46 protein-coding genes and 8 pseudogenes (1 of these 54 cut by a window edge) are annotated in these 56,881 nt (G+C 70.6%); 23 read left to right on the top strand and 31 right to left on the bottom strand.

The features are described 5' to 3' along the window. Positions 1–936, top strand: a pseudogene (locus tag ACQ614_RS38545) (PHP domain-containing protein); its annotated part reaches 392 nt to the left of the window's first position; the annotation flags it as partial. A gap of 51 nt (positions 937–987) precedes the next feature. On the opposite strand, the gene ACQ614_RS38540 reads toward ACQ614_RS38545, so the two are convergent. Then, the gene (locus tag ACQ614_RS38540) at positions 988–1,230 is read right to left on the bottom strand and encodes a hypothetical protein (protein ID WP_431684141.1); all 243 of its coding nucleotides are present in this window, start codon (positions 1,228–1,230) and stop codon (positions 988–990) included. A 960-nt stretch (positions 1,231–2,190) separates the two neighbouring features. Between ACQ614_RS38540 and ACQ614_RS38535 the strand changes: the two genes are divergently transcribed. Both ACQ614_RS38535 and ACQ614_RS38530 read left to right on the top strand, forming a co-directional pair. Further along, positions 2,191–2,631 carry a hypothetical protein gene (locus ACQ614_RS38535; RefSeq protein WP_431683784.1) on the top strand — a complete coding sequence of 147 codons (441 nt, stop codon included), beginning with the start codon at positions 2,191–2,193 and terminating at the stop codon, positions 2,629–2,631. Then, complete coding sequence (locus tag ACQ614_RS38530) at positions 2,628–5,510, top strand: tetratricopeptide repeat protein (protein ID WP_431683783.1); 2,883 nt, start codon at positions 2,628–2,630, stop codon at positions 5,508–5,510. The genes ACQ614_RS38535 and ACQ614_RS38530 overlap by 4 nt, the downstream gene beginning before the upstream one ends. Here the strand turns inward: ACQ614_RS38530 and ACQ614_RS38525 are convergent. The 3 genes from ACQ614_RS38525 to ACQ614_RS38515 all read right to left on the bottom strand — a co-directional run bounded on the left by ACQ614_RS38525 (position 5,485) and on the right by ACQ614_RS38515 (position 6,402). Then, positions 5,485–5,715 carry a hypothetical protein gene (locus ACQ614_RS38525; protein WP_431683782.1) on the bottom strand — a complete coding sequence of 77 codons (231 nt, stop codon included), beginning with the start codon at positions 5,713–5,715 and terminating at the stop codon, positions 5,485–5,487. The two genes, ACQ614_RS38530 and ACQ614_RS38525, sit on opposite strands and share 26 nt — an antisense overlap. 80 nt (positions 5,716–5,795) lie before the next feature. Continuing rightward, positions 5,796–5,990, bottom strand: a complete 195-nt coding sequence (locus tag ACQ614_RS38520; RefSeq protein ID WP_431683781.1) for a hypothetical protein — start codon at positions 5,988–5,990, stop codon at positions 5,796–5,798. Between the two features lie 151 nt (positions 5,991–6,141). After that, positions 6,142–6,402, bottom strand: a complete 261-nt coding sequence (locus ACQ614_RS38515) for a hypothetical protein (RefSeq protein ID WP_431683780.1) — start codon at positions 6,400–6,402, stop codon at positions 6,142–6,144. A 297-nt stretch (positions 6,403–6,699) separates the two neighbouring features. On the opposite strand from ACQ614_RS38515, the gene ACQ614_RS38510 reads away from it, so the two are divergent. From ACQ614_RS38510 to ACQ614_RS38500, 3 genes are all read left to right on the top strand, one after another. Further along, positions 6,700–7,308 carry a restriction endonuclease gene (locus ACQ614_RS38510; RefSeq protein WP_431683779.1) on the top strand — a complete coding sequence of 203 codons (609 nt, stop codon included), beginning with the start codon at positions 6,700–6,702 and terminating at the stop codon, positions 7,306–7,308. 54 nt (positions 7,309–7,362) lie between these two features. Then, entirely contained in the window at positions 7,363–7,563 is a 201-nt protein-coding gene (locus tag ACQ614_RS38505) for a hypothetical protein (RefSeq protein ID WP_431683778.1), read from the top strand. Between the two features lie 249 nt (positions 7,564–7,812). After that, positions 7,813–8,280 (top strand): GNAT family N-acetyltransferase, encoded by a 468-nt coding sequence (locus tag ACQ614_RS38500; RefSeq protein WP_431683777.1) that lies wholly within the window; start codon positions 7,813–7,815, stop codon positions 8,278–8,280. A gap of 59 nt (positions 8,281–8,339) precedes the next feature. On the opposite strand, the gene ACQ614_RS38495 is transcribed toward ACQ614_RS38500, so the two are convergent. Then, on the bottom strand, positions 8,340–8,588 hold the full coding sequence (locus ACQ614_RS38495; protein WP_431683776.1) for a hypothetical protein: 249 nt from the start codon (positions 8,586–8,588) through the stop codon (positions 8,340–8,342). Positions 8,589–8,717: 129 nt separating this feature from the next. After that, positions 8,718–9,188: a hypothetical protein gene (locus ACQ614_RS38490; RefSeq protein WP_431683775.1), complete on the bottom strand. Its 471-nt coding sequence runs from the start codon at positions 9,186–9,188 to the stop codon at positions 8,718–8,720. 78 nt (positions 9,189–9,266) lie between these two features. On the opposite strand from ACQ614_RS38490, the pseudogene ACQ614_RS38485 reads away from it, so the two are divergent. After that, positions 9,267–10,463 (top strand): annotated as a pseudogene (locus tag ACQ614_RS38485) (IS256 family transposase); the annotation flags it as partial. On the opposite strand, the gene ACQ614_RS38480 reads toward ACQ614_RS38485, so the two are convergent. The 6 genes from ACQ614_RS38480 to ACQ614_RS38455 form a co-directional block, all read right to left on the bottom strand. Further along, a complete protein-coding gene (locus tag ACQ614_RS38480; RefSeq protein ID WP_431684123.1) occupies positions 10,409–11,296 on the bottom strand; it encodes a TIGR02679 domain-containing protein in 888 nt (295 codons plus the stop codon). The pseudogene ACQ614_RS38485 and the gene ACQ614_RS38480 sit on opposite strands and share 55 nt — an antisense overlap. A 50-nt stretch (positions 11,297–11,346) precedes the next feature. After that, positions 11,347–15,555 (bottom strand): TIGR02680 family protein, encoded by a 4,209-nt coding sequence (locus tag ACQ614_RS38475; protein WP_431683774.1) that lies wholly within the window; start codon positions 15,553–15,555, stop codon positions 11,347–11,349. Further along, a complete protein-coding gene (locus ACQ614_RS38470; protein WP_431683773.1) occupies positions 15,552–16,880 on the bottom strand; it encodes a TIGR02678 family protein in 1,329 nt (442 codons plus the stop codon). Before ACQ614_RS38470 ends, ACQ614_RS38475 begins: the two co-directional genes overlap by 4 nt. Next, the gene (locus tag ACQ614_RS38465; RefSeq protein WP_431683772.1) at positions 16,880–18,517 is read right to left on the bottom strand and encodes a TIGR02677 family protein; all 1,638 of its coding nucleotides are present in this window, start codon (positions 18,515–18,517) and stop codon (positions 16,880–16,882) included. The genes ACQ614_RS38470 and ACQ614_RS38465 overlap by 1 nt, the downstream gene beginning before the upstream one ends. A gap of 118 nt (positions 18,518–18,635) precedes the next feature. After that, entirely contained in the window at positions 18,636–19,874 is a 1,239-nt protein-coding gene (locus ACQ614_RS38460) for an IS256 family transposase (RefSeq protein ID WP_431676069.1), read from the bottom strand. A 386-nt stretch (positions 19,875–20,260) separates the two neighbouring features. Next, entirely contained in the window at positions 20,261–20,551 is a 291-nt protein-coding gene (locus ACQ614_RS38455) for a hypothetical protein (protein ID WP_431683771.1), read from the bottom strand. A gap of 194 nt (positions 20,552–20,745) precedes the next feature. Here ACQ614_RS38455 and ACQ614_RS38450 point away from each other — a divergent pair, with 194 nt between their 5' ends. Continuing rightward, on the top strand, positions 20,746–21,582 hold the full coding sequence (locus tag ACQ614_RS38450; protein ID WP_431683770.1) for a hypothetical protein: 837 nt from the start codon (positions 20,746–20,748) through the stop codon (positions 21,580–21,582). A 63-nt stretch (positions 21,583–21,645) separates the two neighbouring features. Here ACQ614_RS38450 and ACQ614_RS38445 read toward each other — a convergent pair whose 3' ends face one another. From ACQ614_RS38445 to ACQ614_RS38435, 3 genes are all read right to left on the bottom strand, one after another. Next, entirely contained in the window at positions 21,646–22,320 is a 675-nt protein-coding gene (locus tag ACQ614_RS38445) for a hypothetical protein (protein WP_431683769.1), read from the bottom strand. Positions 22,321–22,517: 197 nt separating this feature from the next. Next, positions 22,518–22,829, bottom strand: a complete 312-nt coding sequence (locus ACQ614_RS38440) for a WhiB family transcriptional regulator (protein ID WP_431683768.1) — start codon at positions 22,827–22,829, stop codon at positions 22,518–22,520. Beyond that, positions 22,826–23,254, bottom strand: coding sequence for a glycosyl hydrolase family 95 catalytic domain-containing protein (locus ACQ614_RS38435; protein ID WP_431683767.1), 429 nt, complete (start codon positions 23,252–23,254; stop codon positions 22,826–22,828). The genes ACQ614_RS38440 and ACQ614_RS38435 overlap by 4 nt, the downstream gene beginning before the upstream one ends. Positions 23,255–23,365: 111 nt before the next feature. On the opposite strand from ACQ614_RS38435, the gene ACQ614_RS38430 reads away from it, so the two are divergent. Then, positions 23,366–23,824 carry a hypothetical protein gene (locus ACQ614_RS38430; RefSeq protein WP_431683766.1) on the top strand — a complete coding sequence of 153 codons (459 nt, stop codon included), beginning with the start codon at positions 23,366–23,368 and terminating at the stop codon, positions 23,822–23,824. A gap of 798 nt (positions 23,825–24,622) precedes the next feature. Here the strand turns inward: ACQ614_RS38430 and ACQ614_RS38425 are convergent. Then, positions 24,623–25,132 (bottom strand): hypothetical protein, encoded by a 510-nt coding sequence (locus ACQ614_RS38425; RefSeq protein ID WP_431683765.1) that lies wholly within the window; start codon positions 25,130–25,132, stop codon positions 24,623–24,625. 407 nt (positions 25,133–25,539) lie between these two features. Between ACQ614_RS38425 and ACQ614_RS38420 the strand changes: the two are divergent. Next, positions 25,540–26,749: pseudogene (locus ACQ614_RS38420) on the top strand (IS3 family transposase). 74 nt (positions 26,750–26,823) lie between these two features. Here the strand turns inward: ACQ614_RS38420 and ACQ614_RS38415 are convergent. From ACQ614_RS38415 to ACQ614_RS38390, 6 genes are all read right to left on the bottom strand, one after another. After that, a complete protein-coding gene (locus ACQ614_RS38415; protein WP_431683764.1) occupies positions 26,824–27,708 on the bottom strand; it encodes a MurR/RpiR family transcriptional regulator in 885 nt (294 codons plus the stop codon). A gap of 104 nt (positions 27,709–27,812) precedes the next feature. Then, the gene (locus ACQ614_RS38410) at positions 27,813–29,108 is read right to left on the bottom strand and encodes a cyanophycinase (RefSeq protein ID WP_431683763.1); all 1,296 of its coding nucleotides are present in this window, start codon (positions 29,106–29,108) and stop codon (positions 27,813–27,815) included. 104 nt (positions 29,109–29,212) lie between these two features. After that, positions 29,213–30,439 carry a M20/M25/M40 family metallo-hydrolase gene (locus ACQ614_RS38405; protein ID WP_431683762.1) on the bottom strand — a complete coding sequence of 409 codons (1,227 nt, stop codon included), beginning with the start codon at positions 30,437–30,439 and terminating at the stop codon, positions 29,213–29,215. Further along, complete coding sequence (locus ACQ614_RS38400) at positions 30,436–31,200, bottom strand: amino acid ABC transporter ATP-binding protein (RefSeq protein ID WP_431683761.1); 765 nt, start codon at positions 31,198–31,200, stop codon at positions 30,436–30,438. Before ACQ614_RS38400 ends, ACQ614_RS38405 begins: the two co-directional genes overlap by 4 nt. Positions 31,201–31,204: 4 nt before the next feature. Beyond that, positions 31,205–32,170 carry an amino acid ABC transporter permease gene (locus ACQ614_RS38395; RefSeq protein WP_431683760.1) on the bottom strand — a complete coding sequence of 322 codons (966 nt, stop codon included), beginning with the start codon at positions 32,168–32,170 and terminating at the stop codon, positions 31,205–31,207. A gap of 1 nt (position 32,171) precedes the next feature. Then, on the bottom strand, positions 32,172–33,125 hold the full coding sequence (locus ACQ614_RS38390) for an ABC transporter substrate-binding protein (RefSeq protein WP_431683759.1): 954 nt from the start codon (positions 33,123–33,125) through the stop codon (positions 32,172–32,174). 354 nt (positions 33,126–33,479) lie between these two features. On the opposite strand from ACQ614_RS38390, the gene ACQ614_RS38385 reads away from it, so the two are divergent. Continuing rightward, positions 33,480–34,754 carry a cyanophycinase gene (locus ACQ614_RS38385; RefSeq protein ID WP_431683758.1) on the top strand — a complete coding sequence of 425 codons (1,275 nt, stop codon included), beginning with the start codon at positions 33,480–33,482 and terminating at the stop codon, positions 34,752–34,754. A 103-nt stretch (positions 34,755–34,857) separates the two neighbouring features. On the opposite strand, the gene ACQ614_RS38380 is transcribed toward ACQ614_RS38385, so the two are convergent. Further along, positions 34,858–36,297, bottom strand: a complete 1,440-nt coding sequence (locus ACQ614_RS38380; protein ID WP_431683757.1) for an aspartate ammonia-lyase — start codon at positions 36,295–36,297, stop codon at positions 34,858–34,860. 266 nt (positions 36,298–36,563) lie between these two features. Here ACQ614_RS38380 and ACQ614_RS38375 point away from each other — a divergent pair, with 266 nt between their 5' ends. Then, entirely contained in the window at positions 36,564–37,541 is a 978-nt protein-coding gene (locus ACQ614_RS38375; RefSeq protein WP_431683756.1) for an ABC transporter substrate-binding protein, read from the top strand. Positions 37,542–37,591: 50 nt separating this feature from the next. On the opposite strand, the gene ACQ614_RS38370 is transcribed toward ACQ614_RS38375, so the two are convergent. The 4 genes from ACQ614_RS38370 to ACQ614_RS38355 form a co-directional block, all read right to left on the bottom strand. After that, complete coding sequence (locus ACQ614_RS38370) at positions 37,592–38,296, bottom strand: SDR family NAD(P)-dependent oxidoreductase (protein ID WP_431683755.1); 705 nt, start codon at positions 38,294–38,296, stop codon at positions 37,592–37,594. Positions 38,297–38,411: 115 nt separating this feature from the next. Further along, positions 38,412–38,702, bottom strand: coding sequence for a DUF3040 domain-containing protein (locus ACQ614_RS38365; protein ID WP_431683754.1), 291 nt, complete (start codon positions 38,700–38,702; stop codon positions 38,412–38,414). Between the two features lie 461 nt (positions 38,703–39,163). Next, a complete protein-coding gene (locus tag ACQ614_RS38360) occupies positions 39,164–39,886 on the bottom strand; it encodes an alpha/beta hydrolase (RefSeq protein WP_431683753.1) in 723 nt (240 codons plus the stop codon). A gap of 326 nt (positions 39,887–40,212) precedes the next feature. After that, positions 40,213–41,541, bottom strand: a complete 1,329-nt coding sequence (locus ACQ614_RS38355) for a glycosyltransferase (protein WP_431683752.1) — start codon at positions 41,539–41,541, stop codon at positions 40,213–40,215. Positions 41,542–41,682: 141 nt separating this feature from the next. On the opposite strand from ACQ614_RS38355, the gene ACQ614_RS38350 reads away from it, so the two are divergent. The 4 genes and pseudogenes from ACQ614_RS38350 to ACQ614_RS38335 form a co-directional block, all read left to right on the top strand. Continuing rightward, positions 41,683–43,737, top strand: coding sequence for a glycosyltransferase family 4 protein (locus ACQ614_RS38350; protein ID WP_431683751.1), 2,055 nt, complete (start codon positions 41,683–41,685; stop codon positions 43,735–43,737). 181 nt (positions 43,738–43,918) lie between these two features. After that, complete coding sequence (locus tag ACQ614_RS38345; protein WP_363494739.1) at positions 43,919–44,158, top strand: hypothetical protein; 240 nt, start codon at positions 43,919–43,921, stop codon at positions 44,156–44,158. Positions 44,159–45,742: 1,584 nt separating this feature from the next. Further along, positions 45,743–46,615, top strand: a pseudogene (locus ACQ614_RS38340) (IS3 family transposase); the annotation flags it as partial. Then, positions 46,615–46,845, top strand: a pseudogene (locus ACQ614_RS38335) (DUF5713 family protein); the annotation flags it as partial. The pseudogenes ACQ614_RS38340 and ACQ614_RS38335, both read left to right, overlap by 1 nt. 24 nt (positions 46,846–46,869) lie before the next feature. Here ACQ614_RS38335 and ACQ614_RS38330 read toward each other — a convergent pair. After that, positions 46,870–47,745: pseudogene (locus ACQ614_RS38330) on the bottom strand (IS5 family transposase). A gap of 605 nt (positions 47,746–48,350) precedes the next feature. Here ACQ614_RS38330 and ACQ614_RS38325 point away from each other — a divergent pair. The 4 genes and pseudogenes from ACQ614_RS38325 (at position 48,351) to ACQ614_RS38310 (ending at position 51,347) form a co-directional block, all read left to right on the top strand. Further along, a pseudogene (locus ACQ614_RS38325) lies at positions 48,351–49,111 on the top strand (transposase family protein). 228 nt (positions 49,112–49,339) lie between these two features. Further along, positions 49,340–50,212: a C1 family peptidase gene (locus ACQ614_RS38320; RefSeq protein WP_431683750.1), complete on the top strand. Its 873-nt coding sequence runs from the start codon at positions 49,340–49,342 to the stop codon at positions 50,210–50,212. Positions 50,213–50,398: 186 nt separating this feature from the next. Then, the gene (locus tag ACQ614_RS38315) at positions 50,399–50,710 is read left to right on the top strand and encodes a winged helix-turn-helix domain-containing protein (RefSeq protein WP_431683749.1); all 312 of its coding nucleotides are present in this window, start codon (positions 50,399–50,401) and stop codon (positions 50,708–50,710) included. Between the two features lie 28 nt (positions 50,711–50,738). Next, positions 50,739–51,347, top strand: a complete 609-nt coding sequence (locus ACQ614_RS38310) for a transposase (protein WP_431683748.1) — start codon at positions 50,739–50,741, stop codon at positions 51,345–51,347. Positions 51,348–51,768: 421 nt separating this feature from the next. Here the strand turns inward: ACQ614_RS38310 and ACQ614_RS38305 are convergent, their stop codons facing one another. Both ACQ614_RS38305 and ACQ614_RS38300 read right to left on the bottom strand, forming a co-directional pair. Beyond that, the gene (locus tag ACQ614_RS38305) at positions 51,769–52,656 is read right to left on the bottom strand and encodes a hypothetical protein (protein ID WP_431683747.1); all 888 of its coding nucleotides are present in this window, start codon (positions 52,654–52,656) and stop codon (positions 51,769–51,771) included. Continuing rightward, positions 52,653–53,315 (bottom strand): hypothetical protein, encoded by a 663-nt coding sequence (locus tag ACQ614_RS38300; protein ID WP_431683746.1) that lies wholly within the window; start codon positions 53,313–53,315, stop codon positions 52,653–52,655. Before ACQ614_RS38300 ends, ACQ614_RS38305 begins: the two co-directional genes overlap by 4 nt. Before the next feature lie 743 nt (positions 53,316–54,058). Here ACQ614_RS38300 and ACQ614_RS38295 point away from each other — a divergent pair. Both ACQ614_RS38295 and ACQ614_RS38290 read left to right on the top strand, forming a co-directional pair. Further along, positions 54,059–54,178: pseudogene (locus ACQ614_RS38295) on the top strand (hypothetical protein); the annotation flags it as partial. 32 nt (positions 54,179–54,210) lie between these two features. After that, on the top strand, positions 54,211–54,765 hold the full coding sequence (locus ACQ614_RS38290; protein ID WP_431683745.1) for a transposase: 555 nt from the start codon (positions 54,211–54,213) through the stop codon (positions 54,763–54,765). Between the two features lie 129 nt (positions 54,766–54,894). On the opposite strand, the gene ACQ614_RS38285 is transcribed toward ACQ614_RS38290, so the two are convergent. Further along, positions 54,895–55,068: a hypothetical protein gene (locus ACQ614_RS38285; protein ID WP_431683744.1), complete on the bottom strand. Its 174-nt coding sequence runs from the start codon at positions 55,066–55,068 to the stop codon at positions 54,895–54,897. A gap of 564 nt (positions 55,069–55,632) precedes the next feature. On the opposite strand from ACQ614_RS38285, the gene ACQ614_RS38280 reads away from it, so the two are divergent. After that, complete coding sequence (locus ACQ614_RS38280; protein ID WP_431683743.1) at positions 55,633–55,911, top strand: hypothetical protein; 279 nt, start codon at positions 55,633–55,635, stop codon at positions 55,909–55,911. The last annotated feature ends 970 nt before the right edge of the window (positions 55,912–56,881 follow it).

Here is a 56,881-nt window from a genome sequence, read left to right as displayed (position 1 = left end):
GGAGATCGTCACCGAGCACGCGGCCGGCCTGATGGCCACCACCGGCTGCCCCTCCGGCGAGGTCCAGACCCGGCTGCGCCCCAGCCGGCGAGCCGCCAAGGTGATACCGCCGGACATCGTGGGCGAGAGCGTTGCGCTGGCCTATGACCGACCACTTCACCTTTCTCGGCTACCTCAAGCAGGCTTCGGCAAGGAGAACTACTTCCTGGAGCTGATGGACCACGGGCTCGACATCGAGCAGCGGGTCCGCGACGGCCTCCTGGAGATCTCCAAGAAGCTGAACATCCCGCCGGTGGTCACCAACGACTCGCACTACACCACCGAGGGCGACGCGGGCGCGCGCGACCTGCTGCTGTGCGTGCAGACCGGCAAGAACCTCTCCGACCCGGACCGCTTCCGCTTCGACGGCACCGGCTACTACATCAAGTCGGCCGCCGAGACGTACCAGGTGGTGAACTGGGTAGACCCCGGACCGCCAAGACGGTGCCGCCGGACGTCATGGGCAAGGTCAGCTCCAGCGCCGACATCGTCGGCATGTTCGAGTTCAAGAACCTCATGCCGCGCTTCCCCATCCCGGAGGGCTTCGAGTCCGAGGCGGACTTCTTCAAGTCCAAGGTCTGGGAGGGCATGGACTGGCGCTTCCCGGGCGGCTACGACGAGGAGCACAAGAAGCTCGCCGAGTACGAGATGGACACCATCATCCAGATGGGGTTCCCGGCGTACTTCCTCGTGGTCGCCGACTTCATCATGTGGGCCAAGAGCCAGGGCATCGCAGTCGGCCCCGGCCGCGGCTCCGCCGCCGGCTCGCTGGTCGCCTACGCCATGGGCATCACCGACCTCGACCCCATCCCGCACGGCCTGATCTTCGAGCGCCTCCTCAACCCCGAGCGCATCTCCATGCCCGACGTCGACATCGACTTCGACGAGCGCCAACGCGGTCACCTACGACGCCGTCAAGACGGAGGCCGCCCTCAAGGGCTCGAGCGCTTACGCCTGGCCGGCCGGGCGGCGGGTCGGTCGGCCGAGCTCCCGGGTGACGGCGGCGGTGGCTTCGTCGAGCGAGTGGAAGCGGGCGCCGGTGCCGGTGGCGGGGTCGACGAGGTAGTGGCCGTAGAGGACGGCGGCCCACCCGTCGGGGTGGAGCTCGGCCCGGCCCCACCTCGTCGTCGCCCAGGAGCAGCGGGTGGACGGTCGGCTCCACCGGCTCGGCCGGACTGGCGGGTGATTCATCACGTGGGGCATCAAGGTAGGCAGGGGCGGCTGCCACGAAGGCCGGTGATTCGACACGTGAGCTATCAAGGCCGGAGGGCGCGGCGGCGGCCGCGATCATCGATTCGTCACGTGGGGCATCAAGGTCGGGGGCCGGAGCGGCGAGCGCGCGGCGGGCCTGGGCGAAGAGCGCCTCCGTGGCGCGCTCCAGGGCGCCGGTGTTGAGCTTGCGGATCATCCGGTCCGCGGCGGAGTCGCCGCCGGCGGCGAGCGTCTCGGCAAGCGCGCGGGCGGCGCGGTCGACGGCGGCGCCGAGGCGGGCGAGATCGGCGGCCTCCGGGTGGGCGAGGACGGCGCTCGATGGCTCGCGTGTCGATTCGGCGGCGGCTGCCAGGGCGGCGTCCTGGGCCTCACGGCGGCGCTGCCGGTACGCCCGCGCCGAGCAGGCGCGGGAGCAGTAGTCGGGCTGGCGCCCGGAGCCTCCGCGGCGCAGCGGGGTGCCGCAGCCGGGCCAGGCGCAGACGGCCGGCGCTTCCTTGATTCCTCGCGTGTCGATTGCCATGGGGTGATCGTACGGGGTTGTCTGCGGGCCTCCGGGGGTGGCTGCGCATTTGAGCCTCGGTCGGGGTGAGGTGCCCAACTTGATGGCAGTAATCCAGCAAGAAGGTGATTTCTTAATATCGGCCCAGATGTCTGTATGGCGGTGAGGCCTCTGCTTAATGATCGGGGCAGATTGCGCACGCCGATAAAGCATGGCCGGTGAAATTATGCGGTTAACAATGTGCATTTTTTGCTGAATGATAAGTTTTAACCGGTGATTTGAGCGACACACGGGTGCTGCGGGGCGTCATGGGTGGCGCCGCCCAGGGGGTCCGGCGGGCTGCAGCGTATCGATCTAGACACTCTGTGTCATACAGGAGTAAAGTCCGCGCGCTGCCGCTTCGGGGGGTCTGAACCGGCAGGGTCGAGGGAGGGGTCTTGGTGTCTCGTCCGGTTCGGTGGGTGGTGACCGTCGGTTCGGCGGTCGTGGCGTTCGTGGTGTGCCTGTGGCTGGCCAGGTCGGCATCCTTCGGCTGGTTGCCGAAGGCGGAGGCGGACCGGTGGGTGGTGGCGACCGCGTTCGCCACCGTCGGCGCAGGCGCGGTGGCCACCGCCGTCGGCCGGTGGGCCGGCCAGACAACCACCCCCACACCCGCACCTCCCGCTCCCTCGCCGCCGACGGGGCAGGAGGTCATACAGACGGCCGAGGCATCCGGCCGAAGCCGGATCAACCAGGTCGGCGGCAACCAGACCATGGCGGTCCCCGCCACACCCGCGGATCCCGGCGTACCGAGGACGGTCCGCCAGGACGCCACGGCAATGGACGACGGTCAGGTGGACCAGGTCGCCGGTCACCAGCACACCGAACCGCCGAAGCCGTGACCGCAGACGAAAGCGCGCCCAAGGGCGTCGAGCAGCACGCCACCGCCTCCGGCAACGGCCGGGTCAACCAGGTCGCCGGCGACCAGCACAACACGTACATCACGCAGGCGCCCTCGCATCTGCCGCAGGCCCTGGCCGCCCTGCCCGCCGCCCCCGCGCACCTTGTCGGGCGACGGGCGGAGGTCGACGAGCTGCTCGCCGCGCTCACCCCGGGATCACCGGCGATCGCGACGCCGGGAGCGTCAGTGGTAGTGGCGGGTCTGGCCGGGATCGGCAAGACCGCCCTCGCCCTGCACGCCGCCCACCAGGCCGCCGAGCAGGGCATGTTCCCCGGCGGCATCCTGTACGTGAGCCTGGACGGCTACGACCCCGTCGCCGCCGTCAGCGCGGAACGCGCGCTCGGTATCCTCCTGCGCCAGCTCGGGATCCGTGATGAGGACCTGCCCGGCGAGGTGGAGGAGCTCGCGGCGCTCTACCAGTCGGAACTCGCCCGCCGCGCCCGGGACGCCGGAGGGGTCCTGATCGTCGCCGACAACGCCTCCAGCCCGGCCCAGCTCACCCACCTCGTCCCCGCCCACCGCGCCCACCGCCTGCTAGCCACCTCCCGCGACACCCTCACCTCCCCCGCCCTCCCCGCCCGCCTCCTGCGCCTGGACGAGCTGGAAGCCGGGGATGCGGCCGAACTCATCCGCAGCACCGTCACCCGCACCTGGCCCGAAGACCGGCGCACCGCCGCAGAGCCCGACGCACTGGCCAGGGTCGTGGCGCTCTGCGGGCGGCTGCCCCTGGCCCTGCAGATCGCAGCAGCCATGCTGACCTCGGACCCGGGCCTTCCCGTCGCGACCCTCGCCGAAGACCTTGCCGACACCCTGAACGCGCTGCAGTTACCCACTGGCGACACCGACGGTCAATCACTGGCGGTGCGCGCGGCCTTCGACCTCTCCTACCGCCGCCTCGCCCCCGAACCCGCCCGCACCTTCCGGCTGCTGGGTCTGTGCGCTGGCCCCGACCTCGCCACCGCCAGCGCTGCCGCCCTCACCGACCGACCCGGCCGCGACACCCGCAAAACGCTCGCCGCCATCGCCGCCGCTGGCCTGCTCACCGAACACCCCGTCGGCTCCGGTCGCTGGCGCATGCACGACCTCATCCGCCTCTACACCGCCGAACTCACCACCCCCTGCACCGACGAAGACCACGCTGCACTCGATCGGCTCCTCAAGCACTACACCCGGCTGGCACACGCCGCCGACGACCACCTCAGCGCACTGCCGGGCAACCCCACCCCTCCCCACTTCGACAACCGCGCCCAAGCCCTGGCCTGGCTCGACGCCGAACATCCCGTTCTCGTCGCCACCACCACCTCCGCCGCCGTCGCTGCCCGGCAACCCACCACCGCCATCCACCTGGCCTTCCACCTCTACGGATTCCTGCACCTGCGCCGACACTTCGATGATGCGATCACCACCTCCGAACACGACCTCGCTCTCAGCCACAACCTCGGCGACCGCCACGGCGAAGGCCAGGCGCTGAACAGACTCGGTAACACCCTGCAAGCGGTGCGCAGGTTCGACGACGCCATTAATGCCCACACCCAAGTCCTGGCCATCTTCACCGACCTCGGCGACCGCCACAACGAAGCCATGGCGCTGAACAACCTCGGCATCGACCTGAGGGAGGTGCGCAGGTTCGACGACGCCATTAATGCCCACACCCAGGCCCTGGCCATCTTCACCGACCTCGGCGACCGCCACGGCGAAGGCAGTGCGCTGACCAACCTCGGCGTCGCCCTGAAGGAGGTGCGCAGGTTCGACGACGCCATCGACGCCCACAATCGCGCCGCCGACATCTTCAACGACCTCGGCAACCGCCACAACGAAGGCCAGGCGCTGACCAACCTCGGCCTCGCCCTGCAGGAGGTGCGCAGGTTCGACGACGCCATCGACGCCCACAATCGCGCCGCCGACATCTTCACCGACCTCGGCAACCGCCACAACGAAGGCCAGGCGCTGACCAACCTCGGCCTCGCCCTGCAGGAGGTGGGCAGGTTCGACGACGCCATCGACGCCCACAATCGCGCCGCCGACATCTTCACCGACCTCGGCAACCGCCACGGCAAAGGCCAGGCGCTGAACAACCTCGGTGACCGCTACAGCGAAGGCAGTGCGCTGACCAACCTCGGCGTCGCCCTGATGGAGGTGGGCAGGTTCGACGACGCCATCGACGCCCACAATCGCGCCCTGGCCATCTACCGCGACCTCGGCGACCGCCACGGCGAAGGCAGTGCGCTGACCAACCTCGGCGTCGCCCTGATGGAGGTGGGCAGGTTCGACGACGCCATCGACGCCCACAATCGCGCCCTGGCCATCTACCGCGACCTCGGCGACCGCCACAGCGAGGGCAGTGCGCTGACCAACCTCGGCGTCGCCCTGATGGAGGTGGGCAGGTTCGACGACGCCATCGACGCCCACAATCGCGCCCTGGCCATCTACCGCGACCTCGGCGACCGCCACAGCGAGGGCAAGGCGCTGACCAGCATCGGCCTCGCCCTGATGACAGGGGGCAGGTTCGACGGCGCCATCGACGCCCTCAATCGCGCCGCCGACATCTTCACCGACCTCGGCGACCGCCCCGGCGAGGGCATGGCGCTGACCAGCCTCGGCCTCGCCCTGCAGCTGGTGGGCAGGTTCGACGACGCCATCGACGCCCTCAATCGCGCCGCCGGCATCTTCACCGACCTCGGCGACCGCTACAGCGAAAGAGCGGCGCTGACCAGCCTCGGCCTCGCCTTGCAGCTAGCGGGCAGGTTCGACGACGCCAGGCAGGCCTTCACCCAGGCGGCCATCTTCGCCGACCTCAGCGACCACCATGGCGAGGAATAGTGCGGCGGAATCTGGCCAATGCGGTGGCAAGGGACAGGCAGGGACCGAGCGAGACGGCGTTGCCGCGCCACCGCAGCTCCAGCACCTTCACGGCCGGGGTGGGGCTCGGACTCGGGGTCACCAGCATGGCCGCTGTCGTGACGTGGCCCGTCACAGTGCTGGCGCTCTCGCTGACCATGATCATCGTCACGTGGGCGAAGCTCACCGGTCGGCTGTAAGACGACCGGTCCTGAGCGGCCGGCTGATCGGAGACAAGTCTCCATCAGCCGGCCGTGGCACATCCGCTCAGCCTGCTCTCGCCACCACGCCCACCGCGTCGGAGCGACCTGCAGAGTCGGCCGCAGCCGCAGCGAGCCCGCCGTACTCGTCCGGCAGCAGCACCGCCTGCACCGCGCGGGGCCGCCCGCCGACTGCCCGGCCGCTGCACTGCACCGCGGCCGCCCAGGAGCCGAGCCGACCCCAGCCCTGTCCGAGTGCCACCCGCGAACCGGCCGTGATCTGCAGCGCAGCCGGGCGCTAGGCCAGGGGTGCCGTGGGCGGGGAGGGTGGTTGCGTGGTGGCACAGGTAGTCCTCGATGCGGGCGGCTTGACGGTCGGTGAGCCGTCCGGGCGGCCGGGTCAGGATGAGCGGTCAGATCGGGGCGAGGGGAGCGATGACTTCGACGTACTGGTTGGCGGGGTCGTCGACCCAGGAGCAGGCGGTCGTGCGGGATGCCGGCCGCGAAGGCGGCGGCGAGGCCAGGGTCGGGCAGGCCGACACCGCGGTGAAAACGCTCGGCCGGCCTGCGGTAGTGGCGGCGAGCTGAATGAGCAGCGCGGCGTCGGCGACATCGACTGCCGCTCCGCGAGGCAGGCCTTCGTCGGGCAGCAGCGGGGCGGGGAGGTCGTGCACGGGCAGGGTGTGCTCGGCCCGTGCACAGGCCCGGGTCTCGGGCGAGGTGGCCTCGAGGAACTCGGCGGGGCCTGACCGTCACGGCTTCTCCCTCCGCCGACCGGGCGCACGCTGCTGTTCGTGTGCTTCCGTGCGCGTCTGTTGCGCCTCGCGTGGCGGCTGGTGTCATGAGTCCTTCGTATGCCAGGTGAAGATCGGGGAGAACGGGTGGGATCGCGCAGGCCTCCGGCACGCCGCAGAAGACCAGCAAGAGGCGGCGGCGGGGGCGGAGGGGCCGCTTTCCTGCTGCTGTTCGGGGTGGCCCTCGTGGTCAGCGTGCTGCTGGCGGTGCTGCGGTGGTTCCTCGCGCACTGGTGGATCCTGCTGCTCGTGCTGCTCGCCGGCGCGGCCGTCGCGGCCGTGGCGGTCCGTGACCGGATGGCCCGGCGGGCCGCCGCACTCGAGGCGCAGCGGCGGCTGCGGCTCGCGCTCACCGGGCCCGGCGGTCTGGACGGTATGGGGCACCAGGCGTTCGAGTTCGCCGTCCGTGACCTGATGCGGCGCGACGGCTGCCGGGCCGAGCAGGTCGGTGGGGGTGGTGACCAGAGCGCCGACGTCCTCGCCACCGATCCCGCCGGGCGGCGCTGGGTCCTGCAGTGCAAGCACAAGCAGGACCCGCTGCGCGGCTCCGCGGTCGGCGTCGGCGTCCTGTACGCGCTGGTGGGCACGAACGAGCGGGTGCACCGGGCACAGGTGCCGGTCGTGGTCACGAACGGCCGGTTCACCGGGCCGGCCCGCAAGTGGGGGATGGAGCAGAACGTCGCCCTGGTCGACCGCGACGTCCTCGGCCGCTGGGCCTCCAGCGGCCGGCCCCTGTGGGAGCTGCTGCCCCGCATCCCGGCGCCGCGGACCGGCCGCAACAACTGACACCAACGGTCCGGAGCCCGACGCGGGCCCGGCCACAGACATCAGGTGGGGGACATGGAGTACACCGTCAGCGCGAGCGTCTTCCTCGCGATCATCATCGTCATCCGGCTCAACCGGCGCACCGAATCACGCCGCCGCACCGACGAGCAGTTCACCGTGCTCACCAGCATCATCTTCGGCATCCTCATAGCCGCAACACCCTGGGGCCAGGGCATCCTCCACCTCGTCGGCACCGCTACCGAGGCCACCCACTGACCTCTGCCCCGACCGCCCGTCTGCCTCCAGCCCACATGAGACGAGGCCTCTTGCGGTCGTCCGGATGGGTCCGGGCTACTGCAAGAGGCCTCAATCGGTGTGCGTCAGGAGCGGCGCTGGAGGGCCCGGAGACCCAGGCCGTCGGCGATCGCGCTGGTGATGTTCGTGGCGAACCTATAGGCATGGCAGGCGAATCCGGAATTTTGGATAGCTGGCGGTGAAGGTCTTCCAGCCGGGCTAGCCTGCCCTGTGATCACCGTGCGCACCGCCACCCATTGCGACTATCCGGTGGCAGACGACCTCCTCGCCTTGGAAGGGCTCGGTGACGGGACCGGGCTGCCGGAGTTCTGGCAGGCGGCCGTGGCCTGCTGCCTGACCAGCGGAGAGGTTATCGGTGTCGTCGAGTTCGACCTTGCGTACAACCTCGGGCACGACTCCCAACGCCCGGCCCATCCGGGTGACCAGGTGTGGGTGTTCGCTCTGGCCGTTCGCGCGGACCGGCGAGGCCAGGGTGTGGGGAGCCGACTTCTTCGATTCGTGGCCGAAGAGGGCCGCAAGGCGGGGCGCACCTTCCTGGCGCTGTACGTCCAGGAAGGCGGGACCGACACGGAAAGCCGGGCACGGGCACGGTTCTTCGCCAGCCGCGGTCTGGTGAGCATCGCCAACAGCGCTGGCGACAACACCCTCGGTGCTGCCCTGGAGGACCTCAACTTCTGAGGTCGCCTGCAGAAGCAGCACTGCTGGCGCCAGGATCACCGGCGCCAGCAGTGCCCTGCTCAGACCCGGCGGTAGCTGCTCAGCAGGTCCCCGAGGATGACGGCCAGGGCAACCTCGGCGGTGAGCAGCATGACCTGGGTGGCGGAGAATCCGCCGACGGTCGAGCACACGAGGACACCGAGGACGACCTGCGACAGCCCTCCCTTCGGCTTGAAGGTCCGGGCCATCTGGACGACCCGGCCTCGGAGAACCGCGGGGGCTGCGGACGGGTTGTCGCCATCGTCGGGGCCGCGCGCGATAATGCTCATTGGTACCTCTCTGATCGGTTTCAGGTGGTGCTGGAACCGCCGTCCCCTCCCGTTCGCCGTAGGAAGCAGTGCGAGGGGCGGCGGGGTCTCATGACGCAAGGCGCCAGCAGGCACTTCGCGTCGTTCAGGTCACCGGCCAGCGACCTGGTTTGCGTAGGCCCAGACGTCTCGGAACGCCTGCTCGACCCCCGCCATGAACTGATCGCTGCGGTAGGCGGACATCTCCCCTCCGGGCGAGGCCATCTCGGCGTCGAAGACCCCATAGAGCGCCTGGTACCACTCGGTGGGCCAGCCGCTCTTCGACCGGCAGACCCGCTCCAACTCACGCTCGATCTCGGGAGTCGGGTCGTACTCGCCGCGCCAGAGGGTGCTCAAGATCCAGCGCAGGTTGAAGTCCTTGTCGGCAAGCCAGAGCACCCAGTCCCAAGGCGCGACCTTGGCCAGCTCGTACCCCGCCCGGAACCCCTCCTCGTAGTCGACCCGGGCAGCCTCCCGAAGCCGACTGGCAGCATCCGCCAGTGCTTCCACCGCCCACTCCGGCCGGTACGGCTCTTCCTTGGGCGCGAGAAGGGCAAGCCCCTTCTGCACAAGCTGGCTCACGTTGGCCTGCGGGTGGCGGGCCTGGACGCGCGTGAGAGGTGTACGGTGGCCCTGTCCCAGCATGACCTACTGCGGCTGATGGAAGCATTGAGTTCGGCAGACGGACTGGAACTCGTCCGCGGGGCGGCCGAGCGGATGCTCCAGGAGCTGATCGAGGCCGAGGCCACCGCCAGGATCGGCGCGCAGTGGAACGAGCACACCGAGACGCGCACCGCGTTCCGCAACGGGCACCGGGACAAGACGCTGACCACGCAGGCCGGCGACCTGGAGCTGGCGATCCCCAAGCTGCGGTCGGGGAGCTTCTTCCCGGTGCTGCTCGAGCGGCGCCGCCGAATCGACCAGGCCCTGTACGCGGTGATCATGGAGGCCTACGTCCACGGAGTGTCCACCCGCTCGGTCGACGACCTGGTCAAGGCCATCGGAGCGGACAGCGGGATCTCCAAGAGCGAGGTCTCACGGATCTGTCAGGACCTCGACGGCCAGCTCACCGCGTTCCGCAGCCGGCCGCTCGACCATGTCCGCTTCCCCTACATCTACCTGGACGCGACCTACTGCAAGGCACGGGTGAACCACCAGATCGTCTCCCGGGCCGTGGTGATCGCCACCGGCATCACCGAGGACGGCGGCCGCGAGGTCCTCGGGGTCATGGTCGGCGACAGCGAGACCGAGGTCTTCTGGACCCAGTTCCTGCGCTCCTTGCGCGAACGCGGCCTGACCGGGGTCCGGCTCGTGATCGGCGACCACCACTCGGGCCTGGTCAAGGCCATCCGCAAGGTCATGCTCGGCGCCGCCTACCAAAGATGTCGCGTTCACTTCCTGCGCAACGTCTTCGGCGTGATCAGCAAGGACGCCGCCGAGATGGTCGCCGCGACGATCCGCACGATCTTCGCCCAGCCCGACGCCGAGGCGGTCCGCACCCAGCTCGACACCGTCGCCGACATGCTCGGCACCCAGTTCCCGAAGGTCAAGGAGATGCTCCTGGAGGCCAAGGACGACCTCACCGCGTTCGCGGCCTTCCCCGACCGGCACTGGAAGAAGATCCAGTCGACCAACCCGCTCGAGCGGATCAACCGCGAGGTCAAGCGCCGCACCGACGTCGTCCAGGTCTTCCCCAACGATGATGCCCTGCTGCGATTAGTCACTGCCGTGCTGTTCGAGCTGCACGACGAATGGATCGCCTTCCCCCGCCGCTACCTCCCCGAGGGCAGCATGGACCAGCTCTACCCTTCCGAGCAGACCAGGACGCCCCCGCAACGGGCCTCGGCCGCTGCCTCGACCACTCGGGGGTTCTCGCAGATGTGCACCAGGGTGTCCGAGGGCGGCACGACGTCCAACTCGCGCAGTTCACGCAGTGTCAGGTGGGATTCGGCGTGGTGATCGGCCCGTTCTCGCAAGGCCCGTTCGCGCCAGCCGTGACCCACTGGACGCAGGCCGTAGGTGAGCACGGTGCTCGATACCTCGTCGGGGACGACGGCTGCGGCCCGCCACAGGGCTCGTCGACTGGGCGCGTGCTCGGGCGGCTCGCTGCCCGTGGCCCGCGCGAGGCCGCGCAGGACCAGGCGGGACAGGACCGTGTCGTCGTCCAGGCCGTGTGCCGTGCCGGTCACCCGGGTCGCGAGCTCCCCGCGGCCGTACGGCGCCGCCTCCTCGTCCCGGTCGGATCGGAGCAGCCCGAGGACTCGGATCGCCTGGTGGAGCACGCCCGCCGCGTCCTGGGGCGCGAGCCTGCCGAGCGCACCGGTGCGGCGCAGGTCGTCGAGCCAGTCGCCCACCCAGTCCTGGCCGGCCAGCGGCGATGCGGCGACCGCCGCTTCGGCCGCCGTCCACAGCGCGGCCCGCTCCTGCCGTCCGGTGTCCCGTGCCGCCCGCCGGTCGGTCAGCGACAGCCCCAGCTGTTCGACGGCTGCGATCAGTCCGCAGTCTGCCGCAGTGGCTCGCAGCCTGCTGTCCAGGTCCGCCAGCCGGATCGTGGCGGTACCGGTGGTGACCCGGCTGCCGAGCAGCAGGGACAGGGCCTCGCGCTCGGCCGCGGTGCAGCCGTTCAGCCGGATGCTGCCGTTCGGTTGGAGTCCGTTGCGTTCCAACCGGTGGTGGACCGCGGTCCACATCCGGCCGAGGTCCGGCCGGGCCAGGAACTCGCGGGTCTGCGGCGGAAGCGTCACACGGTCACCAGACGGCGGTTGCGTCCGTTCCAGGTGTAGTGCAGCGTGGCGACACCGCGGACGTGCGGGTCGCGCAGGCACTCGTAGATCTGGAGTGCGGGCACGTCGGGCCAGGTGCCCATCAGGCGCTCGCTGGTCAGGACGAAGTCGAGGTCGAGGTCGACGAGGATGCGGCCGAGCCGGCCGTGGGTCGGCTCGTCGACCTTGGCGAAGGCGTCGTCGAGGAGGATCAGTCGGGGCGCCTGCGGGGCGGTCTCGGCGAGCGTGGTGAAGTGCGCGGCGGCGGCCGCGAAGAGTGCGAGGTAGGAGAGGACCCGCTGCTCGCCCTGGCTGAGCCCGGTCCGCCCGGTGAACTTGCGTCGGCGGGCGGTGGACGAGTCGTCCAGCACCCACGGCTGGAAGGTGAACCACGTCCGGTAGTCGAGCGCGGTCCGCAGGTGCGCGGCGTAGCCCACGGCCGGGTCGGCGCGGCGCGCGTCCTCGATGCGGCGTTGCAGCACCTCCCTCAGCTGCTCCGTCTGCTCGCGGGTGCGCAACCCCGATGGGCTGCGCAGCAGTTCGACGGCTGCCCGAATGTCCGCGTCGACGGTGTCGGCCAGCCGCCAGTCGAGCTCCACTCCGAGGCCGTGCGAGGTGCGGACGGACCGCAGGGTGGTGTTGAGCGCGTCGACCAGCGCTCCCGCGGCGAGCAGCTGGGCGGACAGGTGGTCGCCCAACTCTCCGGTGAGGAAGCGTTGGAAGACCTCCCGTTCGCGGTCGGTGAGCCGGGCCCGGGCGTCGTCGGCCTGCCTGGCGATGCGTTCGCCGACCAGCGCCACGTCGTGCGGGCCGGTGTCGTCGACGAGCCGGCAGACCTTGATGCCGTCGGGCTCCTCCAGGGTCGCGTCGTAGCCGCCGGCGAGTTGGTCGCGCAGTTCGTTGAACCGGTTGAGCAACGCGGTGTCGGAGACGTCGCGGCGTTCGGGGTCCAGGCCGCGCTGCACCGCCTCGACCAGCGCCTGCAGGGCTCGCAGCCTGGTCCTGGCGTCCTCCTGGGCCGGGTCCGGGATCGACAGCTCACCTGCGAGCTCGCCCAGTGCCGCGCCGCGAACGATGTCGGGTGTCGCCAGGGCGGTGCGCAGGGCGCGTCCGCACCGGATCACCTCGGCCTCCTGCGCCTGGAGCTCGTCGTGCCTGGTCCGCTCGTCCAGCTCGCCGCGCACCACGTCGTCGTGCAGGCGCGCGGCTGTGCGCCGTGCTTTGGGCAGCTCTTCGCCGATCTCGTCGAGGCGCCGGACGATGGCCTGTTCCTCGGCGAGGATGTCCTGCTCGGTCGCTCCGACCGCGCCCTCCAGTTTGCGGATCTCCCGGCGGGCCTTCGCCAACTCGTCCGCCCGCCGCGCGTACTCCAGCTCGGCCTCCTCCCGGGCGGTGCGGGCCCGCTCGTAGCTGCGGCGTTCGTCGCGGTGGGCGGCGAGGTTCTCGGCGGTGGCGTCGACGCGACCGCGCAGTCGTCGGGTGCCGTCGGCCAGGGCGTCCAGCGCGGACCGTACGGTGAGCAGCGCATCCCGGTCGGCTGGCAGGTCGTGGGCGGTGGCGGTGGCTTCGGCGCGGCGGCGGGCGTCGACGCAGCCGGAGCGGGCATCCTGGGCGGTGCGGGCCGCCGTCGCGGCTTGCTGTCGTAGGCCGGCCGCGACCCGCTCGGTCTCCTCCAGGCGTGCCCAGGCCCCGGTGAGCTGCTGCTCGCGCGGCGGGCGCCGCAGCAGTTCGAGGTCGTCCTGGCGCTTGGTGAGGTCCGCCAGCTCGGACTGCGCGGCCCGTGCCTGGTCTTCGAGGCCCGCGAGGCGTTCGGTGAGCTCGGCGATGCGGCGCAGGCGGGTCTGTGCCCGGACCTCCGCGCCGACGTACTCCGCCACCGGCTTGGTGTGGGCGCCGCCGGTGACGCCGAGTCGCCAGCGGCCGTCCGCGCTCACCGCCCCGCCCGCTGCCGTGCCGAGCGGGGCGCCGGCCGGCACCAGGGCGACGGCCGCCAGAATGCGGGAGACCTGCGCTGCCGTCACGCCGCTGTCGCCGGTGGGCACGGGGTGCAGAGCCTGGGCGAGTGACGGGCCGTCGGCGGGTGTGGTGGCGGTGAGCACGGTGTCCAGGGTGAGTGGGTCGAGCAGCGCGCCGTCCGCGCCGACCCAGGCGTCGAGGACCCCTGATGCCTCCAACGCCGCCTCGATACCGGCTTGTTCCACCTCGCTCAGCTGCGGGGCGAAGTCGACGAGTCGGTACAGCGGGGCGCCGGTGCGGGAGGATCGGGGGGCGTCGCGATGCGGCGGCTTCGGCGGGACCGGGTCGCTGCGTTCCTCCCATTCGGTTTTCTCGGCACGGACGGCGTCGAGCGCCCTGGTGAGGTCGCGTGAGCGGAGAGCGGCTCGTTCACGCCGGTCCTCCAGGTCGCGCCGGTACGGCTCGAGCGCCTGGAACGCGGCGGATGTCACTTCCTCCGCGACCGAGATGGGCAGCGTGCGGTCTTCGAAGGATGCTTCTGCGGAGAGGTCGCGTCGCACCGCGGCGCGCACGCCGTCGGTGGGTGCCCCCGTTCGCTCCTCCAGCCGGTCCGCCCATGCCCCGACTTCGGCCGCGTACACCGCGCTCACCGTGACGACCGCCGCTTCGCGCTCCGTCACCCGGTCGGCCTCGGCCTGGGCCTGCTCCTCGAGGCGTTCGTGCTCGGTGTCCGCCTCCCGTGCCTTCGTTTCGGCCTCGCGCAGCCCGTCGAGGAGGCCGGTGAGTTCCCCGACGGTACGGAGTCGGGTTTTCACCACCGGTTCGGCGGCGGCGAGTCGGGTGCTCCAGGAGCGCAGGGAGGCCGCTGTCCCAGTGGTGTCGAAGGCTTCCACGCGCTCGGTGTGCATCAGGGCGGTGTCACCGTCCGGATCGGTGACCTCCTGCTCGGCCGCCGCGGCGAGCACCGAGGCGGTGCCGCCGACCGGATCGCCCAGGTGCGCCGGCGCCAGCCCGGACCGCTCGGCCTGCCCGCACAGTTCGCGGTGGGCCGCGCCCAGCTCACGCAGTTGCCCCGCCGTCCGCGCCGCCCCCGCGGTGAGCGCGGACCCGGCGGCCGCTTGCGCGTCGTGGGCCCGCCCGAGCGCCGTGTGGGTGGCCCGGGCCGTCGTCTGGATCGCTTCCACGGTGCGACGTCGCTCGCCCAGTTCGTGCAGGCTCCGGTAGCCGGAACTCGCCCGCAGGGTGGCGAGGTCCGCCTCGGCCGTCGCGTGCTCCTGGGTCAGTGCGTCGCGCCGCTCGGCGGCCTCGGCCTCCTCGGTGCGCAGCGCGGTGACCTTCCTGGTGGCCTCTCCGGCGGCGAGCCTGCGCTCGGCGAGCGTGCGGAGCTCGGCGAGAACCTCGTTCGACCGTCGGCGCAGGGCCCCTTGGAGGTAGCCGCGGTAACTGCCAAGGAACCGGCGCAGCGCCTCGTCCGTCCGCTCCAGCCGCCCGAGGTCGGTGCGGACGCTGTCGAGGTCGTCGAGGTTGCGGGCGACACTGTCGATCACGTCCTCGTCGAGCGCCGGCAGGGTCTCACCGAGGACGGTCACCAGGCCGCCGGATTCGATCCGGTCCCCGGTGGTCGGGCGACGCAGTCGGTGCAGCAGCTGGGTGAGGTTGCGGTAGCGGGCGGCGTCGGCCAGTCCGAACAGTTCGCGGGCCACCCTGGCGCGGTGGTCGGCGGGCCGGTCCAGCACGTTGTCGGCGCCGACGGCGGACCGCAGCCGGTCCAGCGGCAGCGGCTGCCCGGACTCGACGAGGTCGAGGTCCTCCCCCACGCGCAGTGCGGTCGTGAAGAAGAAGGGCCTGGCCGAGTTGGTGGACTTCGACGCGCTGACCGCGGCACCGACCGTCAGGTGGTGTTCGGTGCCGTCCTCGTCCACTCGGCGGAACTCGACCCACAGGTACCCGAGGCGGTTGGTCTGCTGGAAGCCGTCGAGCATCAACCAGGCCAGCGTGGTGCGACCGGTGCCGGTCGCGTCGAGGGCGCGGGCGTCCGCGTCGAGCAGGTACGGCAGCAGCATCTCCAGGGCCTTGGACTTGCCCGCGCCGTTCTTCCCGCGCAGCAGCAGGCGGCCGCCGCCGAACAGGAACTCCTGCCGGTCGTACTGCCAGACGTTGAGGATCCCGGCCCGGTTGAGCCTGAAGCGGTGCGGGGCCGTGTGCTGCGGGAGCGGCTGGATCCGGTTCACGAGGGCGTCTCTCCGTTGCGGTCGGTCTGCGGGGGCCGTCGATCGGTGCGCTTGATCGAGACGGTTGTGGCGTACCGGGCGGCGGCGGCGAGCAGCACCCACTCGCCGGTGACGCCGGGCCGAGCCGCGGACACGTCGGTGACCGACCGGCCGTCTCCGGCCGAGACCTGGTACTGCGGCGGCACCCCGTGGCCGTCGGAGCGCAGCCGGCCCGCCCGGGCCACCAATCGCATGCGGCTGAGGAGTTCGAGGACGTCAGCGCGCAGGGCGGACGGGTCCTCTAGGTATCCGCGTTGCCAGTTCGCGCGTTGCCCGTACTGGTCGAGCAACTCGTCGATCAGTTCGCCGACCAGGCCCGGAGGGATCGGCACGCCCACGGTCAGGCGGCCGCCGGTCGCCGGGTGCCCTGCTCCCTCGGGGCGCAGCCGTCTCACCAGGCGGTCGACCAGGAGCAGCGCGGCCTGTGCGACCGTCCCGGTGCCGGGGAGCTGGAGATCCGTCAGCTCGTCCTCCGGGTCGATCATCGCGATACCCTCCGCGCGGATCTCGGCTTCCAGGCCGAGCAGTTCGGCGAAGGCCTGGGCCTCTCGCCGCTGGCGGGTGCGCAGCCATTCGCGTTCGGCGTCGGTCAGCTCGTCGAGGTAGACGGCAGGGGTCTCCACCAGCTGCCGGCGCACGTAGGTCCGCGGCCCGCCGAATCCGGGATCGGCGGCACGCAGGATGAGGTCCGCACCGTCGCTGCTGTGGCTCAGCGGGCCTGCCACGATCGAGCGGGCGATGTCCCGGTTGACGGTCAACAGGGCCTCGCCGTCCCGGTCTGCGGCGACCGAGCCGACGCTTCCCTCGGTTTCGGTCAACGCGCCCCAGACGACGAGTTGGCGAAGGGCCGCCGCGAGGGTGCGCTTCTCCACCGCCCGGCCGGAATCGTCGACCACCAGGCCCGCGTCGGCCGCCGCCGCCCGAAGGTCGGCCACCAACCGGGACAGCAGCAGCTGCTCGGGCGCAGTCACCAGCACGGACAGGGCCAGCGCCAGGTAGGCGTAGGTGCGCGGAGTGAACGGCGTACCGGTCGAGCGCTCCATCCGGTGCCCGGAGCCCGGTCCGAGGCCCGCCTTGAACAGGCGCGCGTACGACGCCTCCACCAGCAGGCGGTAGCCCAGGACCTGTTGGAACCGCTGGACCAGCCAGTCCGCGTGCCGGCGCACCAGCGGGAAGGTGTCGGCGTGCGGCCCGTCGGCGGTGACCAGCGGGTGGCGCAGCAGCAGCCGGGCGGCGCTGCGCCGCTCGGCGGTGAGAGCGACGTCGTGCGAGGAGGGCAGTGCCATCAGGCGCTCACCTCCTCGACCGCGTCACCCCGGCCGGTCCCTTCGGCGGTGGTGATTCCGATCTCCACGTCGTCGACCACCAGGTCTCCGTCGACCGAGCGCAGCACGGTCGTGCGTCCCGGTACCCGGCGCAGCGTCAGGCGCACGTCCAGTTCGGCTTCGACAGCGTGGGCGTCCTGCAGGCCGAACCCGTGCGGCGCGGGCGGGTCCGCCCACCGCAGCATCGAATTCCCGAGCGCCGCGGTCAGCAGCTCCAGCAGCAGTGCCATGGCGGGGGCGCTCAGCCGCACCTGACCGAACCGGTCTGCGACGCTCCGGAGTTCGTCGGCTGCCTCCCGTCGGGCAGCGGCCTGCTCACGGGCCGCCGTGAGCAGCCGGGCCTTCTGCTCCGAGTGGTCCTCCACTGCGGCCGCCCGGCCGCGCGGTGCCCGGCTGCCGCGTTCACGCAGTGCCACCGGCACCTCGACCGTCGGACCGCTCCACCAGCTGACATAGGCCGGCACGGTGCCGTCCGGGTCCGGGGCGAGGCCGAGGTGCCGTGCGCTGTAGAGCCCGAATGCCGCAACCGCGAGGTCGTGCGCGCCCTCGGGGTCGGCGGCGTCGAACCAAGCCGCCAGCCGCAGCAGATCCCGGCGGCGCGACATCTCCCCCGCCGCCGAACGCAGCATCCGCTTGGCATTGGCCAGCAGCGACTGCAGCGCGCGCAACGTCGCGTCCCGCAGTTGGTCGACCTGGCTGCCCCGCCCGCCCGTGTCCACGAACCAGTCGCGCAGCGCCTCCCAATCGGCGAGTTCGCGCCCCCGGCTGCGCTGCACGCGGATCTCGGGCAGGCCGTCGCCCAGGGCGCCCAACCCCGTGGCGTGCGCGCCGATCAACTTCAGCAGTTCCTCCAGGTCCGGCCAGAGCCGGCCTAGGGTGGCCGCGATCCTGGGCGACCGGAAGGCGACCTCCTCCGTGATCGCCTCCACGTAGTCCAGCAGCAGTTCCTTGAACCCCTGGTACTCGGCGCCGTCCAGGTCGTACCGGGCCAGCACCTGGCCGAGGTAGGCGTAGAAGTCCCTTACCGACTCGGCGAATTCGGCGAACTGTACGAACAGCGTGCTGACCTTTTCGAGCGCCTCCTGCGGATCGGGACCACCCGGCCGGCCGACGGCAGCGGCGATCTCACGCAACCCGCGGTCAACCAGGGCCAGCAGCTCACTGCTGACCTCGCGCGCCGCATCGGCGCTCGCCAGCACCTCCTCGGCATCGCGCTGCACCTGCTCGCCAAGCTTCGAGAGCTGGTACCGAGCGCGCGAACGCTGGTACTCGGCAATGCTGGCAGCCTTCACCGTGTGACTGCTGCGCAGCAGATTCCCCCACTTCACCAGCTGCTCCAGCCGCGCAGTCACCACATCGGCGCAGGGCTGCCCTTGCCACGCCGTATCCCGCGCGAGCCTGGCCACCACGTCCGGCACGGCCAGGTCCGCGAGGAGCGTCGAGCAGAAGACCCGCATGACGGCCACGTACTCAAGGCGCTCGGGGGCGCTCAGATAGGAGTACGCGGCGAGGCGCTGCCAGACGCCGTCACCGGTCGACGACAGCGCAGACGCGGAGTCGGGGAGTTCGTCCGAGCCGTGCGGGACTGGATGGTCCATGGGGTCGAGGTTACGAGATGCCACCGGCACCTCAGCCCCGAACCGGGAAAGTCGATCACCCTGCGGTCACGTCCGCCGGAGTGGTGTATCGACGGCCACTCGGTGATCCGGTTTCAGGCTAGGCGGTAAGGGCTGTCGTGATGGTCTCGTCGGGGGTTTCTCCCTCGATCGGGTGGAGGCGGCAGCGGCCGAGGATCTCGGATCCGATGTAGCGGCGCTGTTCGGCCCATTCGTCGCTCTGCTCGGCCAGGACCGCGCCGATCAGGCGGACGATGGCGGCGCGGTCGGGGAAGATCCCGACGACGTCGGTGCGGCGCCGGATCTCCTTGTTCAGGCGCTCCTGCGGGTTGTTCGACCAGATCGACTTCCAGACCGTTCGGGGGAAGGCGGCGAAGGCGAGCAGGTCCTCGCGGGCGCTCTCCAAGTGCTCTGCGGCTTTGGGGAATCGCTCGTCGAGGGCTGCGATGACGGTGGCCATCTGCTGGCGCACGGCCTTCGCGTCGGGCTGTTCGAAGACGGTCCGCAGCAGGGTGGCGACCCAGGGCTGGGCGGACTTCGGAACCTGCGAGAGCAGGCTCCTGGCGTAATGCGTTCGACAGCGCTGCCAGGACGCGCCGGGCAGGGTGGCGCCGATCGCGTTGACGAGACCGGCGTGGGCGTCGGAGACCACCAGCTTGACCCCGCTCAGGCCGCGGGCGACCAGGGATCGGAGGAAGGCGAGCCAGCCGGCGCCGTCCTCGCTGGAGGCGACGTCCAGGCCCAGCACCTCGCGCTGGCCCTCGTTGTTGACGCCGACCGCGACCAGGCAGTGGACGTTGACGACCCTCCCGCCCTCGCGGACCTTCTGGGTCAGGGCGTCGACCCAGACGAACGTGTAGGGGCCCTGGTCGAGCGGGCGGCCTCGGAACTCGGCCACCCGCTCGTCCAAATGCTTTGCCATGTCGCTCACTTGTGACTTCGACAGCTGGGTGACGCCCATGGTCTCGGCGAGCTTCTCCACCCGCCGCGTCGAGACGCCGAGCAGGTAGCAGGTCGCGACCACGCTGATCAGCGCCTGCTCGGCCCGGCGCCGGCGCTCCAGCAGCCAGCTGGGGAAGTACGAGCCCGAGCGGACACGCGGGATCGCCAGATCGATGGTGCCGACTCGGGTGTCCCAGTCCCGATGCCGGTAGCCGTTGCGGGAGTTGACGCGCTCCTCGCTCGGCCGTCCGTACTCGCCGCCGCAGGCGCGGTCGACGTCGGCGGACATCATCGCCTCGGCGAACGTCTTCACCATCGCCCGCAACAGATCGGGACTCGCCGAGGCGAGGTTCTCCTCCAGCAGGGCGGCGAAGGGCACACTGTCAGGTGCGGTCATCGTGCTGTTCTCCTTCAAGAGCTTGGTCGTTCTCGAAGGATCAGCCGGTGGCCGTCTTACGTTCTCAGGCGACACCCGCTACCGGGACGAAACCCCCGGAACGGGTGGAACCCGTACACCACTTCCCTGGACGCAACCCACCCTGCTGCGGCTGCCGGGTTCAGCTCCCGCGACCTGGCACAGCGGCCAGTGGTCTCTCGGACGGCTCACCGCGCACTACAAGCCGACAGCGCAATATGTGAGTCGCCCCCGTTGTCGCCAGTGGGATCGGGGACGACGGGACGTCGATTGCGTGACCTGGTGCTTGAGCGTCTCGCTCGAAGCAAGGGTGTAGAGCTCTTCGCAGAAACTGCCGTATCAGTGCCTGTTGCGCCTCCCGACCTTGGTCAGTGGACAGATGGCGGCACGCCAATGAACGTGTCCCCATCCTGGTAGGCGATGCCGATGCCATGGTCGCCGAGCAGCTCCTGCAGGTCCTCATCTGGCAGCGACGGCAACAGGACGACCCGCCGCGGTACGTCCGGATGCGCGTCACTGTTCACATACCGGCCATAGTCCAGCAGCTGCCCAAGCGCCATCCGGACCGCCTCACGACGGTTCGTCCCCTTGAGCTCGTAGAGGACGTGGCCTGTCTCGTTGTAGAGGTCGGTGAGCAGCCTTGAGGTCTTGCCCTTCACCTGGATCTCGAACCGGCCGACGTTGTGGCCCTTGGCCTTGAGGCGCGCCTCGAATGCGTCGCTGAGGGTTGCTTCGCGGCGCTCCGCTTCGGTGGCGTGATGACCGCGTACCCAGAGTTCTTCGAGGAGCTCGGAAGGCGCGGGACGCGGAGATTCGGACGGGCGCGTCCGGGGAGTGGCAGCGGTTCAACGGCATGCTGGCGGGCCTGCTGACCTGGACGCGGCGCGAGGGTCTGCTGCGCGGGCAGCGCAACCGCGTCCTCGAGCCGGTTCTGAGGAAGCTCCGCAACTCGGTGGCACATGGTTCGTATCACTTGGCCACCCCGGTGGACGCCGCACGGACCCTGTCGGATCTGGCCGAGATCATCAACCATCTCTGGGGGCATCCGACGCCTGGAGGCCGGCTCTACCCGGCGCAGGTGGACCGGACGATCGTCGCACTCGGATGGCCCGAGAACAGCGGAAGCACGATTGCGGCCCGCGCCGAGGACTTGACCTCCTCCGAGGAGGACGATCGCACCTGGGTCGTGATCTGTGCCGTGTACGACGATCCCGACCTGTTCGAATTCGCGGCACGCTGCGCCACGACGGCCTTCCCGGCGCAGTACCTGTGGGGCCCGGGAACGCGGGCCGAGGCCGCGGCCTGGCTGATCCGCCATCAGCCACAGCCGGACCGGTGCGACTGCCTCGACCAGGTCGTCCTCGTCCCGGTTCGGGACGACCTGGTCGGCCTGCCCGTCTACCCCGCGGTCGCCGCAGGGCTCCCCGCCACCGAGCAGAACGGCAGCTGGCATGCGGTGCGCGTCGACCGGCCCCGGGATGCCCTGGGCCATGTCCGGGCCGTCGTGGCGACAGGGCAAGGACACAACGCCGCCGGCGAGTGCCGGGACTGCCCCGCCGAGACACTGGCCGTCGGCGACATCGCCACGGCTTTGGAAGCGGCGCGGAACGCGGGTGCCGACACGGTGCCCGTGACCGTGCCGGACGTTCGCACGCCCTTCGCCAACCGGTTCTCGCGGTCCTCTGTGTGATCCCGGCTTACCGGCCTGGTTCGGGTGCAGAGCCCCTGGGCCCGGCGACGCACGTCAGCAGTGTCAGCCGGCGGCCTGGGCCAGGCGTCGCATGATCGTCATGAGGTCGTCGGACGGGGCGATGCTCATCGTCCGGGTCTCGGGATCGCAGACCGTGATCGATGTCAGGGTTCCGTTGCGCCACCAGAACACGCGGGGCGAGATGGATCCGGGTCCGTCCTCGTAGGCGCCCTGCCCGAACTGAGCCAGGGCGTTGACGGCTTCGACCACGTGCCGGTCGGCGAGCGGGTAGAAGACGAGGTTGTGGCGGTTCGGGACGACGAGCAGCACGCCTTCGTCCGGGAGCGCGGGGCCGCCGGCGGCACCCACCGCCTCCTCGAGGACGAGCACCTTGCTGGCCGCGAACGCCGACTCGGGGTGGCCGAGGATGTGGAGGACGGCGCCATCGGGGAGGTCGACGGTGTCGTAGTTGACCGGCGTGTTGAGCAGGTTGGAGCGTGCGGCCGCCATGAGGGTGTCCCGCTCCACGAGGGCCACGTCCTGGTCGTCGAGGACGCGGACGTTGTCCGGGGTGTCGAGGGCGATGCCCTCCAGGAGGTCCGTGGCGAGCGGGCGCAGATAGCTGAAATGCTGTCGCGCCTGCGCGGGTATCGACTCCTCGGAGACCAGCCGGAGGTACACGTTGCCCAGTGGGTCGGGCCTGCTGGCGGGGCTGGAGGGGGCTGACAGGTCGGTCATGCGCGGCTCCTTCGGGAGTATGCGGCTGCGGTAGGGCCGGGGCTTCGTCCGGTGGGCCCGTGCGTCGCCGGTGCACTGGCGGATTTTCCTTGATCAGATCACACCGCTCCGACATCGCCCGACACGAGTTGGCATGCCCAACACCAAGTGGGGCGGGCAGGGCGGGCACGGCTGGAGGGGGCCGATCTGTGGAGGGGTCAGCCTGCTTGCAGCAGATCTTGCACGGCGAACTGCTGCTCGTGCTCGGCGCGCGCGGCTTCCAGCAGGCTGCGCCAGGAGTCGACGGTGGGACGCCGGCGCAGCAGGGAGCGGCGGTCGCGTTCGGTCATGCCGCCCCAGATGCCGTGCTCGATGCGATGGTCGAGGGCGTAGCCGAGGCACTCGGTGCGTACCGGGCAGCCGGCACACAGGGCCTTGGCGCGGTTCTGCGCGGCGCCATCGACGAACAGGTCGTCGGGGTCAGCCTGTCGGCACAGCCCAGACGTGGCCCAGTCGGTCTCGTCGTTCACCGGAACCGCCCTTCCCCCAAATCCGGTCTCGGATCTCCCACCCTACGCAAGGTGCGTGAGGGGTGAGCGTAGGGGAGGTCGGGCGCTGGGCCTGGGCGCAGGGCGACGGCGTGTTGCTCGTTGGGTGATGCGGGATCAGGGTGCCCGTGCCGGCGGTGTTGGCCGCCGCGCGGCTGGCGGCCATGCCCTGCGGATCGCCGTGGTACTCGGAGCGTCTCGCGGGGGCCGCCGAGCCGGGCGGCCAGCGCGGCGACCCACGCGAGGCTCCAGCCGGTGCCGCCGCCGTGTTCCAGCCGGCGGTCCAGCGCGCGGCGGGCCGGGGCGAGCAGGGTGTCGTCGGTGAGCGGGTCGACGGCACTGCCCGGATAGAGGCCGTACAGGTGGGAGAGGTGGCGGTGGCCGGGGTCCTCCTCGGGCAGGTGCACCGGCTGACGGTGCAGGGCCCTCGTGCGTGCGATACGGCGGCGCTACGCGGCTGCACCGGCATGGTCGACGTTCGATCGATCATCGATGATCCGCCTCAGACAGGGTTCTCCATGCACGTCCTCCGCCGAGTCCTCGCAGTGTTCGCCAGTGTGGCGCTGCTCGCCGGTGTAGGCCTGTTCACGTCCTCCGCCGCACAGGCCGCCACCTCCTGCTCCGGCACCATCACGTACGACCAGACCGTCTCGCACAACGGCAGTGCCATCGGCGAGTTGGCCATCTACTACAACAGCAGCGACGGCGGTACGAACAGCGCCTGCTTCTACCACCGCGGTGCGTCCTACGACGTCTCCGCGACGACCAGCGTCGAGATCTACCGGTGCCTGCAGAAGTCCGGCACGGGCGGCGGCTGCACCGTCGACGCCACCTCGCGCATCGACAAGGGGTCGTACGCGTACAACGCCGGGCCGGTCGGCGTGACCGGCCCGGCGAACTACTGCGTCTACGCCTACGGCTACATCAACTGGGCCGGCCACGAGTACTCCGTGTCGAGCGGAACCCGGGGCTGCTGAGCCCTGCGTCCCGCTCCCTTCCACGGGCCTCGGGAACTCCCCCGGGTTCCCGCACCGGGCTCTGGCCGTCCTCCCCCACCAGGCCGGCGCCCGACAGATTTCCAGTTACCAGCGCGTCGAACCACTGGATGTTCGGCGCAAGAAGGGACGTTTCCCCGTGCGCAAGAAGCTCGTCTCGGTCCTCGGCGCCCTCGCGATGGCGGGAGCCGCCACCGTGATGACCGCACCGGAGGCCTCGGCTCTCACCGCCTCGCCGACGGAGGTCTGCGGCCCCGGCTACAAGGTCGTCGACTCCCAGCAGCTCATCAACCGCACCGTGTGGGTCTACCTGACCTACAACAGCTCCAACGGCTACAACTGCGTGGTCACCATCCGCGGGAACGGGGGCGACCCGGTGCACATGTCGGCCGACCTCACCGTCCAGGGCAGCCCCAGAAGTCCGACACCGGCTACTACAAGTCCTATGCGGGCCCGGTCTACGCCTACGCCGCGGGCAAGTGCGTCAAGTGGGGCGGCTTCTTCAGCGACTTCGACCAGAGCGCGTACGAGAGCCCCTGGAGCCACTGCGGCTGACCGGCGCCGGCCGACCCGACGGTGGCCCCGCCACCGGGCCCGGATCCCGGCCCACAGCGATCCGGCCCGGTGGCAGGGCTTCGGCGTTCCGCTCCGCCCGATGCCACTGCGGCCCGATGCAGCAGCCGGAGGCGGCGGGGCGGACGCGGCGACCGAACGCAGTGGGCGCTGCCCCGGGACGACAGGTGTCCCGGGGCAGCGCCCGTTGTACGGCGGTGGGGCGGCTCAGGTATAGCAGTAGTTGAGGTTGCCCCGCGCCGAACCGGAGGTACCGGTGGACCAGGTGGCCTTGCCGCTGGTGTTGTAGAAGACGAGGTTGCCGTCGTCCTTGAGCTTGGCGTGCCCGCCGGGCGCCGGGTTGAGGGCGCCCAGCGTGCAGACGATGCCGCCGGAGGCGTTGAACAGCTTCACGTAGCCGGACTTCGACCAGTCCACCCGGACGACGCCCTTGCCCTTGGTGCCCGAGGCCCAGACCGGGTACGCGTCGGCTCCGGTGTACTTGTAGAGCACCAGGTTGCCGTCGGACTGGAAGGTCAGCTCCGACATGCCGTTGTCCGCCGATGCGTGGCTGCCGGGCGTCCAGTCGCGTTGGGCCAGAGTGAAGTTGGCGACCGAGGCGTCGGCCGAGGCGGTGGTGGCGGTCAGGCCGAGCGCACCGGCGATCGCCGTCCCCACCAGGGCGGCGCGCAGGAGACGCCTGGGGGCCGGGGAGCCAATGGTCTTGCTGGGTGTCACGAGGGTCCTTCCGGGAGGCCGTCGCGCCGCGGAGTGGCACGGCGGCGGTTGTCGGCGCTGTGGCGGCCGTGGCGGCCTTGCCCGGCCGGTCGGGGATGCGACCTCGGCCGGGCGGAGCCGCGCCTTTCCGGACCACCCTAGGAAGAGCGTGTATCACCCGCGTAGCGCCGCAACGGAATCCGGCAACGGAGGTCTGGACCAGTTGACTTCAAATGCACTCCAGCATCCAAACTGCCTTCCGCGGAACGCAGCTGGCGGTCCCCGTCAGGAGTGCGACCGGCGGGCACCCGTATACCGCATGGTGCAACCGGACGGTACGCAGCAACGGGATCGTGCGACGGTGAGGTGCCCCCTGGGGTGTGGACACTCTGACAATGGATCTTGGTGGTCCGAGGAAGGGTGTCCTGGTGGGACGTAGGTCTCCGTATCCGGAGGAGTTCAGGAACGACGCGGTGGCGCTGTATCGGGCGACCGCCGGTCGGCGCACGTACGCGGCGGTGGCGGCGGATGTCGGGGTGACCGGCGAGACGCTGCGGTCCTGGGTGCGCCAGGCCGACGAGCAGGCGGGCCGGTCCCGTGTCGGCGAGGCCGTCGAGGACCGGGACGAGGAACTGACCCGGCTCCGGGCCGAGCTCGGCAGGCTTCGCAAGGCCGAGGCCGAGTGGCAGTTGGAGCGGGAGATCCTGCGGCGGGCGGCCCAGTATTTCGCGAAGGAGATGACGACATGACCCGCCGCTGGGGCTTCATCTCCGCCCACCGCGCCGACTTCGGCGTGCAGCGGATATGCCGCATGCTCGGGGTCTCACGCTCGGGCTGCTACCGGTGGCTCGCCGGCGCCGAGGCTCGCGAGGCCCGCCGGGCGGCCGACGACGCCCTGGTCGCGGAGATCCGCGAAATCCACGCCGGCCACCGGGGAACTACGGGGTCCGCCGCGTCCACGCCGAGCTGCGCGGGTTCGGGCACACCGTCAACCGCAAGCGTGTCGAGCGGCTCATGCGCATCCACGGAATCGAGGGCCGGCACCTGCGCCGACGCAAGCGCACCACGGTTCCGGACAAGCTCGCGCCGCCCGCCCCGGACCTGGTCCGACGCGACTTCACCGCCGCTGACCTGGACGAGAAGTGGTGCGGCGACATCACCTACGTGCAGGCCGGCGGCACGTGGCTCTACCTCGCCTGCGTGATCGACATCTGCTCGCGCCGGGTGCTCGGCTGGTCCATGGCCACGCACATGCGGACCGAGCTGGTCGTCGACGCCCTCACGATGGCGGTGGCGACCCGCGGCGGCCGCGTGGACGGAGTGATCTTCCACGCGGACAGGGGCTCGCAATACACCTCAGCCGTGTTCGCCCAGGTCAGCGACCGCTTCGGCGTCCGACGGAGCATGGGCCGCGTCGGGTCGAGTTACGACAATGCCCTCGCCGAGAGCCTCTGGCAGGGCCTGAAGAGAGAAGCGATGCAGGAGGCGTTCGCGACCGTGCGGCAAGCCAGGCTGGAGATCTTCCAGTGGCTCACCTACTACAACGCCCGCAGGCGCCACAGCTTCCTCGGCTACCTCTCACCCGTCGAGTTCGAACAGCAGCACCAAGCAGAACATAGACTCACACTCGCGGCATGAACCCCCGTGTCCACACTCCGGGGGACGCCTCACCTCCCGGCCGCACCCGCGCGAGGATCCGGCCCGGGCCGGCGTCAGGTCAGGCCGATGCGGCGGGCGGTCTGTTCGCCGCGCTGCATGTGCTGGTGGGCACGGTCCCCGAGTTCGCCGATAATGCCGGCCACCACCGTCTCCACGACGGCGAGCGTGGGAACCAGGCTGTCGTAGGGCGAGGGCGCCCCGACCTGGCTCGAGAGCACGACCTCGGCCTGGGTGCTGACGGGCGACAGCCAGGTGTCGGTGAAGAGCACGACGCGGCCGCCGGCCTCGCGGACGAGTTCGGCCGCGGTGACCTTGTCGTCCTCGTAGCGGCGGTAGTCGAAGACCACGAGGACGTCGCGCCGGCCCAGCGCGGCGAGGTGGGCGGTGCGCTCGACCGGCCGGTCGGGGAGGAAGCGCACGTCGTCGCGCATCTGCATCAGGTGCAGGCCGAGGTACTGGGCGAAGAGGTGGCTGAAGCGGCCGCCGGCGAGGGTGATGCGGCGCTTGGGGTCGGCGAGGAGCTGGACCGCCCGTTCGAGGTCGTGGGGGGTCACCTCGGCCAGGGTGCGGTCGACCGCCGCGGTGAAGACCTCCCGGCCCCGGGCGAGCAGGCCGGCCGGTCCGCTCGGCTCGCCCTGCCCGGCTTCGGCGGAGGAGCCGTACTTCCCCGCGGCGTACAGGGTGAGCGGGGAGGCCTGGCGCTCGTCCAGCTCGGCCCGCAGTGCGGCCTGGAAGTCGGGGAATCCGCGGTAGCCGAGCCGGTTGACGAAACGGATCACGGTGGGGGCGCTGACGTCGGCGCGTTCCGCGAGGGTGGCGATGGTCTCGAAGCCGGCCGCGGGCCAGCCCGCGAGCAGGACCCGGCCGACCTTGCGCTCGGCAGGACTGCACTCGCCGAGCCTCTGCCGGATGTCTTCGGCGAGCGTGACGGGGGCCATCGTCGGGTCCTTTCCCGGGCGGGGAATCGGGTCGGTCGGAGCTGTGATCCCTGCAGCCTAGCGAAACGCCGGGCCACGGGGATCGACCGTGCGGGCCGGGCCGGTCAGCGGTCGGCGGGGCCGATGCCGACGGTCAGGTCGGCGAGGGACGCGGCGGCGGTGCCGTCGTCCGTCCAGGCCCGGGTGTCGCCCCTCCTGTCGAAACGGATCACGAACGCCGGGCCGGTCTCGTAGGTGGTGGCCGTGGCGGTGCGCTGGGCGGTGGTGGCGGTCAGCGCCCGGGCGGTGCCGGAGAAGGCGTACGGGACGCCGTCCGGGTTGTCGACGGAGTAGAAGGCGTCGTGGTTGGCCGGAACGGGTGCGTTGGTGGCGGCCGTGAGCGGCTCGCGGCCTGCGGCCGGCTCGACCTGCCAGGAGCGGGGCTGGTAGCGGTCGCCGCGGGTCAGGTAGCTGTAGCGCACCCCGTCGATGCTCCAGCGGCCCGCGACGGTGCGGGTCCTGGCGCGGCGCAGGTCGAAGACGGAGACGCCGTGGGTACCCAGGACGCGGATCGACTCACTGTGGGTTCCGGCGTGTTCGACCTCGATCGCGGTGTTCTCGTCGAGGGCGAAGACGCGGTCGTGGCCGGTGTCGGCGGCGAGCCGGATCGCACGGCCCTCGCGGCCGTAGGTGCTGGTGTGGGTGTCCAGCAGGCCGGGGCCGAAGAAACCGAAGCCGCCGGCGGGGATGTAGCCGAGGCGGGTGGCGTCCTCGAAGTAGCCGGGGGCGCTGCCGTCGCGCAGGGCCTGGTAGCTGTCGCCGCCGCTGACCATGTCGGGGCCGGAGGCGATCTGGGCGCCGGCACTGGAGCCGGCGACGACCGCACCCGCCGCGAGCTTGGCGCGGATCGCGGCGAGCACCTTGGAGTCGGTGTGGGCGTCGCCGTGGAGCAGGCTGGTGATGTAGCGGTACTGGTCGCCGCCACCGAAGAAGAAGCCGGTCATCGACTCGACCCGGGCGACGACCGCGTCCGAGTCGGCGGCGTCCACGTGGTCGATGTCGACGGGGATCCACTCGGCGTCGGCCGCGCCGTGGCGCTTGAACAGCTCGGCGTAGTACCTGCCGTTGCAGACCGAGTTGGAGCAGCGCTCGGGGTCAGCCGCCTCGGGGTCCTGGCTTTCGGGGACGGACGCGGCGGTCAGGACGCCGATGCGGGCGCGGCCGGGCCCGCCGGCCTTGGTGACGATCTCGCCGTAGATCTCGGCGTTGTCGTCCTTCAGGCCGCCGCCGACGAGGATCAGCGTGCCGCCGTCCCGCTCGGTGCGGGCCCAGGCGGCCGGGGCGGTGGTCGCCGCCAGGACGCCGGCGGCCGCCAGGGCGAGGGCCGCGCGGCCGGCGCGCGGGGGAAGGGTTCGGTGCATCCGGGATCTCCCGTCGGGGTGAGGGGGGTGGAGCCGAAATGGGTGGAGCCGAAATGACCGGGTGCGTGCCGTCCGCCGGGCGGCACGCACCCGGTGGTCCGGGGTCAGGTCCTGCGCAGACGGCCGACGAGGGCGGCCAGCAGGGCGACGCGGCCGGGCACGCTGGCGGTGTCGAGCCATTCCTGCGGGGTGTGGTCGGCGCCGCCGATCGGGCCGAGGCCGTCCAGGGTGGGGATGCCGAGGCCGGAGGTGAGGTTGGCGTCGCCGACACCGCCGGTGGAGGCGCCGCGGACCTCGAGGCCGAGCTCGGCGGCGGCCTCGAGGGCGAGGACGAGCAGGTCCTGCGCGGCCGGGGTGTTCTCCATGGGCGGGCACAGGTCGAGCTGGTCGACCCGGGCGGTGGTGCCCGCGACCGCGGTGTGTGCGGCGGCTCGCCGGATCGCGGCGATCGCGGTGTGCAGACCCGCGGTGGTGGTGGCGCGGACCTCGACCTGCAGCTCGGCCTCGGGGCAGACGATGTTGGTCCTGGTCCCGGCCCGGACGACGCCGACGTTCAGGGTGACGCCCGGCCAACGGCCGTTGAGCGCCTGCAGGTCGACCACGAGGTGGGCCGCGGCCAGGGCGGCGTTGGCCCCGCGCTCCGGTTCGATGCCGGCATGGGCGGCGCGGCCGGTGACGGTGACCAGCAGGTCGACGACGCCCTTGCGTTCGACGACCAGGTCGCCGTTCTCGCGGGCGCACTCCAGGGCGAGGGCGAAGTCCGCCCCGGCGGCGACGCGTTCGGTGACCGGGCGGCTGGCGGGTGAACCGATCTCCTCGTCCGGGGTGGCGAGGACGATCAGTTCGGCGAACGAGGTCAGGCCGTGCCGGACCAGCAGCTCGGCGGCGGTGGCGCCGGCGAGCAGCCCTCCCTTGTCGTCGCAGACGCCGGGGCCGTGGGCCAGGGCGCCGTCGATGCGGAAGGGCCGCCCGGCGGCCGTGCCGTCCTCGAAGACCGTGTCCATGTGGCCGACGAGGACGATCCGGGCCCCGCCGTCGGCGGCGGGCAGCGTGCCGGCGAGCCGGCCGACCAGCACGTCTCCGCACGGGCGTCCGTCGAGCGGGCCGACGGGGATGCGCTCGGTCGTGAAGCCGATGCCCGCGAGGCGTCGCTCCAGCCAGTCCGCGACCCGGTTCACGCCGTCGGCGCTGTAGGAGCCGGAGTCGAGGGCCACCAGTTCGGCCAGGCCGGCGAGGTAGTGCGGCAGCGCCGCCTCGGCGGCGGCCCGCAGGGCCGCGGCGGTGCCCGGCGGGCGGTCCGTGGTGCGTGCCTGGTCGGCGGGGGCGCTCACAGGACCTTGGACAGGAACGCCTTGGTGCGTTCCTGCTCCGGGTCCACCAGGACGGTGCGGGGGTCGCCGGCCTCGACGACCACGCCGTCGTCCATGAACACGGCGGTGTCGCCGACCTCGCGGGCGAAGCCGATCTCGTGCGTGACCACGACCATCGTCATGCCGTCGGCGGCCAGGTCGCGCATGACGTCCAGGACGTCGCCGACCAGCTCCGGGTCGAGCGCCGAAGTCGGCTCGTCGAACAGCATCAGTTTGGGCTTCATGGCGAGCGCGCGGGCGATCGCGACGCGCTGCTGCTGACCGCCGGACAGCTGGGACGGGTAGTGGCCGGCACGGTCACCGAGGCCGACCCGGTCCAGCAGGCGCTGCGCCTCGGCACGGGCGTCGGTCTTGTTGACGCCGTTCACCCGGACGGGGGCCTCGGTGATGTTCTCGAGGGCGGTCATGTGCGGGAAGAGGTTGAAGCGCTGGAAGACCATGCCGATCTCGCGGCGGCGCTCGGCGACCTCGGACTCGCGGAGCTCGTGGAGGCGGTTGCCGGCCTGGCGGTAGCCGACCAGGTCGCCGTCGACGGTCAGGCGGCCGCCGTCGACCTTCTCCAGGTGGTTGATGCAGCGCAGGAACGTCGACTTGCCGGAGCCGGAGGGCCCGAGCAGGCAGCACACCTGGCCGCGTTCGACGGTGAGGTCGATGCCCTTGAGGACGTCGAGCTTCCCGTAGTGCTTGCGCACGCCCTCGGCGTGCACCATGGGCTGGGCCATCGGTTCAGCCCTTCCGGTCGCGGTTGACGGTGAAGAGGTCGGTGACGCCGACGAACATGCGGCGCAGCGGTGAGACCTGGGCCATGCGGGTGGTGCCGCGGCCGTAGCGGCGCTCCAGCCAGGCCTGGGGGACGGACAGGACGGTGGTCAGCGCGAGGTACCAGAGGGCGGCGACGACGAGCATCGGGATGACCTGGTAGTTCTGGGCGTAGACGTCCTGGATGTTGGACATCAGGTCGTGGGCGGCGATCACCGAGACGTAGGCGGTGGTCTTGAGCATGTTGATGGTCTCGTTGCCCATCGGGGGGATGATGACGCGCATGGCCTGCGGCAGGACGATGCGGCGCATCGTCAGGGCGGGCTTCATGCCGAGGGAGTGGGCGGCCTCGGTCTGGCCGGGGTCGACGGACTGGATGCCGGCGCGGACGATCTCGGAGGCGTAGGCGGCCTCGTTGAGGCCGAGCGCGAGCAGGGCCGCGATCGACGGGGTGAGCAGGCTGTTGGTGTCGAACTGCACGAAGGTGATCGTCGTGAACGGGATGCCGATCATCACGTGCTTGTACAGGGCGGCAGCGTAGGCCCAGAAGATGATCTGGACCAGCAGCGGAGTGCCGCGGAAGAGCCAGACGAAGAGTGAGGAGAGGCCGTACAGCACGGGACTGGCGGACAGTCGCATGACGGCGACGAGGGTGCCCAGGGCCAGGCCGATCGCCATGGCCGCGGCGGTGAGCCACAGGGTGGTGACGAGGCCGTCGAAGATCAGGTCGGCGAAGAGGTAGTGGCCGACGACGTCCCAGTGCAGGTTGGGGTTCTTGGCGAGAGAGCCGACGAGTCCGACCAGGGAGAGCAGGGCGACGGCGGTGGCGATCCAGCGGCCCCAGTGGCGTACGGGGACGGCGGTGAGTTCGTCGGCGCGCACGGGGGCTTCCTCGGTCCGGGTCGCGGGTGCGGAGGTCGGGGAGACGGTCATGTCAGTCCACCGCGCCGTTCTTGGTGGCCTGCTTGACGGCGATGGATTCGGCGCCGTACTTGGCGTAGATCTTGGCGAGGGAGCCGTCGTCGATCAGCTGCTGGAGGGCCTTCTGGACGGCGTCGGTCAGCTGCGGCAGGTTCTTGGCGACGGCGATGCCGTTGGGTGAGGCGTTGTAGCCGCCGAGCGCGGCGGGGTCGTCGACGACCTCGAAGGCGGCGCCGCCGTCGGCGGTCTTGGCGGTCCAGCCGGCGGCGGGCTTGGTGAGGACGTCGGCGACGACCTTGCCGGAGCGCAGGGCGAGCTGGGCGTCGGAGTCCTTGGGGAAGGTCTGCAGGTGGACGGCGCCCTTGCCGAGTTCGCGGCACTTGTCCTGGTGCTTCTCCAGGAGCTTCTGCTGGTTGGTGCCGGTCTGGACGGCGACGGAGCGGCCGCACAGGTCGTCGAGGGTGACGATCTTCTGGGGGTTGCCCTTGGCGACCATGATGCCGGTGCCGGAGACGGAGTAGTCGACGAAGTCGACGACCTGCTCGCGCTCCTTGTTGTCGGTGATAGCGGAGATCGCGGCGTCGTACTTGCCGGCCTGGAGGGCGGGGACGATGCCGTCGAACTTCTGGGCCTGGAACTCGAACCGGACGCCGAGCTTGGCGCCGATGGCCTGGCCGAGGTCGTAGTCGAGGCCGGTCATCTCCTTGCTGCCCTCGGAGACGTACATCTCGAACGGCGGATAGGGGATGTCGGTGGCGACGCGGACCTTGCCGGACTTCCTGATCGCTTCCGGCAGCGCGGCGTGGAGGGCGGCGTCGGACGTGACGGTGACGCCGGCGATCGTGACCGGGGCGGCCGCGTCGGGAGACGGTTCGCCGCCTCCGCTGCTGCAGGCGGACAGGGAGAGGGATCCGCACAGGGCGATGGCCGCCAGCAGGGCCGGTCTACGGAAGACGAGGGAGTTCACGTCGCTACCTTTCGGGAACCTTGGCGGCGCCCGTGGGGCCGCGCCGCGAGGCATGACGTTACATCTAATGCTCTTCAATGAACAGATGTAACGAGGGATACGAATGCGTAACGGCCGACCGTCTTCTGAGCACTGCATCGTTTCCGCACCGCATGGTCAAGATTTCCCCTGGGCTGCCGCTACATCTACCAACAACCCGACTCGATCTGTATCTTCCGTTCCCGAGCGCCGATCGGCGCGCCGCCGCTCCCCCGCCGGCGGCCTTCCCCTGCCCCGGACCCCGCGCCCGGGGCAGGGCCCCACACCCCCGGCCCCGCCCCACGAACCGGGCCGGTCTCCCCCACAGGAGCACGCATGTCCGTGTCCGCACGTCCCACCGCCCGCACCGCCGCCCTCGCGGGCGCAGCCGCACTGGCCCTCGCGCTCCTCGCCCCCGCACGGGCGGCGCACGCCGCCCCGATCACCGGCAGCCTGGTGCTCGCCGGCGGCGCGGTCGCCCCCACCAACTCCGCGGTCTACGGCACGTTCCTCACCAAGGCCGGCGGCACCGGCGCACGGATCGGCGTCATCACCGCCGCCTCCGACGTCCCCGCCAACGACCCCAACGCGAGCGACCCCGCCACCTGCAGCAACTCGGTCTGCAACGGCACCTACTACGTCAACCTGCTGAAGAACACCTACGGCGCCGCGGACGCCCAGTGGATCCCCATCGACCTGGACCACATCGCCAACAACTCCAGCCAGAACGTCATCAACCAGATCAACTCGATGACCGGATTCTTCTTCGGCGGCGGCGACCAGAGCCGCCTCGTCACCACCCTGCTCAAGAGCGACAACACCGACTCCCCCGCACTGGCCGCGATCCGCGCCAGGTTCACCGCGGGCGCCGCTGTCATGGGCACCAGCGCCGGCACCACCATCGCCAACGGCCGCGACATGATCACCGGCGGCGAGAGCTGGGACGCGCTGCGCTACGGCTCCTACACCACCGTCAGCAGCAGCTACCCGGACGACCTCACCTACCGCCCCGCGGGCGGTTTCAACTTCTTCACCTCCGGCCTGCTCGACACCCACTTCGCCGCCCGCGGCCGCGAGGGCCGCATCACCCGCCTCGCCGCCGACACCGCCCACACCCGCGCCTTCGGCATCGACGAGGACACCGCCCTCGTCGTCACCAACCCCGGCTCGGCCAACGAGACCGACACCGTGGTCGGCACCAACGGGGTGTCCGTCTTCGACCTGCGCACGGCCACCGTCGGCACCCGCAACGGCTACTGGTCGATCGACAACGTCAAGTGGACCCACCTGACCAGCGGCGACACCTACACCCCCACCACCTGGACGGCCACGTCGAACAAACCTTCCTACACGCCGGGCACCGGCACCGTCGGAAGCCGCTGGAGCGACGTCTTCTCCTCCCCGAACTCCCCCACCGACCACCCCTACCAGATGGTCAAGATGGCCAAGGAGCTGGTCAACGCGGGCAACAGCACCCACCAGTACGGCATCAGCTACGAGAGCGGGCCCACCTTCGAGGCCGACCTCACCAAGGGCACGGGCTACCAGGCGTGGAAGAGTGGCACAACCGTGTCGTTCGCCAACCTCAACACCCACCTGTACGTGTACTGAGACTCCGCGGTTCGACCGCGGAACCGGGCCGGTGCGCCGTGCGGCGCGCCGGCCCGGACCGTTTCTCGGGGCCCCGGGCTCTCCGCCCGGGTACGTGTTCCGGCTAGACCCCGGTGAGACGGCGTGGGTCGAGGATGCCGTCGAGCTGCTCGGAGGGCAGGACGCGCGCCTCTCCCGCGAGGTCGCGCACCGTTCGGCGCTCGGCGACGCAGCGGCGGGCGAGTTCGGTGGACCTGCGGTAGCCGATCACCGGGTTCAGTGCGGTGGCGAGGACGGCGGAGCCGCTGGCGTGGGCGTAGGCACGTTCCGCGTCGGCCTGGATGCCGGCCACGCAGCGTTCGGCCAGCAGCCTGCAGGCGGCGGTCATGCGGCCCAGGGAGGTGAGGAGGGCGTGGGCGATCAGCGGTTCGAACGCATTGAGTTGCAGCTGGCCCGCTTGGGCGGCCATGGCAACGGACGCATCGGCGCCGATGGCGTCGAAGCAGACCTGGGTGACGGCCTCGGGGATCACCGGGTTCACCTTCCCGGGCATGATGCTGGACCCGGCCTGGAGTTCGGGGAGCCGGATCTCGGCGAGGCCCGCCTGGGGACCGGATGCGAGCAGGCGCAGGTCGTTGCACACCTTGATCAGGCGGAGCGCGAACCGCCTGAGGGCGCTGGAGAGTTCGATGAAGGCTCCGACGCCCTGGGTGGCCTCGACGAGGTCACGGGCGGGCCGCAGCGGCATGCGGGTGATGCGGGCGAGATGATCGGTGCACGCTTCGGCGAAACCGGGGTGGGCGTTGAGGCCGGTGCCGATGGCGGTGCCGCCCATGGTGACCTCGCACAGAGCGCGGGCGGCGTGCTCGACGGCGGTGGTGTCGTCGCACACGCCGAGCGCGAAGGCTCCGAACTCCTGACCGAGGGTCATGGGGACCGCGTCCTGCAGCTGGGTCCGTCCGAGCTTGACGACGTCACCGAAGGCGTGGGCGCGGTCGGCGAGGGCGTCGGCCAGGACGCCCTGGGCCAGGCCCAGTCCGCGGGCGGCCGCGTGCAGCGCGATCTTCACCGCCGTGGGGTAGGCGTCGTTGGTGCTCTGCCCGAGATTGACGTGGTCGTTGGGGCCGAGACGGGCGTAGTCGCCGCGCACCGCCCCGAGGATCTCCAGCGCGCGGTTGGCGATGACCTCGTTGGCGTTCATGTTGGTCGAGGTCCCGGCGCCGCCCTGGAGGACGTCGACCACGAAGTGCTCGTGGAGGGCGCCGGCACGGATCTCCTCGCAGGCGCGGACGATGGCCCCGGCCCGCTCGGCGTCGAGGACACCGAGGTCGCGGTGGGCGAGGGCGGCGGCCTGCTTGACGGAGGCGAGTGCGGACACGAGTTCGGGGTGGGCGGAGAGCGGGATGCCGCTGAGCGGGAAGTTCTCCACGGCACGCAGCGTGTGGATGCCGATGTAGGCGTCCGCCGGGAGATCGCGGTCGCCGATCAGGTCGTGCTCGGTCCGCAGGGGGCCTTGGCCTTCCGGGAAAGTGCGCGAGGGAGTGGAGCCACCGGTGCTGGTCATGGGGCAGTCCTGGGGAGGTCGGAGGGAGTGTCGAAGCCGAGATGTAGCGCACGTTACAAGAGCGCGCAAAGCAAATCTATAAGTAACACCCATGGGGACCACCCCGTCACACTGCACCCGCCGATCCAGGGCCTTCCCGCGCCAGGGCGCACCGTTGCAGGACCGTAACTCTCAATACATTCACACATGACTTCGAGTAGATGTAACTTCTGGTTCGCGCCGATGGCGGCGCACCTCCCCTTCCTCCTCCGACAGAGGGCTCCCCCATGACCTCCTTCCGCTCCCCCCTGCCCCGTCGCGCGACGGTCGTCGCCGCGCTGACCGTCTCCGCCCTGTCGCTCAGCGCCTGTTCGAGCTCCGCCGACAAGTCCTCCGACGCCGCTCCGGCCACGGCCGGGTCGTCAGCCCCGGTGACCGTCAAGGGCATCCCGATCTCGGCGGACGGGAAGCTCACCGCCATGCTTCCCGAGGCGATCCGCAAGGCCGGGAAGGTCCGGGTCGCGACCGACCTGCCCTATCCGCCGTTCGAGATGTACGTCTCCGAGGGCAGCAAGGAGATCACCGGCATCGACTACGACCTCGGCCAGGCCATCGGCGCCCGGCTGGGCGTGGAGCTCGAGTTCACCGGCCAGAAGTTCGACGGCCTGCTGCCCGCCGTCCAGGCCGGCAAGTTCGACGCCGTGATGTCGGCGATGACCGACAAGAAGGAGCGTCAGCAGGCGGTCGACTTCGTCGACTACGTCAACGCGGGCCCGGGCTGGCTGGTGAAGAAGGGTAACCCGGACGGCATCAAGGTCGTCACCGACGTCTGCGGCAAGAGCGTCTCCGTCCAGACCGGCACCAACCACCAGAAGATCCTCGAACAGCGCCAGGAGCTGTGCAAGCAGCAGGGCAAGCCGGCGATCACCGTCCTGGCCTTCCCGAAGGACTCCGAGGCCCAACTCGCCCTGCGCTCGGGCAAGGTCTCTGCCGACTTCCTCGACGAGGTCACCGCCGCCTACGTCGCGGAAACCGCGGACAACGGCACCGCCTTCGACACCGTCTCCGGCAAGGAGGCCGTCGGCCCGACCAGCGCCTCGCCGATCGGCATCGGCATCTCCAAGTCGGCCCCCGGCCTCAAGGAGGCCGTCCGGGCCGCCCTCCAGTCCCTGATGGACGACGGCTCCTACAAGAAGATCCTCGAGGCGTACCACGTCCCCAACATCGCCATTCCGCAGGCCACGATCAACGGCGCCCTCGACTGATCCACCGGCCGGTGACCAACGGGTCGTCAGGGTGCGGCCGGCCGCGGCTCCTACATCAGGAGCCGCGGCCCACCACCGACGGGGTCCGGGGCGAGGAGGGCCGCACCCGAGACGAGGCCGTCGAGGACGGCCGTCGTCCACGGCCCGGTCCTCGCACCGCGCGGCAGCCCTGGAGCGGTTCCGGTGACGGCCCGGTCCGCCAAACCGGTGTCGAGGTGCGGCAGTCGGGCGTCGAGCACCGAGATCCCGTTGCGCCGCTGCTCGACGCGGACGGTGGCGAGCCAACCGCAGAGCGCCGCCTTCGAGGCCGCGTAGGCCGCGGTTCCCGGTGTCGGACGGTCGACCACGACCCCGGACAGGGCGCCGATCGCACCCTCCCGGCCGATCGCGTGGACGGCTCCTCCGAGAACGGACATGGGTGCGAGGGCGTTCACCGCCAGGAGGTGCTCCTCGACCGAGGCCGGCATGTCCTCGGCCCGGCCGAACGCGACGGCCCCGAAGGCCACCAGGGCGGCCTCCAGACCGTCGAGCAGGTCCGCCGCGGCCGGGGCGAGCCCCCGGCAGGCGTTCAGGTCGTAGGCCTCGAAAACCAGACCCGGCGGGCCGCCGAGTCGTCGGGCGACTTCCGCGAGCCGTTCCGGATCCCGCCCGGCCGGCACCACCCTCGCTCCGCCCTCGGCCGCCGCGAGGGCGATCCCGCCGCCGAGGACACCGGTGGCACCGGCCACAAGCAATCGGAGCCCGTCGAGCTTCACGTCATCCTCCGGGTGCCTGATCGGCGGAGACCCGGCGACCAGTCGCAACGCCCCGGAGTTTCCGCGCCGTCAGGTCCAGGCGGAACGCGGTCGACGGACATGGCGCCTGACCTCTTCAGCCCGGCGCCAGACGCGAGAGCCTGCGGAAGCCGACGACGAGCGCCGCCGCCGCGACCCCGGCCGGACCCGCGGCCGCGGTGAGGCTCGCAGCCGCACAGAGTGCGAAACCCGCGGTGGCCAGTGCCAGGACGCTGACGGCCAGAGCCAGGAACCGGGGCCGCCGTGCCAGGCGGCGGACCGAGGCCCGCCGGCCGAGCAGCCTGTCGAGGTCCGGATCGGTGAGACGGAGTCGGCGTTCGAGCCGGTCGAGGTCGCGCAGCTCGCGCTCCGTCAGTGGCGCGGTCACGGCGATGCACCTCCCTTGGCGGACTGCGAAGAGCCTCTCATCGCCCCCGTGCCGTCCCGACTCGCAGCGATTTCGCACCGTGCCCTCCACGGCATGCCCGACATCGGCGGGCTGCTCGTGGACAGGGGCCACGCGCTCCGCTCCCTGCGGCGGCACGCTGCCACGAGACCGGCGGTCGGCGCCCCGCCGAGGCGCAGCGGGGAGAGCGATCGGGATTGCCGGCCGCACTACGCCGGGTTGCCGGTCCGGGCGGGCGGCACCGGCCGTGGGCGGCAACGGGCCGGGGCCGCCGACGGCGGAGCCGTCCGCCCGCGCGTCGGGCGGCAACGGGCCGGACGGCTCCGGTCGATGCCCGATGAGCACTGCGGCGCCACCTGCACACCGGGGTTTCGAGGCATGGCGCCTGGTGGTCGGAGCCGAACGGGTGACAGCCCCCGGTTGCCGAGGACGGCAGGGCACCGTCACCACGGGCGCGGGGCCGCCCCCGGCGCGGTGCTGCCGAACACCTTCGGCCCCGCCACGTGGCCGGCCGTGCGGACGAACAGGTCGCCCGCCAGGACGGCCGCGACCGCGTCGACCGTGAGCCGGTGCCAGCCTCTGGCGTCGCGCAGCATGGCGTGTCCGCCGCACGGCATGGCCACCGTTCCCACGCGCGCGCGGGCGGCAGCGGCTCGGCGGGCCAGAGCCCAGGACTGCTCGGCGGACGTCACGCGGTCGTGTTCGTCGTGGAGGATCACCAGGCTCCGTCCGGCCAGGTGGGCGACGGGTTCGTCCGGTGGGCACCAGGGTGCCAGCGCGACCACGCCGCGGACACCGGGGCGGTCGGCAGCGGAGATCGCCGCCCGGCCGCCCATCGAGTGTCCGACCAGGGCGATCGGAAGACCCGGCACGAGGGCGGCCAGCTCCTGCAGGGCCCGGCGCGCGTCGTGCACCGGATGGGCCGCGCGGCCGTTCCAGCCCCGGTGGCGGTATCGGACCCGGGCTATCAGCACGGCATCGCCCGGGAGCCCGCGGCGCAGCGCTCGGGCGATCAGGTCCATGCGGCGCGCGGGAAGGTTGAGGCGGGTCGGTGCGGCGAGCGAGTCGGCGCGGCCGCCGTGCAGCAGGACCACCACGACCCGCGGGCTGTCGGGAACGTGCAGGAGGTCGAGGGCGTCCGTCGGCGGAGCCGGAGGCTTGGTCATCCGGTGCTTCTCCTGTTCGGGCCGGGTGCTGTGAGGCGTAACCCCGGCCGGGAGCACCGGGGCCGGGGCTGCGCGTCCGGCTCACGCCGGTGCCCAGGTGCTGCGATCACCTGCTGCATGAACCCTTCGGCGCCGACGGAGCCGGGGATTGGTGGAGTCTCAGGCCTCATCCAGACGAGTGATACAACGGCGGTCGGCTCGCCGCGCCCGTCGTGCGGAAGCAGCGTCGCGGGATTCGTGTCACGCAGCACGCGAGCGGCGGGCCCGTCGGACGGGCCGCGGTCCGTCCGACGGGCGTGGTGGCACGGCGCCCGGACGTGCCCGGGTCAGCGCATGAGCCGGAGCAGGTGCTCGGCCGCCCAGTCCGGTCCGCGGCGGAGGACCGCCGTGCGCACGGCCTCGTTGGCGCTCCTGGCACCGGTGAGGAGGCGTTCGACCGCACGGCCCGCGGTGTCCGCGGTCAGTGCGTTCGGGTCGAGGCTCAGGCCGAGGCCGGCGCGTTCGAGGTCGTGGGCGATGGCGAACTGGTCGCTGGAGAACGGGAGGGCGAGGGCGGGCACGCCCGCGGCGAGGCATTCGGTGAACGAGTTGTTGCCGGCGTGGTGGACCATGGCGGACGCACGTGTCAGCAGGGCCTGCTGCGGGATGCGGTCCGCGACGTGGAACCGGTCAGCGGGCGCACCGGCGGCGACCAGCGCGGAGGAGACCTCGTCCACCCGCTCGCCCGCCGCGACGACCAGGGCCGCGGAGGTGTGGCGCAGCACCCCCTCCGCGACGGTCGCCAGGACGTCGTGACGGGCCGAGAGGAAGGTGCCGAGGGCCAGCAGGACGAGGGGGCGGCCGCCGGCGGTGAGGCGGTCGACGACACCGGTCCACGGCGGGGCCGGGGGCGGCGGCTGGGTGCAGTGGCCGCACCACAGGGCGGCGGCGCCGGGTGACGGGGCCGGCAGCCAGGGGAGTTCGGGGTAGTTGTAGACGACTGCGCGCGGGGAGCTGAGGGCGAAGGCGCGGTCGGGCCGGGGCCGGTGCGGGGCGTGGCGGTCGACGACCTCGTGGAAGGCCGCGGTGAAGGCGCGGTCGTTGTCGGCGGCGGCACGGGTCAGCCTCTCCAGGGCCTCGGCCGTGGGTCGGACGGTGTCCGGCCACGCGTACGGCAGGCCGAAGTAGGCGTCCGGCCCGGCCGGGATGTAGGTGGGGTGGCCGGGGCAGAACGTGGCGTACGGCAGTCCGAGGCAGTACAGGGCCAGTGTCGCCGGGTAGGCGAGTTGGTCGACCAGGTACCAGTCCGGCCGCAGCCGGCGGTGCAGGGCGCGGACGTCCTCGAGGACGCGGTCGGGTTCGGCGAGGAGGTCGGCCCTGCGGTGGGCGGCCTGGGTGAGCAGGGCCTCTGCGGCTCCCCGGAAGGTGGCGGTCAGGAACTCGCGCAACCGTGCCGCCTCGGCCGGGTCCTGACGGGTCCGTTCGGCGACGCCGTGGTTGGCGTTGCGGGTCACGGCGAGTTCGGTGAAGCCGATGCCGGTCCGGGCTGCGAGCGGGGCGAAGGCGGTGGTGGAGGCCAGGTCGACGCGGGCGCCGGCGGCCCGCAGGGCGGTTCCCAGCGCTGCCAGTGGTTCCGCGTGCGAGACGAACGGCGGGCTGATGACGACGACGTGCACGGCGTGTCCCTCTCGGCCGGGCGGGTCCTTCCGATGATGCCAGGCCGCGAGCCGCGGCCGCGGTGACGGAACGCGCCAATCCGATGTGCGGAGCGCGCCGAACAGCCCCCGGCTCGCCGGATCCACGAGAGGCAGGGGCGTATGCGGGACCGAACGGATTCTCCACCGTCCACCGGCGCCGACGTGCGGGCGCCGGGCCAGGAGGACGAACTGCAGGCGTGGCGCCGCCACTTCTGGGTGGACGGGGTACCGCCCGGCACCGCCCGGGACCTGCTGGGCGCGCTGGCTGAGGCGGAGTACGGCCGAGCGGCCCGGTCGGACCGCGACCCGACCGGACTTCCGGCTGCCGACCTGGCGGCAGCCGCAGCCAGGACGGCGGCCAGGCGACCCGGCACGGCCGGCCTGCCGCCGCTCCCGGCCGCGGCCCGCCACGGGGCGGACGTGCGCACGGCCGTTGCCGAGGCATGGGCCGCATGCGCGTCGACCGACGCACGGGCGGCGACCCGGGAGTTGCGGACGCGTCTGCTCGCCCTGCCGCCGTACGAGGAGGCGGCGTTCCTCCTCGACCTGGCGGAGGCGCACGGGCTGCAGCCGCTCCGGGCCGGCGAAGTCGCGCGGTGGACGGCCGGTGACAGGCGGGTGCGGCACGCCGCGCTGCGGTACCTGTCGGGCGTCCCGCGCGGCGCCGCCGTCCTGGCCGCGGTGCCGCCCCGTAACGGGGACGTCTACGAGAACCTGTTGTGGTCGGCGTCCTGGCACCGGCAGGATCCTTCGGCGCCGCAGGCCGCCGCCTTCCGCGACGCGGTCCGCCTGCTTCCGGCGGCCCCCTCGGGCGGGCCGGTGGTGGCCCAGTCCATGCTGCTCGGCGGTCTGGACGAGCCCGGCGTGGGAATGAGCGGCGGGATGAGCGTGCTGCTCTCGGCGCTGGGTGACGCGCTCGCGGCCACCGGCCGCATCTCGCGGGTGCTGACCCTGGTCGCCGTCGGCCGGCCGGTCCTGCGCGACCGGTCCGCCGGCCTGGTGTCGCCCCTGGGCACCGAGCACTGGCAGGTCGGGATCCCGGTGGACGCCGACGGTCCGCCCGACCCGGCGGCCATGGCGGCGCACCGGCCCGCGGTCTCGTGGTGGGCGGCGCGCCTGCTCGCCCTGCCGGGTGCGAGGCCGCGGATCGTCCACGTGCGGTTCGCGGACGACGGCTCGCTGGCGGTCGCCGACGCCGCCCGTCGCTGCGGCGCCCGTCCGGTGTTCACCGTGACGCCCGATCCGCACCGCACGATGGCCGAGCGTCACGCGGGCCTTCCGGTCCGTGCGGAGACGGAGGCGGCCCGGTCGCTCCGCGCCGACCTGCACCGCGTCTTCGTCGCGGACCGGCTGGTCGCCCGTGCCGGTCTTCTGGTGACCATCCCCGCGCGGGCCGGCACGGGCGACCTCGCCGCCCACTTCCCGCAGCTCTCCGGCGGCACGCAGGTCCGCCGCGTGGAGGTGCCGGAAGGGATCCCGCCCTTCGTTCCCCGGCCCGGCGACACCGAGCTGGCGGACGCGATGACGGCCCGGCTGTTCGCCGGCGGCGGCCGGCCGGACGGGCTCGACCCCGAGGACCGGGATCTGCGGCTGCTGCTGTGCGTGGGGCGCCTGCACCCCGTCAAGCAGCAGGACCGGCTCGTGGAGGCATGGTTGGACACCGGGCTGTACCGGTCGACGACGCTCCTGCTCGTCGGCGGGTCACCGGGCCGCGCCACGGCCGTGGAGACCGGTGTGCGCGCCGCCGTCGCCAAGCTCCTCGCCGGGCAACCGCTCGGCCGGCGGCGGGTCGCGCTGTGGCCCGCACTGCCCAACCGGCAGGTGCGCGTCCTGGAGCGGGCACTCGCGGACGGCCGGGTCGGCTCGGCCGTGTACGTGTGCCCGAGCGCCAAGGAGGAATTCGGCCTGGCCGTACTGGAGGCCATGGACGCCGGTCTCGCCGCGGCCGGGCCGGAACGCGGCGGAGTGCCGCACTACATCAGGCACGGTGTCAACGGCTTCCTCCTGGACACCGGCTCGGGCGCCGGCCTGAGGGCCGGGTTGTTGTCGGTGTGCGCCACACCGCAGCCGGAACTGGACGCCGTGGCCGCGCGCGCCCGACGGACCGTTGGACGCGGCTACTCGGTCGATGCCATGGCCGGGACGCTGGCCCGGGCGTACACGGAAGTCGTCTGACGCCCAGTGCTCCTCCTTGTGCCGGTCCGGGCGTTCCGGGCCGTCCCGCCCGCTCACCGGGGACGCGGATCCGCCGGGCACGGAGGCATCGCTGCGACTCGGTGCAGGACCGCTGCGAGTACGGGCCGGTGGAGGAGCCGCCGATGGTGGGAGGCAAGGACTTCGCGACAAGGAGCAGATCATGTCTGTCATTCGGAAGCTTCACGAGGCCGGTCTGACCAGCGAGCACGCCTACACGGCCGCATTCGCGTCGATCGGCCTGTCGCTGCTCAGCTGGGGCGTCTCGATGAAGGCGGAACAGGCCGGCGTGGAACGGGCCGACCGCTGGGGCATCTTCATCGGCGAGTGGGCGCCGACGTTCTTCGCCCTCGGCCTCGCCCTGGCGAACCACGAGAAGCCCGCGACCACCGCGTTCGGGTAGGCCGGTTGCGGACGGCAGGAATAGCGGTCACAGGTCAGGCCTCGAGGGTCGGACGCGGACCGCCGTCGCGGTCCGTGCAGGTGCCGACCGGGGTGAGAACGGCTCCGCACCCCGGCGGTGAACCAGCGCCCGACCGCCTCAACGGGCCGGCAGCTCCCGTCGCCCGCAATCACGCTGCGGCAACGGGATCGACCCGGCCGCGCAGCAGGAGCGGCCGCGGGCGCCCGGGCGGGGGGCTGGTGAGGTGTCGCCGGTGGGGCGGTCGGAGTCGTCACCGGTCTGATCCGTTGTCCACGGCACCGCTGATCGTTCCGGCTCGGTCCCGCCGACGGACCGTGGTCGGCGTCCACGAACCCCGCCGCGCCTCAGCCGTTGTCCGCGGATGGTCCACCCACCGTCCCGGCCGGGCCGATGAGTGCGCCGTCGAACGGCGCCATCGCGCCGGCCCGGGACGTTCCCACGAGGGCGGGTGGTCACGAAGGACCACGCCACCGGCGGCATGGTGTGCGCCTCCCGCGTCACGGCCGACGGTCCGACGCTGGACGTGTGCCGGGCCCGCCGGGGCGCGGCCTCGTGCCGGCGGAGACCGGCCGGCCAGCGCACGTGGCCCTGCTCCGGGCGAGGTGGGGGGCGGGCCGATACGTCCCATCGCCTCGGCCAGCCTCTGGAGGAGGGCCTCGTCGGCGACGACCTCCAGCACCGCCAGGAGCGCATCCACCATGAAGCCGTCCCCGTCGGCCACCGCCCGGAGGATGCGTTCCACCAGATCCTGTGGCTCCGGACCGTGCATACGGGCGGGAGTCATCCCGTACGCCCCGCATTGTCAGCCGCCCCCGTCGGCCCGCCACGCACAAAACGGCACCGGCCGCGTCCTTCTGCGGTGGACCACCGCAGTGCGCCCGTCGGCCGGCCGGTCGAGGGGCGGTGGTGAGCTGCACACCGGTCATCCGGGCTCCTCCGCTGCCTCCGTCTGCCACACGCGTGGCCGTGGCCCTATTGCTTCGTGGCCGAGGCACCTGCGGATGGCGCCACGGGCCGGCCGTGTCCACGCGGCGCACGAAACGGAGGCCACACAGCGGCGGTGTAGCGTCCGGCTCGGTCGGGCTGTGGGGTATCGAATGCTTCGCGGGCACATCGACCGGCCGCACCACCGCAACCTGCTCGGCGAGGTAGCTGACTCGCCTGTCGCCACGGCATGCTGGGAGTACCTGACCGGCTGGCCCTGGCACGATGATCGCGTGCCGTTCACCGCGGTCTCCGTTGTTCACGGCTCGGGCCGGCAGGCCGGCGACACGGTCCTAGCCCGGGCAGCCGGGGTTCTGCCAGTTGGAGAAGCGCGGACATGTGGTTCGCGGATGGGCTGAACTCGGCGTCAGGGAGACGCCCGAGGACACTGGCACCGACATGACCTGGACCGGGGAGCTCACGATCGCCGGACTCCCCGCGCCGTCGAAGTCGCCGTTCTGTGGGACGGGGCGTCTTCGGCCGCGTGTTGAGCCACCTGCTCAGCTGAAGGGACCTGTCCCCGAGTGGTGGACACCTTCGATCCCGGTGCTGGTAGGGGCCGGGTAGGAGGAATCTCTTATGGTGATGAGGGTGTACTCGCCGCAGTTCAAGGCTGACGCCGTCGCGCTGTACCTGTCGGATCCGGACCACACTTTCGAGGGTGTGGGCAGGGATCTGGGGGTCGCGCGGGGGACGCTGCGGAGCTGGGTGCAAGCCGAGCAGGCCCGCCGGGGGCAGGCCGGCACGACGAGCAGGGACATGAACGACAAGAAGACGGGGATCCGCGCCGGTCGCCGACGAGCTGCGGGCGGAGAACGAGGCCCTGCGCAAGGAGCTGGCCCAGGTGCGCAAGGAGAACGAGAAGCTGGCCACGGAGAGGGACATTCTGCGGAAGGCGACGAAGTTTTTCGCCTCCGAGATGACCTGGTGACCCGCTGCCAGTTCATTGAGGACCACCACAGCGCCTACGGCGTGAAGCGGTTGTGCCAGGTGTTGGAGGTGGCCCGCTCCAGCTTCTACAAGTGGCGGGCCGGCCGATCGGCACGGGAGGAGAAGGAACGGGCGGACGTCCGGCTGGCCGAGCGGATCCGGGCCGTGCACACCGAATGGGACGGAACCTGGGGCCGCCCTCGGATCACCGCCGAGCTGCGGGAGTCGGGCCTGGAGGTGAACCACAAGCGGGTCGGTCGGGTGATGCGCAAGTTCAACATCGCCGGACTCCGGCTGCGGAAACGGCACGTGACCACGGTCCCGGAACCGTCCCGGGCGCCGGTGCCGGACCTGCCCGGCCGTGACTTCACCGCCACCGCACCGAACACGAAGTACGTCGGCGACATCACGTATCTCCCGGTCGGGGACGGCGAGTTCCTCTATCTGGCCACCGTGATCGACTGCTTCTCACGACGTCTGGTGGGCTGGTCCCTCGCCGACCACATGCGCACCGACCTGGTCTGTGCGAGCGCATCGAGGCCGAGCGGCCGTCGGGTCTGGAGGCCCTGTATGCGCTCACCCAGGCTGCCACCGAGGAGTTCAACCTGCTGGACAGGGAGTTCATGGCGGCCGGGAGCGGGATCGAGACGGTCGCGCACGAGTGGATCTGCGACGAGTTCTGCTTCGTCGCATCGGCATACGAGTTCGCGAACGCGGAGGCGGAGGAGCTGACCGCCGGCCGGGACTGGTGACCGAGGACGGGAACGCCACCCCGGTCAGAGCCACTCGTTGAGAGCTGCGATCAGCACGGTCGCCTCGTAGCGAACAGCGAACTTGTCTTACCGCGTGGCGACAGCACGGTGCGTCTTGAGGCGGTTGATCCCGCACTCGACCGCATGACGCTCACGGTAGTCAGCCTTGTCGAACTTCGGCGGCCGGCCGCCGCGGGAACCGAGCTTCCGCCGGTTGCGCGCCTGGTCGGCCTTGTCGGGGATGGTGCAGCGGATCCCGCGGCGGCGCAGGTAGGCGCGGTTCTTGCGGGAGGCGTAGGCCCGGTCCGCCCGCACGCGATCGGGGCGGACCCGCGGCCGACCCGGTCCGACACGGGGCACGCGGACCCTCTCCAGAACAGCTTCGAACTGCGGCGAGTCCCCGCGCTGCCCAGCGGTCACCACGATCGACATGGGCTTCTGACCCTGCTCCACTGCCAGGTGGACCTTGGTGGTGAACCCGCCGCGCGACCTCCCCAGCCCATGGTCACCGGGCTCGGTGAAGATGCCGCCAGGCGGTTCCTTCTGCAGCTCGCCGTGCTTGCGGGCTCCAGCCGCATGCTGATGCGCGCGGCAGACCGTGGAGTCGACGCTCAGGTCCCATGCGATCGCCCCCTTCGCGTCGGCCAGGGACTGGAGCCGGGTGAGGATCCACTGCCAGGTGCCGTTTCGCTGCCACCGGCGGAAGAGGTCGTAGACCCGGCTCCACGGTCCGTACTCGGCGGGGACGTCCCGCCACGGAACACCGGTCCGGACACGGAACCGTATGCCGTCGATCAACTGCCGCCGAGCCCAGACCGGCGGTCGCCCCGCCCTGGCGCCCTTCGGCAACAACGGCTCCAGCACCGCCCACTGCTCGTCTGTGAGATCTCCCCGACCCATGAACTGTGATCATCCACAGCCCAAGATCCACTTTCGATACACGGCCTAGGGTGACCTCGACCCCCCGCGTCGATTCCGTCAGCGACTTGATGCCCTGCGTGCGTCCTTGACCCGGGAGATTAGCAGGTACCCCGGACAGCACCCGCCCCAGCCCGACGCGCATGCGAAACCACCCATGCGGGCGTGCGGCAGCCTGGTGCGCGCGCGCGTCCAGCACGAAAGCGGCTGCGCGTGCGCATGGAACCAGATTGGGCAAGTGCGCCTCGCCCCACCGCACAGCGGCTCTCCCTGGCGGTACTGAAAGTACTGCAGTAGCGGCGAGCGCCAGGAATAGCGAGCGAGAACGCGTGCGGTCGCGGGCTTGCCGGAAGCGGTCCTGGCCCTCACCCGCCGCACCGTCACCGCCCATGCCAATGGCCAGACCGACCGCCGCGCCCTCCTCGATGTCCTCGGACTCCTGCAGCGCACTCCAAGACACTGAGAGTTTTCAGGCTGGGCACCGATCGGGTGACGGTCGGGCGGTCGGCTTGAGGACAGAACGAACGAGGCTCCCGGGCGGTTGAGCGAGATGTCTCACGTCTCAAGCAACCAGCCAGGGAGCCTCGTTGGTCACCTGTCCTGCCGCACTGGACCTGCCGCACGCGCTCGTTGAGCGGGTCACCATGCTGATCGTCACCCGCGAGGGTGACCGCCGATGCAAGCTCCGGCCCTCCCAGCGAGCCCTGGTCGCGCTGGTGTACCTGCGCAAGCACGACACGCTCGCCCAGATTGCCGCCGGTTTCCGGATCAGCGTCGGCACCGCCCACGCCTACATCCAGCAGGTCACCGACCTTCTCGCCCGCAAAGCACCCGGCCTGACCCGGGCCCTGCGCGACGCCGACCCGGAGTACGTCCTGGTCGACGGCACCCTCGCCGAGTGCGACCGTGTCGGCGACGGCCGCGCCGACTACTCCAGCAAACACCGCCGCCACGGCGTGAACCTCCAGGTCATCACCGGCCCGACGGGCGGGCTCGTGTGGACCTCCCGCATCCTGCCCGGCCGCACCCACGATCTGACCGCCGCGCGCACCCACCGCATCGTGAAGACCTGCGTCCGGCTCCGCATCCCTGCCCTGGCCGACATGGCGTACACCGGCGTCGGGGAACGTTCGCCGTACCCATGAGGCGCCCGCCTCGCGGAGAACTCACGGCCGGACAGAGATCGCTGAACCGAGCCCACGCCCGGCTCCGCCACCCCGTGGAACGCGGCGTGGCCACCGTGAAGCGCTGGAGGATCTTCCGGCACGCCCGCTGCAGTCCGAACTGGCTGACGTCAGCAGCCGAGGCGGTCCTCACCCTGGAGCTGCATCGCCGAAAAGGCTCATAGTTAAGCACAACACTCCAGTGATCAAACATTGACCCCCAAGGATCACATCGCATGCGTACTTACATATGAGAATCGATGGCCTCGAGGCTGGCACGAACTCCCCGCATTGGTGCCTTCAGGTGACATAAGCGCCGATTCTGTGAAGCGGGGACCATATGGGGGTATCCGGTAGTCTCGCACCATCCGCCCCACAGTAGATTTGGACTGCGCAAAGTGGAGACAATTAATATGAAGAATATTGTCAACGGGAAGGGCATGGGGTGGCTCCCGGACCGCCCGGACATTCGGGACTTCACCAAAAATACCAACGGAATCCCCGGACTCGTCGAGCGCACCGGCGTCCTCAAGATGGCGGTGGGGAACCAGCCGGATAGCGTGGACTTGCGTCAATTCTGTTCACCGATCGTGGATCAGGGTGCGCTGGGCTCATGCACTGCGAACGCAGCTTCAGGCATCCTGGAGTACTTCGAGATCCGGGCTCACGGGAACTTCATGCCCGCCTCGCGTCTTTTCATCTACAAGGCGACTCGCGACCTCCTTCAGTGGACCGGTGATACGGGCGCCTACCTCCGCTCCACCATGGGTGCGATCACGCTGTTCGGCGCACCCCCGGAGAAGTACTGGCCGTACGACATCCCCGCGTTCGAGACCGAGCCCTCTGCCTTCCACTACGCATTCGCCAGCAACTACCAGGCGCTCACTTACTACCGCTTGGATCCGCCTGGCACGCCGGCCAGTGACCTCCTCGCGGATATCAAAGCGCACGTTGCTTCCGGAATTCCCTCCATGTTCGGATTCGCCGTGTACGCGAGCATCCTGCAAGCCCCCAATGGGAACATCCCGTTCCCGTCCCCCAACGAAACCCTCCTGGGGGGACATGCTGTCATGGTGGTCGGCTATGACAACAATCGGGCGGTGACAAACCCGCTGGACGGAAGCACCACCACGGGAGCTTTCATCATTCGCAATTCCTGGGGAACCAGCTGGGGTGACTCCGGGTACGGCTACATGCCCTATCAGTACGTCCTTCAGGGTCAGGCGGAGGACTTCTGGGTGATGGTCAATCAGGAGTACCTGGAGACAGGAAAGTTTGACGCCTAACTGCGGTAGCGCCGGTATTTCTGCGAGCTCGGAGCCGACCCGGCAACGGCCATATTGATCCGAAACGGTAGGGGTTCTGGGTTGTTGAACACCGCGTGACTGAACTGGAGGGGACGCGCGGCACTTGTCGCCGTCGGTGCAGGAAGCGTTGCGGCTGCGGGCGGTGACCGCGAGGACGTCGCAGCGGTGTTCAAGGTCTCGGTCGAGGCGGTGGACGGCTGGTGGGCGAAGCGGCCGGCCGGCGGGCGTGAGGCGCTGATCGGGCGTCCACGGGGGCGGCGGGTCGGGGACCATCAGGTGTTGCCCGAGGCCGAGCAGGCGGCGCTTCGGCAGGCCGTACTCGACCACCAGCCGTGCGACCTGGGACTTCCCGGGCAGCTGTGGACGCGCGCCCAGGTGGGTGCGCTGATCGCGAAGCTGTACCGGGTGCGGCTGACCGAGCAGGGGGTCGGCAAGTACCTGCGGCGCTGGGGGCTGTCGTTCCAGCGCCGCAGGTAAGCGGGCCGTCGAGCAGAACCCCGAGGCCGTGCGTGGCCGGCTCGAGGAGGCCTGGCCGGCGATCCACGCGAAGGCGAGGGCCGAGGGAGCCGAGGCGCTGTTTGCCGACCAGGCCGGCATCCGCTCCGACCAGGTCACCGGCCGCACCCGGGGCGAGAAGGGCCGCACCCGATGGTACGCCGCACAGGCAACCGCTTCTCGGTCAACGCCATGTCCGCCATCAGCACCAAGGGCCGGATGCACTTCATGCGTCTTCACCGAGATCTTCGACGCCAAGGTCATGTGCCGGTTCCTCGACCGGTTCGCCGGCCACTTCGGCCGCAAGGTCCACCTCGTCGAGGACCGGCACTCGGCCCACCGCTCACGGAGAGTCAGCGTCTGGCTGGCCGACCACACCGACCAGGTCGAGCTGCACTTCCTGCCGGCGTACTCACCCGAGCTGAACCCCGACGAACCGGTCAACACCGACCTCAAGCGCAGCCTGCCCATGAGGCACAGGGCCCGCAACCAGTCCGAGCCAGCAGCCGAAGCACGACGCTTCTTCCACCGCCGCCAGCGCCAACCCCACATCGTCCGCGGCTACTTCCACTGTCCACAGGTCCGCTATACCCTCAACGAGAACCAATTGAGTTTCTGATCAATGTATCCGTTTGCGGCTCGGCGCGCAGACGAAGGGGGCCCTGGCTGGTGAGCTGACATTTCAACTCTTCAGCCGGGGCTTCGCTGTCCGTCCGGCGCGGTGCGTCGTCCAGCGCACCGGATGTGCTGCAAGGGGCGCCGTCACGTTGGCTGACAGGGTGAGATGATCTTCGCCGACCAGGTCCCGGGGCTGGCCCGGGCGGTGGCCGGGCTGAACCTGGCCATGATCGCCGCCCAGGGTGGCACGATCGGCAGTTGACCACTCCCCCGACCTGAACACCTGCCCTCGGCAGGCGGACCGGCCAGCGACACGATCGCCGGCCGGTCGGGGTAGTAGTGCTTCGGTGGTCCTCGCTCTCATGGGCGAGGGGTATTCCCACAACCGATCGTCGGACGGCTGCGTGCAGGGCCGATCACTGTCACGGGTAGCCGAACGGCTGCAGTATCGGTCCGCAGACGTGCCACTCGTTGCCGCCTTCGCTGGCATGGTGATCGAGGTGGGCGCACCACCAGAGCACCAGGTCCTGGCCATTGATGGCCTCGCCGGTGGACTGCGTCAGGATCTGGTCGTCCTGCGACGTCCCCAGCCGCCCCCGCAGGTCTTCGGCGCTGTGGTAGGCGAGTACCGCCGCATCCATGCGTCCGAACCCGTCGGCGACACCGTCGAACGGACCCGGTGCAATCAGATACCCCGTCGTCCTGCCCAGCGGATTCGACTTGTTCAGCACCGCATAGGTACTCCGTGGTGAGCGGGCGACCACCGACTCGGTGCCGTACGGAAGCCAGCCGGGGCCGTAGCCCCAGTCCGTGCTGACCTGCAGGTGTTCCAGCGCGAGGTTGTTGGCGGCGCCGACGATGTCGAAGTCGAATCGCCAGTACGCGTGGTGCCGGTGGTTGTACGGTGCCTGGAGTCCGGCGCTGTACAGCTGCGGCAGGATGATGCCGTCGCTGCGGAAGATCCACCGATTGGTCAGGCGATAGGCACCGATGGTGTGGTAGCTCTCGACCACGAGGAAGCGGTACGCCGGATTCGTCCCTTCGTAGACCTTGACCGGCCCCTGCATGTTTCCGCTACTCAGGGCGTCTTTGTACGGGCCCGCAGGGCCGTCGTACTGGACTCGGATCATGGGCAGGCTCGCCTTGTGCAGGACTTTCTGCCCCTTGTAGCGCACGTCGGTGAAGGAGATGGCTTCACTGTCTCCGTCAACCATCTGCCACTGGAAGCTCCACACCGGAGCCTCCGGGGGCCATTGCACCGCGCCTCCGGACGACCTGAGGACGGTGCCGGACAACGATTGCACGGTCATGACGACGCCTCCTGGGGTACCCGACCGGCCGCCACGACGTCCTGGTCTGTGAGGTCGACGATGGCGAAGGCAGTCGGCAGGCGCCTGTCCCGGGGGCCGAACCGCAGGTCGACCAGTCGATGCCCGTACCGGGGGTCGCGGAAGTTGACTTCTTCGACGATCAGACCCATGCCGGCGTCGAGATCGACGCCGACGTCCGCAAGTCCGCCAGCATCGCGAAGCAGTTCCACGGCCTTACTGTGCTCCGCGTCCGCCAGTGGAGGCTGGCGGTTCGCCGTTGTCACATCGAGGACTCTCGCGGAATCGAGGTCGACCATCGCCTCGATGACCAGACCGTCGGTGTAGTTGAAAATGATCACCAGCGGGTATTCGCTGTTCCTTCCGGTCGCCGCCGTTCCGACGCCCAGGACATCGCAGCGCTTTCCCGCCACCTGCCGCCCCACCTCTTCGGAGGAAAGCGCCACCTCCACCGCACGCCGATGCCCGTCGTCGGTGAGGTTGGATTCCATCTGCTCGAACCCGACCGGCTTGGTCTGCACCTTCGGCAGGTGTTCGCGCAGATTCTTGGCGTCGGCGAACGGGGGGTCGATAACGGGGCCGAGGTCCAACACTTCGACACGCAGGAGTTCGGGTGGCGGGAGGCTGAAATCGTCAGGCATGGCTATCCCTCTTCCCGGGTGCACGACCGACCGGCGTAGATGTTTCCACGCCACAGCTCGGCCGCACCTGCTCCGGAATTTTGGCCTGCGGGTGGGACACTGCCGATTCGGCAGCGTTACCGCGATTGATTGCGCAACCAATCCCATCGCGGCTTCAAGGCTCCTGCACCGGAATCGCGGCTTTCGCACGGCAGCCGAGACACGACGGCGTGGAGCAACACGGGCGAGTAGGAGGTAGAGGCGGAACGGGCCTATGGACGGGGCGTCGGGCTTCGGCAGCGCCGAGTCCTTGTTGAGCTCTCAACGCCTTGTCTTCCGCGCGTTTCGAGCGGCAACTATCCCAAGACGGCCAGGCGTCCTGGCCCGCTTTTCCTTCCTTCCTTACTCTCCTCCTCCATTGATTGAGAATCAAGTTCTTCTGCCGAGCCTCAGGGAAATCGGCGAGCTGGCTACCTTGACAAGCGTGACAGATTGTCACAGTTCGGCGGTGCGCGGAATGAATCACCCGGTCTCTGCGCCCTGGGACACACCCAGCGTTACTCGTGGGGCTTCATGAAAATGGAGCGATCGGCCGACCTTTGCCGGCCTGCCGACGCTCGCTGCGCGTCCCTGGGCCACGTACGGGGTTCGGAAACACACCTGAGACCATGTTTGAGATCTGCCGTGTCGTGAGGATGGAGGGGTCATTGAGCCTCGTGTGAACGGTTCCGGGGCGGGTATCCGCCGGACCTGACGGATGAGCAGTGGGCGCTGGTGGAGCCGTTGCTGCCTCCGGCCAGGGTGGGCCCGAAGGGGGGCGACAGGAGAAGCACCCTCGGCGACGGATCGTGGATGCGATCTTCAACGTGGTGCGGACCGGCTGTGCTTGGCTGCAGCTGCCGAAGGACTTTGCTCCGTGGCCGACCGTGTACTGGTACTTCACTGGTGGCACGACAGCGGCGCTGTCGAACATACTCACGAGGTGCTGCGCGGCAGGGTGCGCGAAGCCGACGGCCGCAATGCCGAGCCGACCGTCGGCCTGATCGGCTCCCAGTCCGTTCGCACTACCGACACCGTTCCGCCGTCCGCCAGGGGCTTCGACGCAGGTAAGAAGGTCAAAAGCCGCAAGCGGTTCATCGTCACCGACACGCTCGGCCTGCTCCTGGCCGTCCACGTGGTCGCGGCGAATGTCCAGGACCGCGACGGCGCTCGGCGCCCACTGCTGTGGACCCGCCTCGACCACCCAGGTGTCCGGAAGATCTGGGCCGATCAGGGCTTCACCGGCCGTCTGGTCGACTGGTCTGCCCAGATCCTCGGCCGCGAGCTGGAATCGTCCGCAAGGACCCTGACCAACGCGGCTTCCAGGTCCAGCCCCAGCGGTGGGCCGGAGAGCGCATGTTCTCGTGGATCACCGCCCACCGGCGTCTCACCCGGGACTACGAGACCAGCCCGGCTTGCTCGGATACCATGATCCGTCGGGCGATGATCGACATCATGTTGCGGCGCCTCACCCGGGGCGGGCCGGCCTCCCGGCCGGGTCCGCGCCCCACGGCCCAGACCTCCACGTGATCACGCACACTCCCAAGTGCCGGTGCCAGCCTTACTCGGCTTCGAGGAGTACGGCCACCATCGCATCCACGTCGCTGTCACTGAGATCCGGCACGGTCCAACCGTTGCTCCGCACGTGCTTGATGAACTCGGGGTCGAGTACCACGTGGTACCGCTGCACGTAGTGGGCCAGGTCGGAGTGCCACAGCCAGTGCCCGTCCGTCATCAGGTGCCACCCGCCGATCACGGTCTCGTCAGGACTGAGGACGTCATGCACGAGAGTGGGCGCGGCGACCAGGACCGTGCCGCTGCGGAGGTACTCGACGAGGTCGCGTGCATGCGCCGACGCTTGATCGCGGACGGCAGACCGCAGTGACGGCCTGTCTGTCCCGCCCCGCCCAAGCTCTCTGAAGTCCCCGACCACAGGAAATCTCTCGCCCACCCCGAGAGCGTAGGGCAGCAGCGCAGGGATAGACGCCGAAGATCTCAAATGCGGTCTCAGGCGGCGGCCAGGGCGAGGGTGATGGGGCGCATGGGGTCCTCTGTGGAATGAGCGGTGAGAGCCAGAACGTATCGATGCACCGGCCGGTAGGACGACGGGTTCCTGATTCCGTGATGTCCGCGGAATTGCCTGCGTATCGGTCACGGAAACAGTAGGGCCGGAGCACAGCGGACAGTCACGAAAAGGGCGTTCTGCTACTCGCCGTAGCCGGTTCCGGGCGGAGTGGCGTCGCCCTCCGGGCTGCGGGACCATGGCAGTCAGGGGTATCGGAGCAGCCTGGAGGAACCGATGGAGCTCCGGAACGATTTCACAGACGATCAGAAGAAGGCGATCAGCGAGGTCACCGCGGCGCTGGAGGATCTGATCACGAATCAGGTCCAGAAGGCCCACGCAGAGGCACGGGAGAGGCTGGCGGCCGCCGGAGTGCGTGTCGATCCCGACAGCAAATACTGCCATATATGCCTGGACTCACCGCACCCTTGCGACCACTACATTCAGGGCTACATGGGGCAGTGCAAGAGATACAGCTGCCGTCACGGCGAGATTTGGCACAATTTTCCGTGCTAGTAGCCCGAAAGCCGGCACGAACGCTTCGCCGACGTCCCCGGCCATCTGCCCCTTCGGCTTCTTGGTAGCCGCTTCCTAGCGGTAGGCACGGACGGAGGACGGCCGCGTGGGCAGGACGAACTCGCCCGGGCGGGCGATGCCAGGTCCGATATTGTCCAGTCAGGCGGTATTCGTCAGCCACACCGGATTATCCGCTACGAGAAGGGTGGCGGAGTACGGATGCCGCCCGGAGACGATGTCAATCAGGAATTCCACCATGCCGGCGCCGATTCGGATCCAGGCCCGCTTCGGGCTCTCACAGGAACCCGTTCGCGCACGTTCCCCAGGCGATCAGTCCGCCGGCTTCAGGGAGCACCGGATAGGGGAAGCGATCCGGCAACTCCCCTCGCGCATCTCGGCGATAGCACACCCGGCGCCTTCGAATGTTTCCGTCAGAGTTTTCGAGAAACTCTTGAAGTGACTCCCCGGCAGGCGCTAGTCGAACGGCGAGACCATCGCGAACTCGTCATTGATCGACCCGCACCCGAAGACGTCGGTGAACTGTCTGTAGTCCGCCGGGAGTTCCAGTCCGATCTCGGGCCGGCAACGCTCCCATTCAAGGGCTTGGTGCGGACCGCGAGGATCCGCCTGAAGCAGTCTGGCCAGCTCCGAGACCGCCGAATCTTCCACAAGAACCAACCTTCCGCTCCGGAGTGCAACCGATGATCGCACCGTGCGGGACGACCCGAGCCGACGGTGTGCTGCGGGCAATCCGCGCCGGGCGCCGCCCGGGTGTGCACAGCAGGCGGCGGACCAGGACGGCGGCCCCGGGCGGGGCGGGAAAGGGCGGGGCCGTGGTGGGCGGTCAAGGCGTCGGTACTCGTTCCTACGATCACGGCCGTGTCTGCTGCCTTCACCGGCCTGTGGACCCACGATGTCTGCCGTGCCCTGCGCCGGGCCTGCCGTACCGGTCAGTGGCCGCCGGTCGCCT

Source organism: Kitasatospora dryopteridis (genome assembly GCF_050749075.1).
Lineage (GTDB): Bacteria > Actinomycetota > Actinomycetes > Streptomycetales > Streptomycetaceae > Kitasatospora.
Note: the sequence above shows the minus strand (reverse complement) of the source record. Positions and strands in the feature narration are given on the sequence as shown.

Bases quoted from the DNA above. Each gene is read 5' to 3' on its own strand.
- ACQ614_RS38395 (WP_431683760.1), bottom strand. From the start codon at position 32,170: ATGACCGTCTCCCCGACCTCCGCACCCGCGACCCGGACCGAGGAAGCC.
- ACQ614_RS38460 (WP_431676069.1), bottom strand. From the start codon at position 19,874: ATGACCGCACCTGACAGTGTGCCCTTCGCCGCCCTGCTGGAGGAGAAC.
- ACQ614_RS38410 (WP_431683763.1), bottom strand. From the start codon at position 29,108: ATGCACCGAACCCTTCCCCCGCGCGCCGGCCGCGCGGCCCTCGCCCTG.
- ACQ614_RS38305 (WP_431683747.1), bottom strand. From the start codon at position 52,656: ATGACCGTGCAATCGTTGTCCGGCACCGTCCTCAGGTCGTCCGGAGGC.
- ACQ614_RS38380 (WP_431683757.1), bottom strand. From the start codon at position 36,297: ATGACCAGCACCGGTGGCTCCACTCCCTCGCGCACTTTCCCGGAAGGC.
- ACQ614_RS38400 (WP_431683761.1), bottom strand. From the start codon at position 31,200: ATGGCCCAGCCCATGGTGCACGCCGAGGGCGTGCGCAAGCACTACGGG.
- ACQ614_RS38415 (WP_431683764.1), bottom strand. From the start codon at position 27,708: ATGGCCCCCGTCACGCTCGCCGAAGACATCCGGCAGAGGCTCGGCGAG.
- ACQ614_RS38470 (WP_431683773.1), bottom strand. From the start codon at position 16,880: ATGGCACTGCCCTCCTCGCACGACGTCGCTCTCACCGCCGAGCGGCGC.
- ACQ614_RS38480 (WP_431684123.1), bottom strand. From the start codon at position 11,296: ATGTGGACCGCGGTCCACCACCGGTTGGAACGCAACGGACTCCAACCG.
- ACQ614_RS38280 (WP_431683743.1), top strand. From the start codon at position 55,633: ATGGAGCTCCGGAACGATTTCACAGACGATCAGAAGAAGGCGATCAGC.
- ACQ614_RS38505 (WP_431683778.1), top strand. From the start codon at position 7,363: ATGGAGTACACCGTCAGCGCGAGCGTCTTCCTCGCGATCATCATCGTC.
- ACQ614_RS38300 (WP_431683746.1), bottom strand. From the start codon at position 53,315: ATGCCTGACGATTTCAGCCTCCCGCCACCCGAACTCCTGCGTGTCGAA.
- ACQ614_RS38360 (WP_431683753.1), bottom strand. From the start codon at position 39,886: ATGACCAAGCCTCCGGCTCCGCCGACGGACGCCCTCGACCTCCTGCAC.
- ACQ614_RS38465 (WP_431683772.1), bottom strand. From the start codon at position 18,517: ATGGACCATCCAGTCCCGCACGGCTCGGACGAACTCCCCGACTCCGCG.
- ACQ614_RS38450 (WP_431683770.1), top strand. From the start codon at position 20,746: ATGCTGGCGGGCCTGCTGACCTGGACGCGGCGCGAGGGTCTGCTGCGC.
- ACQ614_RS38540 (WP_431684141.1), bottom strand. From the start codon at position 1,230: ATGAATCACCCGCCAGTCCGGCCGAGCCGGTGGAGCCGACCGTCCACC.
- ACQ614_RS38320 (WP_431683750.1), top strand. From the start codon at position 49,340: ATGAAGAATATTGTCAACGGGAAGGGCATGGGGTGGCTCCCGGACCGC.
- ACQ614_RS38285 (WP_431683744.1), bottom strand. From the start codon at position 55,068: ATGACGGACGGGCACTGGCTGTGGCACTCCGACCTGGCCCACTACGTG.
- ACQ614_RS38350 (WP_431683751.1), top strand. From the start codon at position 41,683: ATGCGGGACCGAACGGATTCTCCACCGTCCACCGGCGCCGACGTGCGG.
- ACQ614_RS38445 (WP_431683769.1), bottom strand. From the start codon at position 22,320: ATGACCGACCTGTCAGCCCCCTCCAGCCCCGCCAGCAGGCCCGACCCA.
- ACQ614_RS38345 (WP_363494739.1), top strand. From the start codon at position 43,919: ATGTCTGTCATTCGGAAGCTTCACGAGGCCGGTCTGACCAGCGAGCAC.
- ACQ614_RS38375 (WP_431683756.1), top strand. From the start codon at position 36,564: ATGACCTCCTTCCGCTCCCCCCTGCCCCGTCGCGCGACGGTCGTCGCC.
- ACQ614_RS38430 (WP_431683766.1), top strand. From the start codon at position 23,366: ATGCACGTCCTCCGCCGAGTCCTCGCAGTGTTCGCCAGTGTGGCGCTG.
- ACQ614_RS38495 (WP_431683776.1), bottom strand. From the start codon at position 8,588: ATGAGCATTATCGCGCGCGGCCCCGACGATGGCGACAACCCGTCCGCA.
- ACQ614_RS38385 (WP_431683758.1), top strand. From the start codon at position 33,480: ATGTCCGTGTCCGCACGTCCCACCGCCCGCACCGCCGCCCTCGCGGGC.